The sequence below is a fragment of the Polynucleobacter campilacus genome, from assembly GCF_002206625.1.
Classification (GTDB): domain Bacteria; phylum Pseudomonadota; class Gammaproteobacteria; order Burkholderiales; family Burkholderiaceae; genus Polynucleobacter; species Polynucleobacter campilacus.
The window spans coordinates 55,868-112,840 of the sequence record NZ_NGUP01000004.1 but is presented as its reverse complement, the minus strand read 5'-3'; the positions used below and the strand labels follow the sequence as shown (position 1 = coordinate 112,840).

The window sequence follows — 56,973 nt, the reverse complement described above, 5'->3', positions numbered from 1 at the left end:
TTTAGGATTTTGGGGGCCAGTCAATGCCTCAATTAGCCGAACTATTACCCCTTTTATTGGCAAATCAAGGAAGGGGTGGGCAAATTACATTAGTGAAAATGCCATTAATAGGTATTTGCACTGCTACATTACCTATTACGGCTGACTTGAGGATTTCTTTAGGGAAATTGGAGAAATAAATGGATAAATTAGACGCGCTCTTTGATTTTAATGCAACCGCCCTGCGGGTGAGGGCTCAACGCCAGGAAATTTTAGCGGCCAATATCGCCAACGCGGATACCCCGAACTATAAAGCACGGGATATCGACTTTGCCGCCTCACTCAAAAAAGCCCTAGAAGCCAATGTGGCTAGTGCTGCTAATAATGCTGCGGTGAGCTCTAACGGCAATATGTCGCTCGCGACTACTCATGGCAAACATATTCCCGGGGGTACTGGCGGCGTTAATGAAGCTGACTTACTCTATCGCCCCTTGATTCAGGGCAGCGTTGACGGCAACTCGGTTGATGGTGAGGTGGAAAGAACAGCCTTCGTGGATAACGCGATTCATTACGAAGCCAATATCACGATGCTCAATGCCCAGATTAAAGACATGACTGCAGCACTCAGTCCTACTTCCTAATTCTTTTCGATAGAACGGTAAATTCAAATGGCCTCCTTACAAAACGTTTTTAATATTTCTAGTTCAGCGATGAGCGCACAGTCGCAGCGCTTAAATACGGTTGCCAGTAACTTAGCAAACGTAGATAGTGCTACTAGCTCAAACGGTCAACCTTACAAAGCCAAGCAAGTTGTTTTTGAAGCAACACCAGTGGGTAGCTCTGGTCATCAAGGCGTCAAAGTCAATAAGGTGATTGAAGATCAGTTACCACCACGTATGGTGCACGATCCAGCAAATCCATTAGCAGATAAAGATGGCTTTGTGGCGATGCCAAACGTCAATGCAACTCAAGAGATGGTGAACATGATTTCGACATCACGCTCTTATCAAAACAACGTTGAAACCATGAATGCTGCAAAAACAATGTTGCAAAGAACATTAACCATTGGTCAAAACTAATAGGGAATAAAGATGAGTGCGATTCAAAACAATACAGTCAGTAACAGTGCAAGCAATAGCGCAAGTAATAGCGCAAGTAATGGCATCAACACTAAATCCATCGGCGGTAGTGCTACTGCAGCCTTGAACGCATCTGCTAGTTCTGCAGCGCAGATCCAGGATCAGTTTATGACCTTGTTAGTTGCGCAAATGAAATATCAAGATCCTACTGATCCAATGAAGAGTGCGGAGATGACCAGTCAGATGGCGCAGATCTCTACAGTAGAAGGCGTTAATAAGCTCAACAGCTCCATGAACTCTCTCTTGTCGCAAATGCAATCGAGTCAGGCATTTCAAGCTTCAAGTCTGGTTGGTAAAAGTGTGTTGGTTCCAGGTAATACATTAAACCTTACAAAAGGACAGGCGACTTTTGGTGTGCAGTTAGATGCACCCGCATCTTCCTTGAAGGTTAATATTTTGAACGGCGCAGGTCAGTCAGTCGATGTAATGACATTGGGCCCACAACCTGCTGGTACCGTGCCTTTAGCGTGGGATGGTAAAGATATCAATGGCAATCAGTTACCAGATGGTCCTTATAGATTTCAACTAGCAGCTAACGTTGCTGGTAAGAATATCAATCCAACTGGCTTAGCAACGGCTAATGTCACTGGCATTCTCAATCCTACGGCGAACACCAGTGCACAGATCATGTTGGATAACAACACGACCACCAATATTTCAAATGTGGCGCAGATTCGCTAATTTGTTAGTTAAACACTAATTACCAAAACACTGTTAATCACTAAAGGATCTATATGTCATTTGTCGAAGGATTGAGCGGTTTAAATGCAGCCTCAGAACATTTGAGCGTGTTGGGTAATAACATTGCCAACAGTGCAACGGTCGGCTTTAAAGCCTCACATGTTGACTTTACCAATGTGCTGGCCCGACAACTCAATGCCGCTAATTCTGGATCACCAGTACAAACTGGGGGTGGGGTACTGGCATCAAATGTGATGCAATCGTTTACCCAAGGCCCGATCAATACAACAACCGTAGCACTCAATGCGGCGATTAATGGTCAAGGCATGTTTGCACTACAAGACCCGGTTTTAGGTCAAACAGTCTATACCCGCAATGGTCAATTCACTCAGAACGTCGAAGGTTTCTTGGTCAATGGTTCTGGCTTTCAGGTACTCGATATTGCAGGTGCACCTATTGAGTTACCAGTAGCACCAAATGATATTCGCCCTGGTTCTGCTAACACTAATCAAGTAGATGCGGTTGGCTTTAATTCACCGCTATCACCTTATGGCACTGTTACTTTTGGCGGCTTAAGCTATACCAATACCGATGGCAAAGTATTAACTGCGGCGCAAGTAGCCTCTCTATTTAGTGGTCTGCAAGCAGGCGATACAACGGCAACGATTGCAGCCCGCTTTAGTAATTCAAGTACAAACAATTACCCATTATTTACTCCTGCAAACAATACAGTGAGTTTTAATAATCTGGCTGCTAACGAGAGCGTTACCGTTGCTGGACTGACCTTTACCGCTGGTGCCTCTGGAGCAACGTCAGCGAATGTGGCAGCAGCATTTACTGGTTTAGCTGATGGCACTGTCAAAAATAGTGTGACTGTCACCAATGGTGTTCTCAATGGTACATTGGCTGGTGTACAAACAAGGAGTGCGCAAGCAAGCAATGGCGCATTAGCGTTTACCAATAGCAATAACACCTTAAATACACAACTGTCTATCAGCGCTTCGAATGGAAATACTCCAATCGTTGCCAATACAGCACCAGTCATGACGGGTATGTTTGGCGGAGTGTTGAGCAACTACAACACCTTAGCTGCAATACCAGCCAATATTCCAACAACGTACTTAGGTCAAAACATCACACCAGCTCAGCAAGCAAATACCAGCTGGGTACAGGCTACCTTTACTGGATTTGGTGAGCAGCCTGCGATTAATGTGACTGCATCTGGTTTCTTAACGGGTTCTATTCCGATGGTGGCGACTAAAACTCCCGGTACCGCTATTGCGCATTTAAATACGATGGCGATTAACGAAACGGGCACCATCATTGGTACTTATAGCGATGGCCTTACTAGTGAACTCGCGCAAATTGGTGTGGCAAGCATCCCAAGCTATACCGGTTTAAAAGCAGTGGGTAACGATACCTGGGTAGAAACCTCTAAATCAGGTGTGCCTTTATTAGGTAGCGTACAACTGGTCGGCAGCAAGATTCAGGGTTCTGCATTAGAAGGCTCGAACGTGAATCAAACGCAAGATATGGTGGCATTGTTGGCAGCCCAGCAGGCTTATCAAGCTAGTGCTCAAGTAGTCAAAATTGAAAACCAAATCTATCAAACCCTCATCGGGATGAATGGCTAAGGCGGCTATTAATACTTTGAATGCCAGAGAAAGCTAAGGAGAAACCATGGATCGTGTAATTTATACCGCAATGACTGGAGCCCAACATATCTTGGACCAGCAGGCGACGAACTCCAATAATTTGGCTAACGTATCGACTACTGGCTTTAAGGCGCAGATTGATTCTTTTCTATCCGTACCAATTCAAGGTGGCAGCTTGGATACACGCTCTTTTGTAGTCAATGCCTCAGGCGGCACAGATTTTTCTCCTGGCGCTATTAAGCAAACAGGGCGTACTCTGGATGTGGCAATCGAAGGCAAGGGTTGGTTTAGTGTGCAACGCCCAGATGGTACAGAAGGTTTGACCCGTAATGGCTCATTCAAAATTAGTGAGAATGGTATTTTGCAAACCGCAGGCGGTCGTAACGTTCTTGGTGGTGGTGGTCCGATTACGATTCCTCCGAACGTCAATATCTCAATTGGTGCCGATGGCACGATCTCCAGTGTGGATCCTGCTGTGAGTGGTGGTCCTTCTACTCCGATTGATGTCATCAAGCTCTCTAATCCTGATGAAAAAAGCTTAGTTCGCGGTGACGATGGTCTATTTAAATCTGCCAGTGGCGCTGGTTTTGTAGCAGATCCTACCGTTAAGGTAGTGAATGGCGCCTTGGAGGATAGTAACGTGAGCGTGATTCATAGCATGGTCAATATGATTTCGTTGGCCCGCAGTTTTGATATTCAAATGCAGCTCATGAAGAATGCCGAGAATAGCGACCAACATGCCGCTCAGCTCTTCAATTTAAGTTAAGACTTTATGTGTCAAGATGCACCTAAATTAAAGGAAATAAGATGATACGCTCGCTCTGGATTTCAAAAACTGGCCTAGAAGCACAACAAACTCAAATGGACGTAATCTCCAATAACTTGGCGAACGTGAGTACTTCTGGCTTTAAAAAATCACGTGCGGTGTTTGAGGATTTGCTCTATCAGACTCTACGTCAGCCTGGTGCGCAGTCATCACAACAAACCCAACTCCCTTCTGGTATGCAAATTGGTACTGGTGTAAAGCCTGTTGCAACTGAGCGCATCTTTACTCAGGGCAACCTACAGCAAACCAGCAACAATACCGATATCGCGATTAACGGTAGCGGCTTTTACCAAGTCTTGATGCCTGATGGCACAACCCAATATACCCGCGACGGTAGTTTTCAGATTAATAGCACTGGTCAGTTAGTGACTTCTAGTGGTTACACCGTTCAGCCACCGATTACGATTCCAGCAAATGCTCAAACCGTTACGGTTGCAGCCGATGGTGTCGTTTCCGTCACCTTGCCAAATACCGTGGCACAGACCCAGGTTGGTCAAATTCAGTTAGCAACCTTTATTAACCCAGCTGGCTTGAGTGCTAAAGGTGAGAACCTCTACGCCGAAACTGCTGCTTCTGGTACGCCAAATCCATCAAACCCTGGTGCAAACGGTACTGGCGTCTTAGTACAAGGCTTTATTGAAACCTCTAACGTGAATGTGGTTGAGGAGATGGTCAATATGATCCAAACCCAACGCGCTTATGAAATCAACAGTAAAGCGATTACGACATCTGATCAGATGTTGCAACGCTTAGCTCAATTAGGCGGCTAATCCAAATGCGTTTAATGTTTAATTCTTGCAACTCCGCTATCAAGCTTGTTAGCGCTGTCTCGGCACTATCCATCTTAGGCGCTTGTGCCGTGACGCCTTCTACTATTACCCAAAACCCTGGTCCAGGTACTGCACGACAATTCAATACGCAGAATGCACCTGGAACAATCTATAGCACTGCAAGCTACCGTCCCATCTTTGAGGGTAATCGTGCCCGTGCTGTAGGAGATATCGTAACTGTGGTTGTTGCTGAAAGCACCACATCTAAAACGACTTTAAATAATTTATCTTCTAAAACCTCTTCATCTACTGCTACTGCAAAAGATCAGTTTGGCAATACGATTAGCCCAACTTGGAGTTGGGCTAACGATCTCTCCAATGAGAATAAAGGTGGAGGCCAGCAAGACAACACCTTTACAGGAAGTATTGCTGCGACTGTGCTTGAAGTATCACCAACAGGTTACTTAACCGTAGCAGGCGAGAAGCAAATTGGCTTTGATGAAGGCGCCCAGTTCATTCGTTTTTCTGGAACCGTAAATCCAAAAATGATTACTGTTAACAATACAGTAGATTCCAATACTGTAGCTGATGCCCGTATCGAATATCGTACTAATAACACCATGGATAGTTCTTACATGGCAAGTTCGATTACCCGTTTTTTCAAAACTATGATGCCTTTCTAATTACTTATGTTATTGCCAACCAGAACCCACCGTTTTTCATTATTTAGAGCAGATAAAACTCCGCAATGGCAAAAAAGTCTAGCGGCATTCTTGGTAGTCTGCGCTGGTGTTTTGGCAAGCATGGTGATTGTTCCTGCAGCGCAAGCAGAGCGCATCAAAGATTTGGCTAATATTCAAGGCGTTCGTAGTAACCAATTAATTGGTTATGGCTTAGTAGTGGGCTTAGATGGTACTGGTGACCAAACTACCCAAACGCCATTTACTCTTCAGACTACTTTGAATATGTTGCAGTCCTTAGGTGTCACACTGCCGCCAGGTACCTATTCACAAATTCAGTTGAAGAACGTTGCTGCAGTCATTGTGACTGCCAACTTGCCGCCATTTGCGCAAATTGGTCAGAACTTAGACGTGACTGTTTCCGCTATGGGTAATGCCAAAACACTGCGTGGTGGCACGCTCTTATTGACCCCTTTAAAAGGTGCTGACGGACAAGTTTATGCGATGTCTCAAGGCAACGTGGTGATTGGTGGCGCAAGCGCATCTGCTAACGGCAGCTCTGCAACGATTAACCAACTCAATGCCGGCCGTATTTCAGCAGGAGCAACCGTTGAAAGAACCATTCCGAGTAATTTGTTGGGTATGGAAATGGTCAGTCTTGAGTTAAGAAGCTCGGATTTTTCTACCGCCAGCATTGTGACTGCGGCCATTAATAAGCGTTTTGGCAAGCCCATTGCTTTTGCCCAAGACTCTAGAGTGATTCAGATTGATCCGAATACTGTCGAGAACGGTAATCGAGTGCAATTCTTAGCTGCCTTAGAAAGTATCGACGTCATTCCAGCCAAGGGTGAGGCGAAGGTCATTCTTAACGCAAGAACAGGTTCGATTGTGCTTAATCAAACGGTTGAGCTAGAGAACTGTGCAGTAGCGCACGGTAACTTGACTGTGGTGATCAGTACAACACCAGTAATCAGCCAACCAAGCGCATTCTCGAATACGGGCAATACGGTTGAGGCGAAGGTATCTCAAGTGAGCTTGAACCAAGATCCAGGCAATGTAATTCAGTTAGCTGGTGGCGCATCATTATCTGATGTGGTTCGCGGACTCAATGCTGTTGGTGCTACACCACAAGACTTGGTCGCCATCTTACAGGCCATCAAAGCCGCTGGTTCGCTACGTGCTGAGCTTGAGATTATTTAAGCAACACCACAATGGCATTGCCTAGTAACTCTATTTCAGCGTCTGATGTCAGCAATCAACTGGCATTAGATACTAATAGCCTATCTAGTCTCAAAAAATCTGCTAAAGAAAATTCTCCTGAAGCTATAAAGGGAGTCGCAAAGCAATTTGAGGCGATCTTTATCAATATGATGCTCAAAAGTATGCGAGAGGCTAGTCCACAGGATGGTGTCTTTAATACTGAGCAAAATAAACTCTACACCTCCATGTTCGACCAACAGTTGAGCCAAAAACTCTCGTCAGGCAAAGGCATTGGCTTAGCCGACGTCTTGGTTAAACAGCTCAGTAAAGCCGCAGGTATACAAACCGATGCGATCAAGCCAGGGGATGAACCCATTAGCTCAAAAGCACTAGGTCTAAATCGATTTGATCCCAATATCAGTTCTAAGGTATCTGCCTATACCTCGGTAGCATCCATGTATGGCAGCACTAAGCCTACTCCCTCATTTATGGATAAGGTCTCCAAACTCTTTAGTTCGCTCGAAGATGCAGGTGACGCAATGGCTTCTTCAGTGGGCAATGCTGTTAAAGAAACCGTTAGCTCATTTACGAACAAAATGTCTAGTTATGCGCAGCAAGCCAGTAATGCTACCGGACTACCAGCACAGTTTATGTTGGGTCAAGCTGCACTAGAAACGGGTTGGGGTAAAAAAGAAATCAAAGGCGCTGATGGTACCCCCAGTAATAATCTATTTGGTATTAAGGCCAGCGGGAATTGGACGGGTAAGACTGTTTCTGCAGTCACGACTGAATTTATCAATGGTGAGAAGCAGACCAGAGTTGAAAAATTTAGAGCCTACGACTCTTATGCAGACTCATTTAAAGATTTCGCGAACCTGATTTCGAGTAACCCGCGTTACCAGAATGTCTTAAACAATCTGAGTAACATCAACAGTTATGCCGATGCAATGGCCAAAGCAGGGTATGCAACTGATCCTGATTACGCTAAGAAGTTGGCTAGCGTGATCAAGCGGGTAGGCAATCCCTCTTAGGGAATGCTTCTGAATAAGTCGCTTTAGTGACTTTATTGCTGCCACTCTTTGAGTGGCAGCAACTGCTCATCAATAAACGCCTCCAATATAAAACGGTCTGCGCCACCGAGATTGGGGTTGATATGCTTATACAAAAGAAAAGTAATCATTTGGATGGCATTTTTACGAAACTCATTCGGAAACATGACATTGACTTGCAGATTCGAGGCTGCCAAGACGCTTTTGGAGTCCAGCGACCTGAGCTCCGGAATCAGCGATTTTTGACCATCCATCATCTTTACCAAAGCAGCCTTGTATTCAGCCCCACTGCGCATCGCATCATTAAAAGCATGGCATAAGAGGCGGGCAGCTCGTTTGTCGGCTACCCTGATTTTGGAGGCACTGGTTTTCATGGGATTTGGGCTATAAAGTCCTGAGATACCGCTTCATTTTAGAAGATGTCATAATGCCATGACTACTGAGATGTAATGCATCTAAAACTATTAAAACTGGACCCTGTATGGCTGCTTTAACCGAATCCGAGCTCATTGAAAGATTATGCAGAACCTTTAACACCCAGTTTTCTGGTAACCGTAATGCCATGCAATCTCTGGCAACGACTATTGAAGTCTCAGAAAATTTACACCCTGGATTACGCGGTCTAAATGGCAAGAATTTTTTGTCCTCATTCACAGATCGTATGAATGTTTGGCACCCAGATGAGGTGAGAGCACTCGTGATTGATATGTTTATTCATTTGGTCAAAGAAAAAATCACTACGGATTCATCAAAACAAGCTCTCAGCAGAGAGATTGACGGCTACTTATTGCCTATCAAATTTTGGTGATGTGAACAGGCTCATTGCAGTTATTCAGGATGAGACTGGAAATGACCTCTTCATGAGACGCAAGATTGAGGGCTAGACTCTCAACGAACTGCATCTTGATAGCCATTATTAAATTGGTGGGTTATTCACTATTAGTTAGTGGTGATATACAGTAATATTTCCCGATCGGGAATATATGCCTATAATTTGAGCAAATAATCTATAAATTTCCCGATCAGGAAATTATGTTGAAAAAATAGGCATATTTGATTAAAATTTCCCGAACAGGAAATATTTATGAGCACATCCATTCAAAATTCAACAGATTTAGGTAGTCTGATCCGTGAAACTCGTAGGCGTTTGAAATTGACTCAACCACAATTGGCGCTCGCCGCTAACGTGGGGGTAAGGTTCATCGTTGAACTGGAGGCGGGTAAACCCACGCTTAGATTGGAAAATATTCTCAGGGTGTTGCAAGCCTTGGGTGGTGTATTAAGCGTAGAGGGCATGGACCCATTTATTGTAAACAAGCAAGAGGGTGCGCGCTAAATGGTTCGAGAACTAAACGTCTGGTTTTTTGGTGAGTGCGTTGGTGTGCTAACTCAAGACGAGGGTTATCTGTCTTTTCGATATTTACCTCAATGGCTAGAATCAAAAAATGCTAAGCCTCTTTCGCACTCTTTGCCTTTAATTCCCGAATCATTTGGCGACAAGATTACAAAACCTTTTTTTGCTGGCTTATTGCCAGAGGGTGAGAAGCGTGCTGCAGTAGCCAGCATCTTAAAAGTATCCAGTAAAAATGATTTTGCATTATTGGATGGTATTGGGGGTGAGTGTGCAGGTGCATTGATTTTATTGGAGCCTGGTCAAATACCTCCTCTAGAAGCGCATGCAAGTGAATCGATAGAGTGGCTTAAGGAAGATCAATTACTTGGAGTCCTAGAGAAGCTGCCGAAGCGACCATTGCTTGCTGGAGAGTCCGGATTAAGACTTTCTCTTGCAGGAGCCCAAGAGAAGTTACCGGTAGTTGTTAGAGAGGTGCAGAGTGAGGTTGCTCGAGGTAATTATTTTGAAATTGGCCTACCAAAAAATAATATTCCCAGCTCGTACATACTTAAGCCAGAGATATCGGATGTGGATGGAAGTGTTTATAACGAAGCCTTTTGCCTTGCCTTGGCTAAGGAGCTAAAGCTAAGTGCAGCTACCGCTCAGATTGGCTGCACAAAAGGTAAAACGTATTTGTTGGTAGAACGATATGACCGTTTTTGTGACAGCAATGGACTATTAACAAGATTGCACCAAGAAGATTTTTGTCAGGCATTGAGTGTGGGTCCAGAGTTTAAATACCAAAATGAGGGTGGGCCATCTATTGTCGATGGATTTGCATTGGTACGTAAGGTCACCACACCGAGTGCCCCTAATCTTTTGAGGCTACTGGACTACATCATCTTTAATTGCTTGGTTGGTAACAACGATGCCCACGCAAAGAACTTTTCATTACTATATGGTCGAAATGGAATTCAATTAGCGCCACTCTATGACGTGTTATCAACAGCGGTCTATCCAGGTCTTACCGATAGTATGGCCATGAAGATTGGCAGCAAATACCGCTTCGATGAATTGCATGCACGCCATTGGGTACAGATGGCCGAATCTGCCCAGTTAGGTGCACCTCAATTAAAGAGGAGAGTACTTGAGATCGCTGATGTATTGCCAGGACTTGCGCAGAGTCTTCACACTCAATTCAAAGCCAATGACTTGGATCACCCAATTCTTGGTCAAATTACTTCATTGATTGAGGGGCGCTGTAAAACAACAATCAAGCGCTTTACTATCAGCGAGTAAATACATGATGACTGGCGGAGATCAATTTTTGAAGTGAGCAATTTTCTCTTGATTAAGCTAGTCGCCGATCAATTAGAAAGGCGAAGAACTTATAGCTCAGTTTTATTTTTTGATCGCCATTTCTTTCATTTTATCCCTCATACCCTTTAGTTCAAACTCGACACTTTCTACGCGGGTGCTGACACTGACCACTTTTTCGCGCGTCGATTCAAAGGCATCAATTGCGTTACGGGCTTCAGCCTGATTTTCCTCAATAATTCTAAATATAGTTTTGATTACTTTTTCTTGCTTATCAATCGCATCACTCAGCTTGACCACAAAAGCAGCAATACCGATCACCATGATGATCAAAATGACAAAGAGGAGGGGGCCGAGTAGATCGAGGAATGACATAGGTTGAGATTATAGCGTCAGTGTGTTTCTGCAGTTACAGATGATTATTGCATCACTATTTTATTGATTCTTGGTTCCCATGGACTGAGGCAGTGTCGATGGTTGCGCTAATTTAGCAGGCGTAATATCAGAGCCTGGTTGTTGACCAGAATCACTTAATAACAAAATAGAGACCCTTCTATTTTTTGCTTTACCCGCCGCAGTGTCATTGGACTCTATTGGTCTGGATGAGCCAAAACCGGTTGCACTCAAGCGTGCCTCACTAATGCCTTTTTGATTCAAGATATTCAGAACAGTAGTCGCCCTGATGGCGGAGAGCTCCCAGTTAGAGTTGAAGGCTTTGGTATTGATGGGTTGGTTATCAGTGTGACCTTCAATATCAATCGCTTGATCACTTTTGGCTAGAATAGGGGCAATTTGGGCAAGCGTATTGAGCGCTGCAGGGCTAGTGACACTAGCTGATCCAGGGCTAAATAAGTAGCTATCAATGATGTCAATGCGCACGCCTTTAGAGGTTTGCATGACGCCAATCTTGTCATCTTCAATCAGCGGTTTTAAAGCCGTAGTCAGGTCTTTTTCAACCCGATTCATCTTCTCCCGCTTGATAAAAGCCATGTCACGTTTGAGTCTAATGAGGCCAAGGGGGTCAATCAAGATAGGGCTTGATTCAGTTTGAGTCCCTGCGATCTCTCCGCTAGGCTTCATTTTGGTATTGATTTTGCTATCACCCTCAGTCGTTTGTACTGGCGCAAAAGCCGATATCAGGGAATTGGACAAGGCATCATACTTTTTCTCATTAATGCTTGAGCTAGCGTACATCACTACAAAAAAGGCAAAGAGGAGGGTGATGAAATCGGCGTAGGATACCAACCAGCGATCATGATGTTCATGATCTTCTGGGCGTTTACGTCGCTTTAAGGGGGGGTTTTTAAAGGAGGTATCCAGACAAACGGTCCTCTATCACCTTGGTATGTTCGCCATAAGCAATCGATGCTAAAGACTCAACTAACATCTCGTATTTTGAGACCTCAAGTTGCAATAGGGTTTTGAGTTTATTGGCAATCGGAATGAACACCAGGTTAGCTAAGCCCACACCGTAAATCGTTGATACGAAGGCGATTGCAATGCCGCTACCCAGCAATGTCGGATCAGATAGGTTTTCCATCACATGGATCAAGCCCATCACTGCTGCCAAAATACCAATTGTGGGAGCATAACCACCCGCAGAATCCCAAATCTTGATCGCATTACGCTCATGTAGTTCATATTGATAAATATCATTGGCGCCAATTTCTTTAATGGTTTGCGGTGGCGCGCCATCAATGGCTAAACGGAGAATCTTTTTCACAAAAGGATCAGGCGTCTCGACCATGAAGTTTTCTAACTTTAAGACACCTTCTTTTCTGACTACCATGCTCCAGTGAGAAATTTCCATTGCCAAAGCAGTGCGCTGATCAATGGGCTCTACAAAGACATATTTGAGTTTGGCAATACCACTACGAAAATTAACGGGGCGACTTTGCAGTAAGACCGCACCAAAAGTGCCAAAGGTCACAATAAAAAAGGCTGAAGGCTGGAGTAGTGATCCAATTCTGCCGCCATCAATCGATTGACCAATCAAAATACCAATGAGTGCAAGTGCAATACCGCCTAGGCTGGCCCAGTCCATAATTTCTCTTTTAAGGTTGCGCGTATCCGAGCGACTGCTTGGCTATGCATTTGGGAAACACGGGATTCAGTGACGCTCATGACGGCGCCAATTTCTTTTAAGTTGAGTTCTTGTTCGTAATACAAACCCATCAACATTTTTTCTCGTTCTGGCAAGGCGTCAATCGACTGCTTGAGGGCTTCTTTAAAGTCTTTAGATAGTAAGCCATTAATGACATCACTTTTATTATTCTGAATAAAGCGATCTAAGAAGTGATCTTCTTCTTCGCCCTTATGGACATCTTCAAAATAAATGAGTTGATGACCGCTACAGTCAGTCAACATCTGAAAGTAATCGGCAATATCAAGCTTGAGCTTTTTGGCAACTTCGCTTTCTGAGGGAGCTCTGCCAAGACTTTGTTGCAAGCTAGCAATCGCTTTTTCAACATCGCGCATTTGCTTGCGAACATTGCGAGGTAACCAGTCTGCATTACGAAGTTCGTCCATGATCGCCCCATGAATGCGCTGGGTCGCATAGGTCTTGAACTGGGCACCTTGGTTATCTTGGTATTTGCCGGCAGCATCTAGGAGGCCCATCATGCCCGCTTGGATCAAATCATCTGCTTCCACGCTGGCCGGCAACTTGGCCTTGATCTGATAAGCCATCTTCTTAACCAGGTCGGCGTATTGATGAACCAGAGTTTCTTTCTGGTCTGTTTTTCCGTCGGCCTTGTACATAATCTTATTGAGTAGGGGCTATACCAAATTGGGTAGTAAAAATAGGGTCTCTAGTAATCATGCGTGTCACAACAAGGGGTGAGTCCATGACGACTGGGCTTACCCAACTGTTGCTAAGTGTACTAAAACCCATGATCTCCAGTTGAATCTGTGAAAAAGCCCGGCTGGCATGCTTGAGGTTGCGAAAGACGGTCTTCGCAGTCTCAGGATTTTGGGCGCTCACGATGATCCCAAAGACCCGGTTTTCAGGGCTTTTCGCCAATAATTTGATGATCCCAAAGGCACGCTTAATAGACTCTGAGCTTTGCGCCAACTTGAGTACGATTTGATGCTGGTTCAAGAGGGCTAGGGGAAGCTCTTGGGTGTGATCCAGACTCATATCGATAAAGTGGATATTGCTCCTATCGATTTCCTTGACCAAATCGGGCAACAGGTAGCCTTTACCTTGGGCTAGCCTCGCACCCAAGCTTTTGATAGCACAAGCCTTGGTAGGCATCAAAATTCGTCTGAGGCCCTCTGCTTGATCGCGTGGATTAAGCATATTGTGCTTGCCCTGATGGCATTACGCTAGATTTGCTGAAAAAAGCGGGCAAGTCTTCTGGTCTGACAATCGAGAGGTGATCGCTAGAGTCTTCTTGTTTGAAGGCTTCTTCAATCAAAGCGATTTTATCTACCAGAGCAATGTCTTCTGGAACGCGCTGACCATTAGTGAGATAGAGTACTTTGAGCTTGTTTTGCAAGATGACATTGATCACGCTTCCCAAGCCAATGGCCTCATCTGCCTTAGTGATGATGCAGCCATCTAAACCTCTGCCAGCAAAAGCCTTGCTGACATTATTGAGGGTATCTAAGGTACCGCTAGCATTTAAGCAAATGATTTTTTTGATATCGCGTGATGCCTCGCAGAGCATATCGAGCTGACTGCTGACCATCTTATCCTTTTGGCTCAAACCGGCCATATCGATCAGAACGAGTTTTTTATCTTGCAACTTCTCTAAAGTTTGTTGTAATTCTTGAGCATCTTTAGCAGCAAACACTTCCACACCCAAAATCTTGCCATAAATGCGTAATTGCTCATGGCCACCAATACGGTAGGTGTCGGTGCTCACTAAGGCAATGTCTTGGTTGCCATGTTTGAGGACAAAGCGTGAAGCAATTTTGGCGATCGTCGTGGTCTTACCAACGCCAGTAGGCCCAAGCAAAGCATAGATACCATGTTGATTCATGATCTCCGCTTCATTTTCTAGAACTTGCATATTCTTGGCGAGTAAGTTCATTGCCCAAGGTTTAGCTTCTTTAGCTGAAAAATCGGACGGTAATTTGCTAATGACGCGTTTAGCTAAATCTAAATTAAAGCCAGCAGATAAAAACTGGCTCATCAAATCACGCTTATTTGGGCTGAACTCGAGGGTGCTATTAGAGAGGGTTTCTAACTGTGCCTGAAACTGGTTGCGCATCTCGCGCATCTCTTTGAGCATCCCTTGAATCTGTGGATGGTTGATGATCTCTACTGGCTGTTCTTTAGGTGCCATGACCTCTACATGAGAAGGTGTCAACTCCACAGGAGTGGAGGTCACCTTAGAGCTAGATCTACCATTAAGTAAATCAACGGTTTCTTGTACCTTTTTAGCTTGCAAGGCTTTTTCTGCCTTTTCCTTAGCACTGCTGACGCTGTCGAGTAGCTTGGAGCCTGGAAGGGTGATCGATTCACTGCGTGCCAAAATTTCGGTCCAGCCGTTAATTGAACGATTAGAAATAATGGTAGCATCTTCACCAAGCTCTTCTTTGACTTGCATCAAAGCCTGACGAGTCGTTTTGGCTAGAAATTTTTTCATGGTCATACTGAACCTCCAATTAAGTTGGCAACGCGGATAGTTTTAGAATCTGGTAATTCTTCATGAGACAGCACACGTAAGTTAGGAGTGACTCTCTTCAAAAATTTGGCTAAGGTAGCGCGTAAGGGTGAAGCAACGAGCAATACCGGAGAATGTCCATTTCTCTCTTGCTCTTTAGCCGCTTCATTGGCTTCATTGGCGAGGGTTTTGGCAATGCCGGGCTCAATCGAGCTATTGTCACCAGAACCCGTGACTGCTTGCATCAATAAACGCTCAAGATTGTTCTCTAATGAAATTACTGACATCTCATTGCTATTAGGGAAGAGTTGCTGCGTAATCGCACGACCCAATTTCACTCTGACTTTGGCAGTCAGATCAGCGGGATCTTGAGTATGAGGTGCATATTCAATCAGCGTTTCCATAATGGTGCGCATATCGCGGATCGTGACACCTTCAGCCAAGAGGTTTTGCAGTACTTTTTGCACTACTGAGATGGTGAGTAATTTTGGAATCAGGTCTTCAACCAATTTTGGTGACTCTTTGCCGAGTAAGGTTACTAATTGTTGAACCTCTTGATGACCTAATAGCTCTGAAGCATGCATGCCCACCACATGATTTAGGTGAGTAGCAATTACGGTGCTGGCGTCTACAACGGTATAGCCTTTACTTTGTGCTTCTTCGCGTAGTGAGTGATCAATCCAAGTAGCTGGTAAGTCGAAAGCAGGGTCTGAAGTGACGGGACCAGGTAATTCACCGGTGACATTGCCAGGGTTGATCGCTAAGAACTGGCCGTAGTGAGATTCGCCTTTAGCAATTTCAACGCCCTTGAGTTTGATTACATAGGCGGAAGGCTTGAGATCTAGGTTGTCACAAATATGCACAGGCGGGGTTAAGAAACCCACATCTTGAGCAAACTTTTTACGCAAGGCCTTGATCCGCTTAATTAAATCGCCACCATGGCGTGCATCGACTAGCGGCACTAAGCGAAAGCCGACTTCAAGACCCAAAGCATCAACTGGCATGACATCATCCCAAGTCGCATCGATAGACTCTTGCGCCACTTCTTCGCTGGCTTTTGTCTCTGACTCCAGCAGTTTTTTGGTTTGACTCTTCAATGAGTAAGCAATACCGCCAAGGGTGGCTGCAAGCAATAGGAATGCCAAATTGGGCATGCCAGGAATGAGACCCATGCCGCCAATAATGATGGCGGTGATATTGAGAACCTTGGGATTAGTAAAGAGTTGCTTGGTCAACTGTGTACCAATATCTTGATTATTGGCTACGCGCGATACCACGATACCAGCAGCAACAGAAATAATGAGTGATGGAATTTGCGCGACTAAGCCATCACCAATGGCTAGCAGAGTGTAATTTTTTACCGCATCACTAAAGCTCAAATCATGCTGGAGCATGCCGACAATCAGGCCGCCCAAAATATTAATGACGATGACGAGGATGCCCGCAATCGCATCACCACGCACATATTTAGAGGCACCATCCATAGCACCATAAAACTCTGCTTCTTGACCAATTTCAGCGCGGCGGCTACGAGCTTCGTCTTGTCCAATCAGGCCTGCATTGAGATCAGCATCAATCGCCATTTGCTTACCTGGCATTGCATCTAAAGTAAAACGAGCACCCACTTCAGCAATACGACCAGCACCTTTGGTAACCACCGTAAAGTTAATGATGGTCAAAATAATGAAGACCACGATACCGACAGCGTAATTACCGCCAATCAGGAAGTGTCCGAAAGCTTCGATTACCTTACCAGCCGCTGCAGGACCGGTATGACCTTCCGTTAATACTAAGCGGGTAGAAGCCACGTTCAAGCTCAAGCGTAACATGGTGGTGACTAAGAGTACTGTTGGAAAGGCTAAAAAATCCAAAGGCTTGGAAGTTTGTAGGCCAATCATCAATACCAAAATAGACAAGGCAATATTGAAGGTGAATAAAAGATCTAAGCCAATTGCCGGTATCGGCAAAATCATCATGGCTAGCAACAGCACAATGATGATAGGACCCGCAACAGTCTTGCTGTTGAGGCTTTTAAGAGAGTCTAAAAATTGTGTGAAGTTCATGATGCAAGCTCAAGTTGCTTACTGCTAGATAAAGGATCTAATTCATCGGGCACAACAATGTTGTGCGGTTGAGTTGGGTAAGCACCGCTGCGACCATTGAAGTTCTTGACCTGGAATACAAAGGCCAAAATCTCAGCAACCGCGAGGTATAAGGATTCTGGAATTTCAGCATCAAGCTCCGTATTAGCGTAAATCGCACGCGCAAGCTTAGGTGATTCCAGGATCAAAATTTCATGTTCTTTGGCAATCTCCCGAATCCGAAGCGCTAAGGTATCCGTACCCTTTGCTAACAGCATTGGTGCTCGCATATCACCTTCTTTATATTGAATGGCAACCGAGTAGTGCGTAGGGTTGGTGATAATCACATCTGCTTTTTGCACATTGGACATCATGCGGCGGCGTGACATCTCTCTTTGTTGTTGACGAATCTTGACTTTGATTTCGGGGTTGCCGTTACCTTCTTTAGATTCTTGTTTTAATTCTTGACGGCTCATCTTGTGTTTCTCAGCGTAGCTATATAGCTGATATGGCACGTCGACCAAAGCAATGGCTACCAAAGCACCCACAATAAAAATAAATGACTGCACAAGAAATAAACCGGTCTTTGCTAAACCCACTTCTACTGGAATGAGTGAGAGGGTGATCAGCTCAGCAAAATCAGCAGCAATAACGTAATAGGCCACTATGCCAATGAGCGTTGCCTTGGCGATGGATTTAAAGAGTTCTACTAAAGAATTTTTAGAAAAGAGATTGCCCATACCTTTGATGGGATCCAGTCTTTCAAAGTTAGGAACCAATAAGTTGGTACTGAAGTTCCAGCCGCCTACCAATACTGGCGCTGCTAAAGCGGCAATGGTTAAAGCAAAGCCTAATGGAGCAAAGGCGATTAATAAGTCGATGATTTGATCGGATAGGCGCCCAAGACCTGCTTCAGTATTAAACGCTAGTCTGCTATCAAAGGTCAGACCACTACTTAAGAGATCTTTAAGGGAGGCGTTTAGGTGCGACCCTAAGCCCCAAACAGATAGGCCGGCAGTAAACAGCAAGACGCAAGTTGCCAATTCCCTTGAGCGAGGAACGTCACCCTCTTCGTACGCTTTTTCTAGTCGCGTCGACGAGGCCTGTTCTGATTTTTCTAAATCGCTTTCTTCTGCCACCGCTACACCTTAAAAAGGATTAATTTGCTGATAAATGATTTTCAGCGAGCGGGGTGTAAATGAATTGCTGGAAAAGGAGGGTGAACCCCCCTTAATTCAAGCTTCTAAAACTTGGATTATTAGCAATAGATAGCTAAAAACACCGGTTTTAGTCAGATTTTTGGGTAAAAAACTTACCCAAATTTGGGCTTAAAACAGCTTCCAGTCAGGATCTTTTTCAGCAGGGTTTGCTGGGGGATTTTCAGCTTCTGAACTTTTTGGAATATCAGGTGAAACGGTATTCAAAGGGGCATTTTTAGGCTCTGAAACCGTTAATTGACCGAAAGTTTGGGCTAGGGTATTGGCGTGTTGTAAGAGCGCCTCGCCACTATGGATCGTATCTTTCATGGTTTCTACATTTTTCTGGGCAATTTTTTCGACCTGAGATACCGCGCTGTTCACTTCATAGAGGTTCAAGCTCTGATCTAAAGAGGCGGTCGTGATATTGGCGCTCATATCGGCGACATATTGTGTGGAGCTAGCAATACGCTCGACCACCTTATGAATGCTATCCATTTTTTCAGCAGGAATTCCTGACTGAGCTACTTCAGCAGTGAGGGTATTTGCCATCTCAGAGGTGGAAACTGCCATGAGACGGGCCTGTTTGGCGTTTTCAGCGTTTTGTTTTGTGCTATCACCCAAGCTTTGCATCTTGAGATTAGAGCTTTGCAAGACCTGAGCTTGCTCTTCGGCGCCCTTGATGAGGCTTGTATGGTAAAGCGTTAACTCTTTAGCCAATTTTTGAATCTCAACCCCTTGGCCTTTGGCAAAGCTACTGAGCTCTTCCATCTTATCTAGGAGTTGATTCATGGTTTTATTGAGTAAATTGACTTCTTCCAGTTCGCTATCAACCGCAAGACGTTTGCTCAAATCATGATTTTGTAGCGCTGCGGGAATGGCTTGAGCTTGTGTTAAGGCTTTTTGGAGGGCTTGTTGCACACTGCGTTGGGCAGACTCAGAGACTTGACCCTTTTGCATTGCCAAATCAATAGTGGTGTTGAGCTCTTGCGCAAATTCATAAAAAGCACCACGATGTTGATCAGCATCTCGGCGACCCAATAACTTTCCATCTTGCATCGCGGCATTCAAAATGCTGGTATCGAGCATGAACTGCTTCCATTCACCCTGAATCGCTTTAATGGCTGCCATCGCACTGCTATGGTCACCTGCGCTCAATGTAATGCGGTAATCCAATTGACCACTAGCGATATAGCCTGCAGCCTTAGTTAATTCTTCAGGGCTAGCACCTAAGCTGTGTTTCAGAGTTCTTGAGATTAGGAGTGCCAAGCCAAGCATGATCAGCATGCCAACAGTAATGATCATGAGCTTATCAGTAGGCATGCCATTAACAGAGGATGGCGCATTTGACTTAACTGAAGAGACTTCACCACTTGGCGTGTTTGATGTTTCAACTACTGGAACTGAAGGTGCTGCAGGTGCAACTTCTGTCACACTTTTCTTTTGTAAGGCAATGAGTTTTGTACTCGCTTGGGCTTTGATGAGCGCATCTACATCAGCTATTACTTGTGTTTGCATGCCTTGGGTGCGGGCGAGCAGAGCGCTGGCTTGCGATAAGTAGTTCACTTGTAAAAGATCAACAGTCGGCTTGATTGATTGGTTAACGAGTTTGTCAAAATCGCTGGTAAATTGCGTTGCTAATGTTTTTTCTTCGGCGCTTAAAGGACTTGCTAAATAAGATTGCCATATAGCATTCATATCGGCGAGATCTTGAGTAACACGGTCCGCTAAATTACGCACTTCATCCGAAACAGGATCAGGCGTCTTTTTTTTCTGCATAAGCAGTATTTAAAAAGATGCGATTTTGTGCAATTAACTCTTTGAGCTTATTTAAATTGACAGGTGCTGGAGCCTCATCTTTTGGTGAGTCAGGAGTTGTGTTTTTAGTAGAAGTAGAGCTTGCAGACTTACCAGAGATTTTGAACTCCGGTACCCAGCTTTGGGTATTGAGTAAAAGTAGACCTGCCATCAAGAGCGAGGTCAAGAGCATGCCGATTAAGCCAACTTTGACTGGCAAGTAAGGGAGCTTAGGGAGACCGGTCTTTAGTGTCATCATGATCTACATTATTACAAATAGGCGAAAGGGTAAATGCTTTTAATAGTGAGTAGAGTAGAGGCGATAGGTATCACTGATTAGGGCTCAGCATTACGGCTTAGCGGCGGGCTTAACATCAGGCTTAGTATCTGTTGCCTTGACTGCAGCTGCCTTTGCATCAGGAGCCCCTGCTTGAATGCCTTTTTGAACTGATTCGGCATTACCTGCCTCAATAGACATATTTTTCTCTATCCGTTCTTGGGCTTTTTTGTTCATCACAATAATCGAGATGCGGCGATTGATTGGGTTTAATGGGTCTACCTTATCGTATAAAACCGCAGAAGATAGACCGATAACCTGCAATAGTTTGGTTTCATCCATGCCGCCATTCACTAACTCTCGTCTCGCAGCATTGGCGCGGTCTGCAGATAATTCCCAGTTGCTATAAGACTTTTCTTTATTAGGGAAAGGGTGTGCATCGGTATGGCCAGATAGGGTGAGTTTATTTTCAACACCATTCAATGACTTGCCAATGGCCTTCATAATATCGCGTGCATAAGACTGGAGCTCATCATCGGATAAGGCAAACATCGGTCTCTTGAGGTTATCTACAATCTGAATTCGCAAACCATCGTCAGTAATGTCAATTAATACTTGTTGTTTATAGCTTTTAAGTTGAGGATTATCTTGAATGACAGATTCAACTTTGGTCTTCAGTTGCTTAAGACCTTCTTCATCCAGCATTTTTTGCGGAGATTTATCGCTGTTGTCATCCGCTTTAGAAACTTCACCATCTTTACGTGTGAGATCTTTACCGCCGCCAACAAAAATGCCGCTTGCTCCTGTAGTGCTAGGGCCGGTGGAGACAATTTTTTCAATTGGCATCTTAAAGTATTCAGAGATACCTTTTAAATCTTCTTTAGAGACTGAAGCTAGTAGCCACATCAATAGGAAGAAGGCCATCATGGCCGTTACGAAGTCTGCGTACGCAATCTTCCATGCACCTCCGTGATGTCCGCCAGCAACTTTTTTAACGCGTTTAACAACAATGAGCGGCTTTTCTTCTTTAGTAGCCATGGATTAACGCGTTTTGGCGCCCTTAATATATTCTTCGAGTTCAAGAAACTCAGGACGCTCAGTTGAATTTAATACCTTACGTCCAAACTCCACGGCAATTGTCGGCGCGTAACCATTTAGGCTCGCCAGCAAAATGATCTTAGCGGTTTGGAGCATCTTGGTGGATTCGTTAAGTTTTTGCTCAAGGATGGTAGAGAGTGGGCCCACGAAGCCATAGCAAAGCAAAATACCCAAGAAGGTTCCCACGAGAGCGTGTGCAATCATGACGCCCAGTTCATTGTTGGATACTTGACCAACAGATGACATGGTGTGAACCACGCCCATCACCGCAGCAACAATACCAAACGCTGGCATACCGTCAGCCATTTTTGCAATCGCATGACAGACTGCATGACCTTCATTGTGGTGAGTCTCGATATCGATATCCATCAAATTTTCAATTTGGAATGGCTCCATATTGCCGGAGAGCATCATGCGTAAGTAATCGCATAGAAAGTCCATCAAGTGATGGTCTTTCATAATCTTTGGATACTTGGTGAAGATCGCACTGTTCTCAGGATTTTCAACATCTTTTTCGATGGCCATCATGCCGTCTTTACGAATCTTGGTCAAAAACTCAAACATCATGGCTAGCAAATCTAAATAGAGGGCTTTGCTATAACTAGATGGAGCCAGCACAGTCGGTAGGGCTGCAACCGTTGCTTTAATGGTCTTCATGTCATTACCGACTAAAAAGGCACCAAATGCAGCGCCACCAATCATCAATAACTCGATCGGTTGAAGTAGAGCCGCAAGGTGACCGCCGGCCATCATAAATCCGCCGAAGACTGAGAAAATAACGACTACGTAACCAATGATGACAAACACAAGAAGCCCCTTTTTGCCTGAATAACAGAAGAATACCTGTAATTACGACATTTAATTGCCTGAATAAAGCAAGATTATGGTGCCTGTCTTCCCGTTAAGCGGGGCGATATTGGCTCATTTTGTAGACATAGCACTCCCGTTGATCTGAGCTAAAGATCAATTTTTGGGATTCTTGAATATTGGGCACGGGAAATTCATGACTCAGTAAGAGGCTTTCACCACCCATCTCTAGAAGGGCTTTTTGCCATAAATCGGGCATAGCGGCTGGCGAAAGGTAGGCAAAAATCAGATCATAGTTGGCAAAATTAATCTTTTCATAGTTCCCGAGGCGAAAAAGAGCGGGTGATCTGAGAAATTTGGACTGAATAACGCTCATCATCCAGGGTAAAGGGGCTATTTCAATGCCCTCAACGTAAGATTCTGGTCGTAACTGGGCCATGCGAATTGCAAAATTGCCTAGGCCACTGCCAATTTCCAAAATTCTGAGCTTTTTGCCTGGCAAAAGTTCAGAAACGGCATTCCAAACCTCGGGCTTGGAGGGGTAAAAGGGCACTTGAGTGATAAAAACCGACCAAAAAAGGGCTGCTGTGAGTAGAAAGCCGAGCAAAAAGTAGCCAGTCGGAATATCCAGTGCCAGCGCAACCCAAATAGCCAAGGGAAAAAGCAGGTGAATATAGCGCCACCAATGGGCCATTCGAAAGGTAATGCTTAAAAAATAGGCAATGATTCCTTGTGCTATTAAAAGAACTGCCAGATTGGGAAAGGCACTAGGTAAAAAGCCTGGGAAATGAAAGTCTAGTTGTATCGCAAGCCAACATAAGGCAGCCGCCAGAACAAAAGCGCAGCCTTGGACTATCAGGGCAATCAGCGCATGCGGAACCTTGCCAAATAAAAAATGCTTTGCCATTAAATCGGTGACTTCTGAAAATTCATTTCACTAAATCCTCATCAATCGCAATTTTGAGCCGTAAAGGGAATATAGGAATCTATACAAGCGCGCCATATTAAGCAGTGCGGTGTCAAAACGTTTGTTGGTATTGAAGTATTCAAATGAAGCAGTGTCGAAGTTTTTGGGCTAAGGATATGTTGCGTTTAAATTATCTTTCATTATTGATTGCGAGTCTTCTGATTTGTTCAGGATGCACTTCTGCGAGCTCGCCCTATGCAGTCAATTGTGATAATTGCAACTCACAGCCTTACTATTCAGTCATGATTATTCAGCCAGGAATGTCCAGTGATTTTCCGGTGAGTTATCGCGTTCGACTGCCTGATAGCGATACCAAGGTCAATAAGATGATGCCAACTGAGACCGTAAGTTCTAGATCGGTTGCGCAATGAAACTACTATTAAGCACACTCTTCGCCATGGGGCGTGGCACCTTTGCCTGCACTTTATTGACTGCATTCACTTGCCTCACTTCTGCTCATGCACAGACCCAGCCAGGTCAAGAAAAGACAGTTTCACCTTATCCGTTTCGCTATGAGCCGATTTCTTTAGTACCAAGTACTTCATCAACCGGGGCACTCAATACGGCTTCGATGTTTATTGCTGAGCAGCTTGAGCGCAATCTTTCTCCAGAGATGAGAAGCCGCGCTTTGGTAGTGACTGATTTTGTTGCTCTCAATACCTTGAATGAGACTTCTCAGTTGGGCCGTCTCTTAGCGCAAAACTTAATGCATGAAATGCAATTAAGAAATTGGTCCGTCACAGATATCACCTTCAGAAAAAATATTCTGATTGAAGCTAGCGGTGAGTTTTCTTTGAGTAGAGATGTTAAGCAACTCAAGCCACCAGTACAAACTGGCAGCATCATCACTGGTACTTATGTGAATACTACTGAAGGTTTGATTTTGAACGTCAGAATGATTCAGGTGATCAGTGGCGCGGTAGTGTCTACAGCCCAAGTGAAGTTGCCTGCTGATCGTCTGATCTCGCATTTGTTGGATGGTCCTCCAAGACCGCCAACCATGACAGTCTTAAATCTCACTAATTAATCCCACTAGCATCCACTAGTAGAATACGACTTTTATTGATATTCTGAATCGATATGTCTATTCGTCCTGCCTCTCGCTTTACTTTCCTCCCTCTCGTCATTGTTTTGCTCGGCGCGCTATTGGGTCTGACAGCTTGCGGCACTACCAGTCGCAGTGATGCGCAATGCCTCACGTTTGAAGATAAGCTGCAAGCAACCGATTTGACTGCGCTGGTATCTGGTATGGCAACCGAACTGAATACGGCATTACCTAAGTTTGATCCTAATGGCCCAGATGAATACGGCGTATTGCTCGTTGCCGATTTTGTGAATGTCAATACACTCAAAGCAGAGCCGAATGTCTTGGTGATGAGCGAGATGATGCGTACTTATCTAGCGCGCATACCAGGCAAGAGAGTTGTGCAAGTTGAGTTTGGTAAAGATATTCGCATCAGTGATACCGGTATTGTGTCTTTGACTCGTAAGATTGGTCAGACTGGCAATACCAAGGTTGGCGCTAGCCAGGTGATTGTTGGCACTTATCTCAACATGCCCAATAAGCTGGTGATTAATGTCAAAGCCATTGACCCAAGCAATCAAATTATTAGTGCAGCGATTGTGCGCGAGTTGAACTACACGTGCAGCGGTGGCAAATTAAGACTAGATAAATAAGTCTCTAGTTCATCCAAAGAGCGAGTTGCTTGACTAGCTCTTGAGGGTCAACTGTTTTAGCAATACAGCCATTCATTCCGTGATCAAGGCATTGCTGAGAGGTATCAGCGCATACTCTGGCACTCAGCCCAATAATTGGTAAATGCTGAAGATGTTCTTGTTGTCGAATGAGTTTGCATGCTTGCAAGCCATCCAATACAGGCATGTGAATATCCATCAACACCGCGTCGTATTGCTTGGTCTTGAGTAGCTCTAAAGCATCTTGACCATTGCTGGCCACGTCAATGCTCGCCCCAAAGATTTCTAAAAATTCTTTGAGAGCCTCTTGTGCTGTCACATTATCTTCAGTGAGAAGAATGATGCGATCTTGCAGTAGCTTATCTTGGAGATCTTGCTTGACAGTACTGCGCTCTGAGCGCGCTTCCGATTGATCAAGATATTGTTTTACTTTGATCCTTGTGGTCGTGAGCATCTCTAAAAAATGGTGGTAGTTCTCTGTTTGGAGTTGACCCAGCCTTAAATCTGCCTCCAGAAATTCAGCGGCAGCAAAAACTGCTTCAGCACCAATCGTGGCTGCAGATCCTTTAAATCCATGAATACGACTTTGTGCAGATTGGTAATCATTCATGGCAATTTCATTTTGAAGACCCACACTGCAATCGCGACAATCTAATGCAAAGAGATTTAGAAGTTTATGGGTCAAAGAGATATCAGCCATGAAGAGGGCTAGTTTTTTGAAGTTAAATCCAGACAGTTCTCCTAGGGGGCTGTCGGCAAGATCTTGATCGGGCGCCATGCTTGGATAGGAAGTATGCAAATCAGTATCGGAAACCTTCAATTGCGAAATCCAACTCACCAATGTTTGATATAGCTTGTCTGGGTCGATGGGTTTGCTAATAAAGTCATTCATCCCATGGTCAAAGCATTGCTGAACCTCATCTGCAAATACCCCCGCACTGAGTCCAATGATGGGTAAAGACTTCAGATGTTCTTGCTCTCGAATTTGTTTGCATGCTTGCAAGCCATCGAGCACGGGCATCTGAATATCCATTAAGACTGCGTCGTAATGCTTGGTCTTTAGTAGTGCTAAAGCATCTTGGCCATTGCTAGCAATATCAATACGAGCACCCGCGCGAATTAAAAATTGCTTTATGACGGTTTGATTGATGAGGTTGTCCTCAACAATCAGGACTTGAGACCTTGCTAACACCAAATGGTGGTGATTTTTTAAATCCTCAGCAGATGTGGTGTTGTTTATAGTCACAACTTCACGCTTTATTTGCTGTGAATTGAGTGCGGTAAATCTGCTGATCTTGATTTACAGGCTGCAGAACAGGGCAGTAGGGCAATGTACCCAAGCCATTGTTGGCGGCTAAGTTTTGAATGCTTTGCGGCGTATACAAAATCTAGTCTCCATGTGTGCTCTAGCTTGATGGCTCGGGCTTCTGCTGGCTATTTGAATAGCCATTCTTTTATCCATTTTCTAAGATCAACTGCGCGACATTGCCGCTCATTAATCCCTACTCAAAATGGATTTTATACATATTTGTAAGTATTTTCCTTACTAAATTTGTAGCATTTATCTCATTTAGAAAAAAAATGGGTCGGGCAAACTACATCCATCGCGAAAGTACTAAATCGCATAAATTAAGTGAGATAGAACATGCAACTGATTGATAAATCACAAGAAAGCATTATGACAGAAATTCGTGAAGCGAATCTGAATTATTTAATGCTGGCTCAACAGATGATTCAAGCAGACAAGGAGCAGGCTGTTTTCCGCCTTGGCGTGAGCATGGATATCGCTGATTTAATTGGGGATTTAAGCAATTCTCAGTTGATTAAGTTGGCCAGCTCCAACATGATGCTGATGCGCTTCCGCTTTGACGATGCTGCTATGTTGGGTATGCTGACCAAAAATACTAAGGGTTTATCCCAATCTATCGTCCACAGCTCTATTTTGATGGCCGGCCAAAAAGCCGAAGCCATTGCCTAAGTTCTGCAATATTCATAACGAAAGCGGAATTTAGATCATGAAAGTCAAAAGCATTGTTGGTGAAACTGAGCAACTGCAATTAGCGATTCAGTTAATTAATTTGGGTGCGCGTTTACAGTTGTTGGAGTCACACACTTCTTTATCACGCGAGCGTTTGACTAAGCTTTATAAAGAATTAAAAGGAATCTCGCCTCCCAAAGGCATGTTGCCATTTTCAACCGATTGGTTCTTGACCTGGCAACCGAATATTCATTCTTCTTTATTTCTCAATATTTACAATTTTTTAAAAGAAAATACTGGAGTTACCGGTATTCAGGCTCTGATTAAGTCATATCAGCTCTACCTTGAGCAATATCACATCATTGAGCAGGCTGATGACCATCCGATCAGCGATGAGCCAGTCATTAGTTTGATTCGCGCATGGACACTGATTCGTTTTGTAGAGCAAAAACTTCTGAAAACTGAAACTTGTTCATGTTGTAAAGGCAAGTTTGTGGTTGATGTGTATGACCTCCACGAAGAGTACGAGTGCAATCTATGCAATGTGCCCTCCAGAGCAGGCAAGTACCAGAAGAACAAGAAGTATCTGTTGGCTGCTTAACTGAATAAGACAAGCTAATTCAATAGGCTTTACCCGGCTGTAAAGCCATCTCAAAGCAACATTTCTCAAAGAGTTTAGGAATTAAGGCTATTAAGTGCCTTTTTTCTAACCATTAAAAAAACAGTTATTAATTAATATGGCTTAGTTACCTAAGCCATTAATTTTATTGTGTTTTTTAGTTCGTATGAATAATTCGATCACAACCTTAGCATCAAGCCTGCAAAGTGCAGTCAATGATGTTCAGGCACGTCTTGAAGCGACGCATACGCAGATTGCTGATGGCAAGCAACCACTATCTAAGCAACAAGCTAGTGTCGTTGCTAGATTATCTAATCAGGCCACTAGCCAAGACGCTGTTCAAGGCAATATCACTAACGCCAACAACATCATCGATATTACGCAAACAGGCTTAAGTTCAATTTCATCGATTCTGGCGCAAATGCAGAGTTTGGCTACTCAAGTATCTAATGGCTTATTTAACTCAGTTGATCAGACCAATTTGTTTACTCAATTTGCTAGCCTCAATAGACAAATTGGGCAAATTGCTGCTACGACCAGTTTGAACGGCAATAATTTACTCACTGGTAATCAGACTTTATCGGTAGTCAGCGGCACCGATGGTGTGAATAACCAAACTACTTTAATTCAGGGCATTGATATCACCCGTTTGCAAACAGCTCTAAATGCGATTACTTTTGCAGTTGCTTCTCAAAATTTAACTCCCACTACGGTAGTAGATGGCGTACCTACTGTCAGCAATCCTACAAGTGCACAACAAACCATTAGCTTTAATGGCTTAGCATATGGCGATAGTGCAACCATTGGTGGTTTAACATTTACTGCCAATAGAGACTTAACTGCAGCACAAGTGGCAACCGTTTTTGCTCAAAAAGTAAATACCCCTGGTGGTACCTCTGCATACGGTACTTTTACAAATAGCTTCACAGGCAGCTTTACTGCATCTGATAATGGCAGTGGCACGGTGATCTTCACTGGATCTATCACTGGACCACAGTCTATCTCTGTTAGCGGCAATATTGCGAGCATAACAACTAGAATCAGCAGTAGTAATATCACTGGTAATACTCCCGGAGTAACTGATGTAGCACCCACCTCTGCTCGGCAAACTATTAGCTTTAATGGCTTAGCCAATGGTGATAGTGCAACCATCAGTGGCTTAACCTTTACCGCTAATAAAGATCTAAGTGCGACGCAAGTTGCGGCGATCTTTGCCGATAAGGTCAATAATCCCAGCGGTACCCCCCCTATGGATGGAAGTTTTACCGGTAGTTTTTCAGGAAGTTTTACTGGTGTTCATGATGGTAGCGGCACGATAGTATTTAGTGGGTCAAGTACAGGACCACAATCAATTTTAGTCGGCGGCAGTATTGCTAGTGGGACGACCCGCATCAATGTTAGTAATATCACCAGCAACACCCCTGGGGTAACTGATGTGCCATCAAGTCTCGCACAGCAAACTATCCGTTTGAATAGTATGGCTAGTGGTGATACTGTGAATGTGGGTGGCTTGATATTTACTGCCAATTCTAATTTGACGGCAGCAGAGGTAGCAACAATTGTTGCAAGCAAGATTAACTCAAATTCCTATTCCCCATCTTTTGCTTTGGGTGCTTTTGATGTAAGTAGCTCTTTTTTGGGCGGTTTTGATGCTCCTGTTATTACCAATGGCACTATAACCTTGCGCGGTCAGGCTGCTGGACCAAGGGGTCAAGTGCCGGTTAGTTCAAGTGTATCTGCCAGATCACCATTGGGCACATCGAATGAGACGGTTATATCGTCCGGAGAGTTTTCAACAGCAAATATCACCGTTTCTTTTTTGCCTCTAGCGGCTGGTAATACGGCTACTGTTGGCGGTCTAAGCTTTACGGCAAACACAAACTTAACTCCAGCAGAGATTGCAACTGTTTTTGCAGAGCAATTTTCTTCACCAGGAAGCCTCCCCTCTATTGGTAGTTTTACGGGTAGTTTTCAGGGTGGATTTAACATTAGCAATAACGGTAGCGGTATTCTGACTTTTCAGGGTGATTCTGCTGGAATAAGAACTCTAGGAATTAGTGGACGAACTGCTAATGCGACTATTCAACTCTCAGATGTGTCTGTATCAGATTGGGGAAGTGGTTCAAGTTCGGGCTCAAATGCAATTCAGAGAATCACGCTGCATGATATATCCGCAGGACAGACTGCAACGATCGGGGGTCTTACATTTACTGCAAATACTAACGTTAGTGCAGCAGATCTTGCTAGTAGATTTTGGTTAAAGATGAACAATACGGATACAGGTACTGGTGGCAGTTTCAATGGTACAAATTTTACTGCACCATTTAACTCTCCTTACAACTCATCAGCCCTCAACTCAGGATTGCTCTACGTTACCGCTAACAGCACTGGACCGCAAAGTCTAATATCAGTTTCTGGCAGTACTTTAACTTCATCTGACGTAACAACTACATCGGATGGTATTGCAGGTGGACCAGGATCTCCATCTCGACAAAAAATTCAATTTCATGACATGTTCCCCGGGGAGAGTGTTAGGGTTGATAACCTAACATTTATTGCTAATACATTTCTCAATGCTACTACCGTAGCGACTAATTTCTCTGAAAGAATGAGCAGTAATTCTAGTTCGCCTACAGGAGGATATTTCAGTGGTACATATGGAGCCTCTTTTGTACCGGGATCCATATCTAATGGCGCCTTATCCATCACTGGTTCCTATAATGGTTATCAGGGCTCTATTTATGTTACGGGCAGTACAGGCTCAATTACGAGCACTAGCGCCTATTTATCTTCTTCAAATGTCACTACGCAAGCTGCTGGTTCTAACGGCACACCAGGAGTTCTTGCTCTGCAGACGATTAGTCTGAATGCACTCAATAAAGGTGACACAGCAATCATTAGTGGCCTAACACTAACTGCCAATGAAGATCTAACACCTGATCAAGTTGCTAGCTTTTTTGCAGACAAGATCACATCTAACGCCAATAATCCATCATCAAGCTTAGGTAGTTTTAATGGCACCACCTTTACTGGGGGAGCATTCAACGCCTCCAGCCTAGGACGAGTTCTAACCCTTACAGGTCAAAACTTCGGACCGATGGGCACGGTGAGCGTAGATGGTAGTGTGACTGCTAGAGTTGCCTTATCTTCTTCAAATGTCACTACGCAAGCTGCTGGTTCTAATGGTGTATTAGGTGTTCGTGCCGTTCAGACGGTCACCTTGTATGATCTCAATGCGGGTGATAGTGCAACAATTGGTGGTCTGACGCTGACTGCTAATACAAACTTAACGCCCTCTGAAGTCGCTTCATTATTTGCTAGCAAAATTACTGCGGGTAGAGAGCCAGGCTCAAATCTTGGAGCCTTCAGTGGCACATTCGTAGGTGGTTTTACTGGAGTGAGTACCGGAAGTACTTTGACCTTAACGGGAACCTCCTATGGACCAATGGCAACCGTGACTGCCAGTCAGATGGTTTCTGGGCAAGACAATGCACCCAAAGCAATCGCTTTGATCAATCAATTTATTTCACAAATTTCTTCTACCCAAGCATCTTTGTCAGCTGCTAGTACAGATCTCAATAGTGCACTAGACAAGAGTACTAAATTAGTCACCAGTTCACAGAAAACAGTGGATGATATTCAGAATATTGATTTGACTGCCTTGCAAGCTAGTTTGCAGGCTTTAAGCACGCAACAAAGTCTAGATTTTCAGGTGATCTCGCAGATGAATAACGCGGCATCCTCCTTACTGGCGATTTTTAGATAATTCGCATCCAAAATTTTTGATGCACAAGAACTATTGATTTAGTTACTCAGTCTTATCTTCAGCATCTTCATCTTGATGGGCCTCAAATTGTTCGGGCAGGCCAGCAATCTTCAAAACCGCATTAGCAGTATGGTGCGAGAGTATTTTGCTATCTAAGGGGAAGTAGACACTGGTTACTGGTGAAAACCAAATATCGTGATTCCCTCTGTGAGCTGGCGCATGATAGTGGCAGCCAGCCTCTTTGAGTATTGCAACTAAATCTGTCGAAAAAGAGTTTCCCCGATAGGATCCGATGACTTTAGCCATGATTACGCCTCAGTTGGAATGTGAGCCGTAGCACATTTACGGGCCAGCACTTCATACACAATTTCAGCTTGATCCGTCAGTTTGTTTAAGAGCATTAATTCCGGAAGCATGGAAGAGAGCTTATTAAAAAGGACTTCAATTGAATCAGCTTCGGTTGCTAATCCCACCACATCATCGGAGGTAGCCGACCAGATGCTAGCATCGCTGTCCCATTCTGCGCTGATGGTAAATACTTTTTGCATGTGATCTCCAGTAACTTGCATAGGGCAGCCTCAAAACGGCATCAAGGCAATGTAAAGATAATATAATAGATTGGCGCGGAAAATGAACCCTCACACCATCTAAAATACCTATATAAATCAGTCACTAAGCTATGAAACCTACCAATATTCTAATTGTTGATGATACCGCTGAAAATATTGATTTACTAAAGGCTGTATTGGAGAGTCGTGGCTATGCCGTCAAAACGGCCTCTAGTGGTGCATAGGCTCTCAATTTAGTTGAGTGTGGCGAAGACTTGCAGGGTCAGCTTGAAAAGCAGTGCCCAGATTTAGTGTTGATGGATATCCAGCTACCAGGTATGAGTGGTTTTGATTGTTTGAAATGGATGCGTGCTGATGCTCGTTATGCCGCTATCCCCGTTGTTGCTTTTACAGCTTCAGTGATGCAAGATGACAAGCAGGCAATCATCGATTCTGGTTTTAATGGCCTGATTGAAAAACCTATCGGGTTTAAAGAGTTCCTCAATACTATTTCATCTACGCTGGAAAATTTGGCCGCTTAAGTTATATATTTCATTCGCCAAATTTTCTGCTCTAGAATGAAGTTTTGCCAAATCGGCGGGTAAATCTATAATTCGACTTTATGACTAGCTCCAATCAATCCCCCGATATGAGTAATCAAGCGGCGAAGTTACTCGAGGATCCCTCTTTCTCCATCGTTGATCGCGAGGAATTTGTCAGGTTAGCTGGCGTCGTGATTGCGAATACGAATGATATTGTCGTAATTACAGATATTCCCACTGACGATCAAGAGCCGCGCATTGTGTATGTGAATGAAGCTTTTGTGCGCGAAACAGGTTATGCGCCACACGAAGTGTTAGGAAAAAATCCTCGCATGCTTCAAGGCCCAAGATCTGACCCAGAGACCAAGAATAGAATTTTTAAAGCTCTGGGTGAGTGGAAGCATGCTCTGGGTGAGTGGAAGCATATTCGTGAAGAAATCTTAAATTATAGAAAAAATGGTGAGGAATTTTGGCAAGAGCTCAATATCTTTCCGATTGCTAATGAATCCGGTTGGTTTACCCATTGGGTTTCTATTCAGCGTGATATCACCGAGCGTAAAGTTTCTGAAAAAATTATTTTTGAAACCAAGAATCGCTTAGAGCTAGCTGCTCGTGCGGGTGGTGTCGGTATTTGGGATTACGACTTCTTTAATAATCGCTTGGTTTGGGATGGGCAAATGCTCAAGCTCTACGGCATTACTCGGGATCAGTTTACGGGTACCTATGCTGACTGGGCTGAGAGGCTTCACCGGGACGATAGGGAGAGTGCGGAGTCGGCAATTACCAAAGCTCTCGAAGGGGCTAGTGAATTTAATACTCAATTTAGAACGATTTGGCCCGACGGTAGCATCCACTTTATTCGTGGTTTAGCACTTGTAGAAAGAGATGCTGACAATAAACCCCTGCGGATGGTCGGCACTAATTGGGAAATTACTGAGCTAGTGCAGGCAAAGACCGACGCTGAGTCTGCACTCAATATCAAAACCCAGTTTTTAATGAATATGTCTCATGAGATTCGCACTCCTATGACGGGGATTATTGGCTTATCTGCTTTGGCCTTGTATGAGCCCTTAAGCCCGGTAGTTCGAGAGTATTTGCAAGGCATTGAATCTTCAGCCAAGTTACTCCTTGAGATTGTGAACGACATTCTGGATTTCTCTAAATTAGAAGCCGATAAGGCGCATATTAATACTGCGCCATTCACTATTGAAGACCTCTTTACTAGGGTGCGTGCTTTATTTTTAGAAAGTGCAAAGGCTAAGGGCTTGCAATTGAATCTTATTTGCAACTTAGAACCTAAAACACAATTGATTGGTGATTTTTTTAATCTCAGTCTTGTAGTTAATAATCTGGTTGGTAACGCAATCAAGTTTACTGAGCAAGGTTCAGTAGATCTATCGATTCAGACGCTTAAGCTAGAGAATTCCACATTAACCTTGCGCTTTACCGTCAAAGATAGCGGAATTGGTATTTCACAAGAGGCTCAAAAGCAAATATTAGAACCCTTTGCACAAGCCGACGGTTCGATTTCTCGCCGTTTTGGAGGTACTGGACTGGGCTTAACAATCGGCAATCGTATTTTGGAGTTAATGGGTAGTAAGCTCAATATCCACAGTATTGAAGGGCAGGGATCAAGCTTTAGTTTTGACTTGGTATTGGTCCAAGAGCGTCGTAAATAAAGAATGTCTAAAAAACAAGCTTGCTAGCTTATTTAGGTCTACACAAATAAGTAAACGCTTTGAAATTTAATACGTTGGGTGGAATGCTGATCCAATTTTCTGGCTTGTTAGATGAAAAGATACGATCACCTTGCCCATTCTTATCGGTATAGGCATATTTTTCTAAAAAACGGGCTTTATTTTCTGTGCAGTCATATTCGTAAAGCGCTACTCCAGAATAAAAATCTCTATCGCCCTCAAAGATTTGTTGTGGTTTCTTAAGGTCGTATAAAACCCAAGCTTGAATGGAGTAGGGGTTACGTTTAATCGTGCTGGTATCGATCTTGATCACGGCGGTATCGTTGCTACCCAGTTCTAACCAATTAGCCATAGCTACAGAACTAAAGCAACACAGCATGATGATGACTAATTTTTTCATTGAGGCGCTCTCATTCAATTGAAGAATTGGATACTTCAAAATATTTTATTCTGTATTTTATGATCAATGTAGTCCTCATCTTTGATTTGGTTCAAGCTATTCCCTGGAAGATGGTATCAAGTCAATCTGGATATGACCTCAAAGAGGAAAAGGGTCCGGATTTAGTGCAGATAAACGGCTAAATTATGAGCCAATTGTGGTAAAAATGAGCTTAATGCTTCACTCGTTTTTATTACTTTAGTTATGGCACTCTTCAAGAAAAAAGCACAATCTGCACCGATTCAGGCTCCCAAGGGGCCTGAGAAAATTGCGCCTGAAAATCCTTATCTTGGACGTGAGCCCATCATCAATAGAGAACAAGCGATTATTGGGTATGAGCTTTTCTTTCGACCAGGTACCACACTCAAAGCTAAACGGCTGAACGATCGTAATGAGGTATTGGCACAAATTGCTAAACGCTTAGCTGAGGACCCCAAAGCCGAAGTAAGTTACCCAGAAGAGGTGACTGACGCCAACCTGAGAGATGATGATGGGAAAGAGGTGACCCAGGTCACTCTCCCCGAAATCTTTTATTCCCTCAAGACTAAGGGTGTCACCCAATCTCTAGGTCAGCATTTAGGTTTTATTGATATTCGCGTCGATCAACTAGGGGATGAGCTGCGAGGTTTCCCGGCAATTAAGTTTCCGCTACAAATTCATCTTGCAGAGATCTTAGAGGCAATCAAGACTGAAGCAAGTCAGGTTACAGAAACTGTAGAAGATCCCGAGGTCAAGAAAGATCTTGATGATTCTGGCGAGCCCCCAGCTCCTGAAATTTTGCAAAAGCTCGAGCGATTGAGAAGTGCTGGCTATAAATTCGTATTAACGGGACTGACCGAAGTCTTTGATGGCCTTGATGACATTTTGCCCAAATTTCGTTATATCAAATTGGATCTGCAAAAAGTCGCTCAGCCATCCAGTCTAATTGATTACTGCAAAGGCATTCCACTGCCGCGCGATGAAAAGTCCAAGGGCGCTACTAATGTATTGCAAATCATTGCAGTGAACGTTCATGAGCCAGAAGAATTTCATCAGGCGCGTGATGTAGGCTGTGACGCATTTGAAGGTTTCTACTTCATTAAGCCCGATCCCGAGCTTTCTTTGCATCGAGGTGAGGAGTATCGCAAGTTATTACAGCTGTTGACCTTGTTGCTCTCTTCTCCAGAGTTAAAAGACTTAGTGACTGCAATTGAGGCTAACCCAGTCGTTTCCAAGCATCTGATGGTGATTGCTGAGATTGACTCGCGTCGTAAGCGCGATAAGCCCGAAAATATCCGAGATGCTGCTGTGATCTCTGGCGTAAAGCGGATTACTCGTTGGACGCAACTTTTGCTATACGCAGATACCAAGGCAAAAGTAGCTTTGGATGCTACGCCTTTATTGCAACTCGTTTGTGTGCGAGCTTTCTTCATGGAATCTCTATCAACCAAGTTAGGTGCAGGTGGCGGTTTAGGTTCTAGCGATTTAGCCTTCTTGGTGGGTGGCTTATCCTTAATTGATAACCTGTTTGATGAGTCAGCACGTGAGTTGCTATCGCACTTCAATCTGCCTGGTGTGGTCGTAGACGCCATTGTTGATCGGTCAGGCATTTTGGGCCAATTGCTATCATTAGCTGAGGCGGCAGAAGTGGGTGATTTGGAAAAATGTCGCCACCTGTGCGCCGATGAGTTAAAGACGGTGACCTTGGATGATGTTGCCCAAGATTCATTATTGGCGATCAAAAACTTCGTCTCCCAAACCCAGTTTGCACCTGAAGAGGATGTTTGGGAGAGCGCCAATACGGCAGATGAGGATTTGGCCTAAGGGCTCGTCCTCTGTTTTTACCCCCCCCGTTAAAGAAATCGGCTAGATTGGCAAAAAATTGTCATCTATTTGAAATATTTGCATTGTGACAATTAGTGTATAAACTACCTTAAGTTCATGATTAATATGGGCAATGTGCAGTAATTTGATGTTGTTTGGTTAAGGTATGGCGGCATTAGGCAGACGAGTACTTTCTTGTTTCATCCTTAAAGGAGATTTTGGTGTCCGACAAGCAGAACAATCCACTACCCAAAATATTGGGTGAGCGCTTTAAGGATGCCAGAGAAAAGATGGGGTTATCTATCGAGGAGTTGGCAAATAAAGCCATCCTTTCGAATAGTCAAATTCGCCAAATTGAAGGTAAGGAACAGGGTGCATTTTATTCTGCAGCTATTAAATATTCAAGTGCTCAAAAAGTAGCGAAAATTTTGGAGCTGCCTGAAGATCAAGCGTTTGATATAAGCCAAACTGATCTCGATCACGATAGTCAAGAGCTCAAAGAGCAAAAGGAGCTTAAAGAGATTGAAGCCATGCTGGCTCAAAAAATGATCAATGAGCTTCAATATGAAAGGCCTAGCCTAATTCAAAAAATCATTGGCAAGCAAACCTCTGCGCAACTACCGCTTCAAGGTATTGAGGTGCCCCAAGCCAACAGACCCAAATCCATCCTTAAGCGTTCAGTTTTTTTATTGATTCTGATTGTGGGGATTGGATTATGCTATTGGTTGCTCAATCCATACTTTAACGTTTCTTAAATTGAGTTCAATGCTCAACATCTTCAGTATCGCCATGAATCAATCCCTCGAAAGATTGGCTAATGATTAAACAGATATTATTTCTTACGTCACTATTGTTTGCTAGCCAGGCTTGCGCAGATTGGACTAAGGTAACAGCCAATCAAGATATTTCTGTTTATATTGATGCTCAGGCTATTCAAAAAAGCAAGGGGCTAGTTAAGGTCAAAGTTTTAGTCAATGAAACCAAAGAATTGATTGTTGATAAAGATCGCTACTCATATCAATCATTTAGAACTTATATTGAGTACAACTGTAAAAAAGAGCTCCAAAGAGCACTATCTACGAAATGGTTTTCTGCGCCCATGGGTGAAGGCAATATGATTTATCAAGATAAGCAACCATATCCTTTCGCACCAGTAGCAGAGGGTACCCTGGGTCTAGTTGTAATGAAGCGGGTTTGCAAGGGTGCTTAATGGACGGTTTCTTGAAGTGTTTGCTTTAAAGCGCCCAAATGTTCAATCTAGTACCATCTCTTTATTCATTTTATTTCCAATAAAACATGCAAAATCCAGTTAATTTATACCTACCCATTGGCATTGCAATTGGAATTCTTCTCGTTGCTACATTTCTGTATTGGTCTTGGTCAAAAGTCATTCATCAATCGAGTAATGAAATTAAAGATCTCAATAGCGAGCTAGATAGCAGGTCAGCGACTAGCGGGGATATTTTTACAGCGGCAATTGAAGTGACCCAAAATGCTCGCATTTTAGATTTATTACAAGAGTGCAAAAGAAATCTGATTACGATTCGTGGCGATTTAGGATCTAAGCAATACTGCCTTAAGCCTTATTCCGATATCTGGACTGCCAGAAATATCTTAGCTGGCAGAATTAATCTCTCGCTGTATGAAACCATGCCTAATATTTTGATTGGTGTGGGATTGATGTTTACCTTTATCTTCTTGGCATTAGCATTAAATGATGCAGGACAAGCGATGACTGGCAATCAAGAGTCTCGCGATGCTGCCCTCAAAGGTTTGATTGCCACAGCTGGTGGCAAGTTCATCACTTCGATTGCTGGCTTATTAAGCTCTTTAGTTTGGAACTGGGGTGCAAAACTTACACTTGAAAAGTTAGAAGCATCCATTGATGATTTACAGACTCAGCTCAGAGTAGTTGTGCCTGATAATGCTCCACAAGCAGTCATTCAAGCGCAGCTAGGCATGTTCCATGAAATGCTGCAGCAAAACCGCGAACAAGTAAATCAATTAAAACGTTTTGAAACGGATTTTGCTTTATCCATATCTAAAGCGATTGGTAACGCTCTCGAACCTTTATTTAATGATCTCAGCGTAAAACTCATTGATGCTTTCGATAAGTTAACTGAACGGATTAGCCGCATTAATGAAGAAGCTCTTAAAAATATCATGGAGAAATTCTTAGAGGCTATTAAGGGTGACTCTGCTAAAGAGATGGAGCAGTTCAGAAAAACTCTAGTTGAAGTGACTGAAAAGCTTAATACTGCTGGCGTAGGGGCTGGCGTCTCTCTAGCACACGCTGGGGATTCTTTTGGGAGTGCTATCAGCGCCCTAGAGAAAACAGTTACTAAGACAAATGAAACTATGCTTGGCTTAGAGTCTGGTTTGCAAAGAGCCAAAGAGTTCACTAGTGAAGGTGCTACTAAATTAGAGTTTGTTTTGGGCGGATTAATTGGTTCAGTAAATGGTATCGATAAAGTTATTGTCAATGTCGATTCCTTTGTGCAAAAAATTCAATCGAGCACAGAGTCTCTCAGCTTAATAGCCCGCAGTTTAGATGGCACCGTTGCCTCACAAGAAGTGATTAGTAAAGAGTTTGGTGTAGGTATTCCTGCGATGTCCAGTGCCTTGAGGGATGCTGTTAATGAGATTAAGTTAGGTACCGACGCTTCTCGTGAAGCGCTGAGTTCTTTGCGGACTGAGTTTGAAACGACTAAGAACTCTATTGATCAAACCGTCAATCATCTAACTAGTGGTGTATCGGATTATTCTAATAAAGTAGTGCAGCTACACTTTAAGTTAGATGAAAAATTAGCTCAGGCTATTTCTTCGATTCACACAACGATTACAACCTTAGAGCAAACGATGGATGATTTTGTTGAATCGCTACCTAAAACTTAATTAAAGATAAAGTATTGCAATGATTTTTTTACCATCTAGTCATCATAAGCAAACCGAGCGAGTCGAAGAGGCGGGCTACCTTGCTTCTGCTAGCGACTTGATGATTGGCTTATTGTTTGTATTCATCATCATGGTTGTGATGCTCTCTCAGAGGGTAGATTCTATTCAAAGAGGAGAAAGTGTTAATGATCCCCTTGCTAGTGCTGTGCTGATTATTGGGCAAAAGTTTAAAGAGGCTGGTTTGAATGTGGTGATCGACCCCCAATCAGGCGTCATTGGTCTGCCAGCAGATGCCCTATTTGGGTTTAATAGCGCTGTACTCAATGACAATTCTACTCAAACACTAAAAAAGGCAAGAGAGTCTCTCATTAAGATCCTGCCTTGCTATGTCCACTCAGAAAGAGCGGTTAGACCGCTAAACTGTCCCCCAAATGATGAGGAGGCAGAAATTGAAACCATTTTTATTGAAGGGCATACCGACTCTAAACCTCTCCAGCAAGGCAATTATACAAACTGGCATCTTGGCTTAGATCGTGCTCGTGCCGTTTACGAAGTGCTTACCGAGGGTAAGCCTCAGTACTATCAAAATGAGCGTAAGTTAGATGTATTTGGGATTAGTTCTTACGCTGATAAGCGCTTAGTAAAAAGTATTGGTATAGAGGACTCGGAAAAAAGTAGACGGGTAGAGCTACGTTTTATCTTGGCGTTCAAGCCTGACTCTAAAAAAGGTAAGGCCGCTAGAGATGCTTTAGATGCTGCTAGTACTCTACCAACTCAAACAAGTTCAACAGTTCCTGCGGCTACTATGACACCTGGCGCTAATATCATTCAGGGCCCTATCAGTAAGCCCGCTACCTTGCCAAAATGAATTTAGCGGCACTACCTGAAGACTTTCCTCTACTAGCTAGCGCTGCGCAAAGTATTGCCTCACAAAAAATATCGATTGAAAGAATTGGTCTACCGCCTGATATATTTGGAGTTGGTGAGCGTACTTTTATTCGCTTTTCCTTGGCGCAGCTTTCTGGTCATCAAGTCGATCAACGTTATTGGCGCTATTTTCCCTATGCTATTTGGCTTGAGCCGGAGCGTAGTTTATCAACGAGGACTGATTATTTAACTGAATACTTTGAGATATATCTGCCGCGATCTCTGAGGATCGCTAAAAGGGCTATGAAATGGGCTGAGCCCTTATTTTATGTTTATCTCTATCACTTCAAGCCTAATGACCCTGTATTTGAGAGCTTGTCTCAAGCAGCACAGCGTTTTTTTACCAGTAGCGCTATTAAATCAGGCTCCCCACTAAAATCCTTAGCTCAGGAGTTAAATTGCTTCAATACTAATGATGGCCCTGGTTTAGTTGCTGAGTCGGTTCTCAAAACAAAACGGGGATTAATAGGATGGATCAATCAATTTGATCTCTGGCCTGGATTTGCGGCAACTCCCTTTGCCAAATGTGCCTTTATTGAGTTGCTAAAATTTCCGAAAGAAAAAAGGCGGCAAACAGACTATATCCACTTGGCCTTTGATTGGGGCATTGATGTCCATAATCAATTTCGCTACCCGGAAGTTAAAGCACTATTCTCGGACGCTTTGCTCTTAGCCTGGAAAGGGGTAAAGCCACCAGAGGATTTGAAAACTGCCATGAGTGCAAAATTACTCAGTGTGATCGGCGATCCCAGGGTTGATCAGGAGTCGTGGCAAGGAAGTAGCGCCGAAGCCATTCAGGTGCTGGTCGGTTGGCTCAATACCAAAGCAAGTTAATAATCCCCAATCACATCAGTCAATTCAGAATCTTTATAACGTTAGCGGAAAATTCTTAGCTCATCCGAAGCGGCCGCATTCATTTGACCCACTAAGTAGTAATCAATACTTTGCTGATTGTTATAAGCTTGCAGATCATTTTGTAAGGCAGTCGTATCAATTCCGTGTAAATCAGATATGTAGGAATTTAGGCCATCAGCTGTTGAGCTTGCAGCGTTAGCTGTTGCTGTTAAAAGATCGCTGTAAGCACTTAATGAGGTTTGCACTGTGGAGAGCGTAGTAATATAGCCACTGAGTAAAGTCACTTTAGCTGCAGCATTAGCTCCGCTATCGCCACTTGGGAAGCTATATGAGGTTGCTAGAGTGGTGCCAACGGTCGCAAAGTTATAACCATAAATGGTTGAAGTAGTGTATGAGCTCAGCGCGGGATAAATAGTAATACCAGAACTGGTATTGAGAAGGTTGCTGCCATTCACGGAGGCACTATTTGCTGTTGATTGTATTTGGGTGGCTAGACTTAAATAGGTAGCGCTAAGGCTTGCGAGGTCACTTGTTCCAGTAGTAGTCTCAGCTAATGTAGCAATATTCTTCATCTGATAAAGCAGGGTCGATATTGAAGTGAGGCCCGTTTGAGCAACGCTCACAATGTTATCGACCAACTTAAGGTTAGATGCTCTAGTGTTCCAGGTCGCAATATCTGATGTTAACGATAGAATCACGCTTGCTTTTGTACCGCTGATCTCAGGGTCCAATCCAGTAGCTAGCTTAGTTTGTGTTTTTGTAATGTTTTCCTGAACCGTATTGATGGCATTAGTCAGAATTGGGGAAAGCTTAGGAATTTAGATGGACATGAGATGCACTCCTATGAAAATGGCCTAAATCCATTAAATCATAAATTTTGCTTAAAACCATGCCCCTACATATCAAATTACGGAAAACTTAAGGAAAACTTGAGGTTTTAGATATGTTTATTTAGCAAAGTGCCCGTTACGGGGCCTTAGGTCTTTCGATTTAAGGGGCTTCTTTGGATTATTTGCCAAAAATTTACTTCAGTAAGAAAGCTTAGCGTAGGCAAAATAACTTCAAACTTTTCTCATAAAATTAAGTAAGCAGTAATCATTCAATAATTAAAAGAGAACGTGGAAAATACAGTAAAAAAAAGATTAGCAGTCGCCCCCATGATGGAGTGGACCGACAGACATTGCCGTTCTTTTCATCGAACACTTACTAAAGATGCAGTGCTCTATAGCGAGATGGTGACTACTGGCGCACTGATGCATGGTGATGTGCCACGCCATTTAGATTATTCGCAAGATCAGCATCCAGTTGTTCTCCAGCTAGGCGGTTCAGAGCCAAATGACTTAGCAAGATCAGCAGAGCTAGCGCAGCAGTGGGGCTACGACGAGGTCGATCTCAATTGCGGTTGCCCCTCAGAGCGAGTGCAACGTGGTGCTTTTGGCGCTTGCCTCATGGCTGAACCTAGCTTAGTTGCTGACTGTGTTAAAGCAATGAGGAATGCGGTGGATATTCCGATTTCGGTAAAGCATCGTCTTGGATTGGATTCCATGGATGCGGCTAGTTCAGAAAAAGATTATCAATTTGCGTTAGATTTCATTCTGGCAGTGGCAGATGCGGGGGCAAGTCAGGTCACGATTCATGCGCGTAATGCAGTGCTCAAGGGGCTCTCGCCAAAAGAGAATCGCAGTAAGCCACCGCTGCGTTATGAGGTGGCTGCAAAACTCAGATTAGATGCGCAAAAACAATTTCCGAATCTTAAAGTTCTACTCAATGGCGGCTTAGAAACTAATGAACAAATTGCTGGTCATTGGGATGACTTTGATGGCTTCATGATTGGTAGGGCGGCTTATCATTTTCCGGCGATGTTGCTAGGTTGGGACGATTTGATTAATACTCATGGTGATGCTGCAGGCTACCTCTTTAGCGAGACAGAGTGGCACAGAATTCAGATTGCTCTCGTTAAGCAAGTGCAGAACTGGTTTGACGAGTGCAGGGCAAAAGAGAAACCTTTTTATATTGGCGCATTCACAAGACATGTCCTAGGCTTAGCTCATGGCAGAGCAGGGTCTAGATATTGGCGTCAACGGCTGTCTGATCATCATGCATTAGCCAAGGTTCAAAGCAAAGCAGCTATTGCAGACTTCTTTCTAGATGCCAGTCTGACCCTTGGGGATTGGGCCGCTTTTGAGCTAGAAACCGATAATTAGGCCATTTTTGACAGGTTTTTGAGCAAAAAGCTATAATGTCTTTTCTTCAACGGCGGACGTAGCTCAGTTGGTAGAGTCCCAGATTGTGATTCTGGTTGTCGCGGGTTCGAGCCCCGTCGTTCGCCCCAAATACCTCCTCAGATCACTTCCAATTGCTGCACTTCATAGTTCCGCTACCACCATATTTAGAAGTTCATGGACTTATTCCAGAATGGTCTGGGTTGTTAATTGCTGTCACAGCAATGATTCAGATTGGTATCGCGATGTGGATTGATTCACGCTACGACGAAAAAATTTGGCGTAATTATGGATTCACGATTTGGTATCCGATTGCATTTTGGATTCTATCGATGATGACAACTGTCATTGCCTTCCCAAGAGCACTCATTAGAAGAGAGAAGATTCGCGGTCGGTGGACTAGCCCAGATAGGGGGCTGCAATGAAAAGACAGAAGAATATTCAAGTCACACTGCCCGATAACCGCTCACTCATTTTTTCTAGAGTAAGGCACCATTCAAAATCTGAGTTGGTAATCTCACTAATAACCAATGCAGTTGGTTGGGGTATCTGGCTCTATTTCTGGAAAGTGCTATTTACTTCACTTGCTTGGTATTTTGGTATTAATCTAGCCTATGAGGATTGGATTATTTATGGCGGCTGGAGAAAGTTCCTCACTTTCTTTGAGTCCACCGCGCCTTTTGGGTTTGTCTTATGTCTCGTCTTAATGATTTGGGTGATACAAGATATTTTGAGATTTAAAATAGAGCGTCGCCGAAGTGGTATGCGGCAACCCTCTATAGAGAAAGATGTGCTCTGGACTAAATTAACTTTGGAAGAGCTGCAAAAAGCACGAACCTTAAAAGTGATGCAATGCCACCACAATCCCGATGGTGAAATCGTTAAAGTAAAGCCCCTCAACTAACAAGCTAGTTTTTGGTGGGAAATCCAGCGTGTCCTTAAGCCAGATTCTTCAGTTTTGATTAGAATCTTCAAGTCCATTAAATCCACTCTACAGGTACACCTGTCCAATGAAAAAGTTTGATTTCTCCACCGTTCTTTTTGGTTTGCTGCTAACGGCTATTGCAGCCTACTTCATGTTGAGAACGTCGCCGAGCCAAAGCGCCCCCAAGTCCTCTATCCCCACGGTACAAATCGGTAGCCTCATTTGGGATCAAACCGAGATGACGATTGGAGATGTCAAAGGTTTTGCAGCAACTGGTTTTGTCAGCGCAGCTGAAAAGAAGGGCGGCGGTTTAAATTACGAAAGTGGTTTTGTGCAAAAGCCAGGCTGGACCTGGAAAACTCCTTATGGTGTTCCTGCTGGCGATTTTGAGCCTGCAGTGCATCTCAATCAAAAAGAAGCCGAGTCTATTTGTCGTTACTACGGCAAACGTTTGCCGACTGATGCTGAGTGGACCTCAGCTGCATTCTTAGAGCAAAGAGCCAATCCTCCTGCTGGCTATGTCAAAGGACAACGTTACCCATTTCCTGGTGGTAATACTCCAGCGGTTTCTCATTGCTTAAGTGGTTGTGGTGACTACAAAGGTTTGGCTCCTGCTGGAGCCTTAAATCGTGGCACAGGACATGTCACTACAAAGACTACGAAGCCCGGTGTCAATGGTATGTTCGATATGGGTGGCAATGTTTGGGAGTGGACGGCTACAGAGCGTAACGGTGGGTACATTACCCGTGGTGCCTCATGGTGGTATGGTCCAGAGAGACAGCAAGAGTCTGATGTGGAATCTAAATCTAGCGATATCACAGTGGTTTATATCGGATTTCGGTGTGTGGCTGATGCCGTGAAACAATAGGGCATGACTAGTCCTGCAGTAGATTCATCCGAGATCGAAGTTACGCCTGATTACCAGGCAGTTATTGAGGCTATTGAGCGTCACGACCCCTATATCTTTGTCAGCGGTAAAGCAGGTACGGGCAAAACAACGCTCATTGGCCATCTTCGAGAAACCATTCCTGGGAATGTCGTCGTTGTAGCCCCCACGGGCGTTGCTGCCCTTCAGGTGAGGGGCGTCACAATTCATTCATTCTTCAGATTGCCGCCGCGCTTGATCTTTCCCGAGGAGGATATCAAGCCATTGCGGGATAAGCGCCTCTATAAAGATATACGCCTTCTGATCATTGATGAAATCTCCATGGTGCGTGCTGATGTAGTCGATGCGATGGATTTATTCTTACGCGAGAACGGCCCACAAAAAGGTAAACCTTTCGGCGGCATTCAGGTGATGTTTGTGGGGGATTTGTTTCAGTTGCCGCCAGTCGTATCAAGTAGTGATATGCAAGTGCTGGCTGATCGTGGTTACGAGGGACCTTATTTCTTCTGTGCGATGGCATTACATCGTAAAGACGTCACCATGATTGAGCTGTCTAAGATCTTCCGTCAGAAAGATGAGAACTTTGCCAACCTTCTGAATCGTATCCGCATCAATCAAGACGTAGATGAGGCCTTAGATACATTAAATGCTCAGTGTTATCGTAAAGATACTGAGGTAGATGAAGAAACCATCACGCTCACCACTACCAATGCGAGAGCAGATCAAATCAATGGCGCAGGATTACGTGCCATTACTAATGAAGTTAAAGTCTATGCAGGTAAAACCACTGGTAAGTTCAATGTTGATGAGCGCAACTTACCTTCCGCTAATAATCTAGCTCTAAAGGTTGGCGCAAAGGTGATGTTTACTGCAACAGACCCAAATTTTCCGAAGCGCTGGGTAAACGGCACGATTGGCGTTGTCCGAGAACTACTCCCCGATAAGGTGAAGGTCATGGTCAAGAATGGACCTTACTCCAATACCGTGGAAGTAACAGGTCATCAATGGGAGTCCTATCGCTACGATCACGACATGATGTCAGGCAAGATCTCCCCCAGCATTATTGGTACTTATGTTCAGATACCCTTAATGCTTGCTTGGGCAGTCACCATTCATAAGAGTCAGGGCAAGACACTCGATAAGGTCAAAGTAGATCTATCGTCTGGTGCATTTGCATCCGGCCAAGTCTATGTAGCCCTCAGTAGATGTAAAACGATTGAGGGTATCTCTCTTCAAAGACCTATTGAACCCAGAGATGTGAGCTGTGATCAGGAGATCAAGCGTTTTTATCTGAACTGCTTGCCAGCCTCTAAATAGCTTTAGCAGCAATCTATTAATTAAAACCCAGCAGCTAAACCATCTCTGCGGTGATCACTACCAGCAATGTAGGCAGAGTCAGCGTCATCGCTGATCTTCGCAATGGCCTGTGCACTACCAAAATCTAAGCTATCCGCAGGCATCACCATGACCTCATGCCCCATCTTTCTGAGGCCCTCAATAATCTCTGCAGGCATCGCCGCTTCAACGGTTAGCTTGCCTAAGTCATCAATGCGCCAGCGGGGTGCATCTGAACATGCTTGAGGGTTGAGATGCTCATCGATAAAGCGAATGGCAAATTGAATATGACCTTGTGGCTGCATATTGCCACCCATCACACCAAATGCCATAGTCGGTTTGCCATCCTTTGTTAAGAAGGCCGGAATGATGGTGTGAAAAGGGCGCTTGCCTGGTGCAACTTGGTTAGGGTGTCCATCTTTAAGGCTAAAGCTCATGCCGCGGTTATGGAGTGCAATTCCACCTGGCGCAACAACTCCTGAACCAAAGCCTTTGAAGTTCGACTGAGTATATGAAATCATCATGCCGGATTGATCTGCGGCGCAAAGATAGACTGTGCCACCAGAGTGCGGATCACCAGGACTATAAGAGCCTGCCTTATTGTGATCAATGAGGGCCGCACGGCTAGCTAAATACTCTCTATCGAGTAATGAGCTTGCTGGCATTGTCATTGAGCGTGCATCAGAAACATACTCATAGGCGTCAGCAAAGGCCATACGCATTGCCTCGACTTGCAGGTGAATATGCTGTGCAGAGTTAGTGGGATATTGCTTCACGTTTGCAGCTTGCAAAATACCTAAGGCAATTTGCGCAGCAATCCCGGAACCATTTGGGGGGATTTCATGGAGGGTGTAGTCGCCGTAATCAAAGGCGAGTGGCTCAACCCATTCCGGTTTGTTATCAGCAAAGTCTTGCATCGTAAAGCAACCACCAGAAGTTTTTGCAAAGTCAACCATGCTTTGAGCAAGATGGCCTTTATAAAAAGACTCGCCTTGAGTGGTCGCAATTTCTTTTAAGGTTTTTGCTTGATTAGGAAACTTCCAGATCTGTCCCGCTTGAGGTGCTTTGCCATCAATGAGAAAAGACTCTTTAAATCCTGGCTGATCTTTGAGAATCGGAATGGCTTCGCGCCATTGCCGCGCAATCACAGGCGAAACCGGAAAGCCATTCTCTGCGTAATCAATTGCACGTTTAAATAATTGTGCAAAAGGGAGTTTGCCAAATTTCTTGGATAACTCAACCCAACCAGCAACAACACCCGGAACAGTCACAGTGTCCCAGCCAATGAGATCCATCGCCGATTTGCCAGCAAAATGTTCTGGAGTCCAGGCAGCAGGAGCACGGCCCGAAGCATTTAAACCATGGAGCTTATTGCCATCCCAGAGAATGGCAAAGCTATCCCCGCCTATGCCATTCATGGTTGGCTCTACAACCGTTAAGGTGATGGCAGTAGCAAGTGCAGCGTCGACTGCATTGCCACCATTTTGAAGGGCCTCAATACCTGCTTGTGTTGCAAGAGGCTGAGAACTGGTGACGGTATTTTTAGCTAAAACAGGCGCACGACCACCGCCAAAGGGAGGAGAAATCAACATAGGGACTTATTTACTTATTCTGATTTACTGTGTTATTGAAAGGTTCAATCAACTTCGATATTCGCTGACTTTACTACCTTCTCCCATTTGTTATGTTCTTCCGTTGAAATCTCAGCTAATTTCTCTGAGTTAGCAAACTGAGGATGGATACCTTGTGTTGCCATGCGGGCTTTGAAGTCAGGATTCGTCAGAATCTTGCGGATCTCACGCTCTAATTTAGAGATGATGGCTGGAGGCACACCTTTTGGTACAAATACGGCATAGAAGTTCTCAACATCGAACTGCTTCATACCATCTTGTCCCAAGGTGGGGACGTTTGGCATAAGTGGTGAGCGCTCTGCAGCTGCAATTGCGATAGGGCGCAACTTACCACTCTGAATATGCGGCAAAGAAGCAGTCACGCTATCAAACATCATTAAGGTATTGCCGGCAATTAAATCTGGGAGAGCAAAGCTACTTCCTTTGTAAGGTATGTGTGTTCCCGTAGCGCCGATACGCTGCATGAACAAAGTAGACTCTAAGTGAGAGAGGCTGCCATTGCCCTGAGAGGCGTAATTGAAATCTCCCCTTTTTGATTTAATAAAAGTAATTAACTCTGGAAGATTTTTAGCAGGAACACCGGGATTGATAACGATAAGGTGAGGCACTGTACCAACAAGTGCAACCGGCGCAAAGTCTTTGCGCAAATCCGCAGGTGGGTTTTTAAAGAGAGCTTGAGAAATGACTTGATTTGTCAAAGCGCTGAAGTGAATCGAATAACCATCAGGTGTAGCCTTGGCTGCAGCTTGAAGACCAATCATGCCCCCAGCACCGGGTTTATTTTCAATCACAATAGATTGACCTAAGGCTTCACCGAGTGGCGCCATGACAGCCCTGGCAAATACATCGGTAGATCCACCGGCAGGGAAGGACAATATTGCGACAATAGGTTTCTTGGGCCAATCCATATCTGGGGCTGCCAGCAGTGATGTATTCACTAGAAGGCCAATAAAACCGATCAATAGGGATCTCATTGGATGTTTAAGTGCTTTCATTTTGGGTTCCATTCAGTGTCTTAAGGGTGATCAGTTATATAGTATTAGATATTCAGAATGAGTTCATTAATTTCAGCAGAAAGATCTATGGCGGCTTCCGGTTCCAACAAAATTGATATGTCAGCTTATTGGCTGCCCTTTACACCCAATCGTTACTTTCATCAGAATCCCAAGGTGATGCAGTCTGCTAAGGGAGCTTACTACTACGATAACCATGGGCGTAAGCTCTTTGATGGTCTCTCTGGGCTCTGGTGCTCACCCTTGGGGCATGCTGATCCACGTATTGGTGCAGCCATTAACAAGCAATACGAAACCATGGATTATTGCCCTGCATTTCAGATGGCAAGTGAGGCTACTTTTACGCTAGCAAGTCGTATTGTCAAGATGGCGCCCAAGGGATTAAACAAAGTATTTTTTACCAACTCTGGCTCTGAAGGGGTTGATACCGCAATTAAGATTGCTATTGGATACCATCGCGTGATGGGCAATGCTTCCAGGGTGCGCATGATTGGACGTGATCGTGCTTATCACGGTGTAGGGATGGGCGGCATCTCTGTTGGCGGCATGGTCGCTAATCGGAAAATGTTTACTAGCTTAATGATCCCTGGCGTAGATCATTTACCCCATACCTTAAATCTTTCTCAAATGGCTTTCTCTAAAGGGCAGCCGAAGTGGGGTGCTCACCTAGCCGATGAATTAGAAAAGATCGTCGCCTTGCAGGATGCCAATACGATTGCGGCAGTGATTCTGGAACCGGTGCAAGGATCTACGGGTGTGATTGTTCCGCCAGAAGGTTATCTCCAAAAGATACGCGAGATTTGCACTAAGCACGGCATTCTCTTGATCTTTGATGAAGTGATTACGGGATTTGGTCGCTTAGGCGCCAACTTTGGAGCTGATCGCTTCGGTGTGACCCCTGATATGCTGATTTTTGCTAAAGCCATTACCAATGGTGTCATCCCTATGGGCGGTGTCCTTGTCCGTGGAGATATCTATGACAGCATTATTGGTCATGGCGGCCAAGAGCAGGCAATTGAGTTCTTCCATGGCTACACCTACTCAGGACATCCCATACCCACTGCAGCTGCCCATGCAGTGCTTGATATTTTTGAATCAGATGATTTGGTCAATCGCGCTAAAGCACTAGAGCCTGTTTTAGAAAACGGACTTCACGCGCTAAAAGGTAAAGCAGGAATACTTGATATTCGAAACTTTGGATTATCTGGTGCAATCGATTTAGAGCCTGTACCAGGAAAGCCTGGGCTACGTGCGTTGAAAGTTCTAGAGGCTTGTATTGAGCGGGGAGCCCTAGTGCGTGTAGCAGGTGACTGCATTGCGGTTGGCCCACCATTTATTTCCAAGCCAGAAGAAGTAGAGTTCTTGTGCAGTGTGCTTGGTGAAGCAGTAGATATCGCTATGAAAGTAAAATGAAGTTAATGAATAAAAATTTTCTATTACTTCACCCAGGGCTAACCTTACGGGATGATATTTTGCCTGCCCTTGGTATTACTGTGACAACTGCTGCTGAGCAGTTGGGGGTTACTCGTCCCGCTTTATCCCGAGTCTTAAATGCTAGGGCCGCAATCTCTCCAGAGATGGCACTTCGTATTGAGGCATGGCTTGGTGTAAAGAACGGTGGTAGCGCAAGTGTTTGGCTGGCTCAACAGTCCGCCTACGACCTATGGAAAGCAAGAAAGGCAATTAAGCCTAAGGTTAAGCACGCCCGTATCCCGCAATTATTGGCTGCTTAAGATTCACTTATTAAATTCTAGAAAATCAATAGATTAAAAAAAATAAATAGAAATGAGAAGATAAATGACTACCCAGAGAACGCTTTTTAATGAGCGACTAAAGAAACCCGGCTTAATTGTTGCGCCTGGTGTTTATGAAATGGTTTCATTGCGCCTTGCCGATCGCATGAATTTTGATGCACTTTATATGACGGGCTACGGCACAGTAGCATCCCTATTGGGATTGCCTGATGCAGGCTTAGCAACCTATTCTGATATGGTCGGTAGAGTAACAGCGATGGCGGGTATGGCAAAGACCCCTTTGATTGCCGATGGCGATACTGGGTATGGTGGATTGTTAAATGTTCGCCATACTATTCGAGGATATGAAGCAGCCGGCGCCGTTGCAATACAGCTAGAAGATCAAGAGTTCCCCAAAAAATGTGGACATACTCCAGGTCGCAGAGTAATTCCTATGGAGGATATGGTTAAAAAGATTGAGGTGGCAGTAGCATCACGTACGGACCCCAATTTTAAAATTATTGCGAGAACGGATGCTCGAACAACCTTGGGCTTAGACGAGGCGCTAAGACGTGGCGAGGCATATGCTCGTGCTGGCGCTGATATCTTGTTTATTGAGTCCCCTGAAACTGAGTTAGAGATGAAACGTATTGGTCAAACGTTTCCTAATCATCCTTTAATAGCCAATATGGTTGAAAAAGGTAGAACTCCTATATTGCCGAAAGCAGCGCTAGAGCAATTGGGTTTCAAGATCGCAATCTTTCCAGTAACTGCTTTGCTCGCTTCAGTTCAGGCGATGACTAAAGTTTATGATCACTTCAAAGATTCTGGATCATCGATTGATAATCCCGTAGAGTTGTACGACTTTGCCGATTTATCTAAGTTGATGGGTTTTGAAGATGTGTGGGAGTTTGAAAAACGCTTTGTCGAAACTAAATAAGAGGTGACTATGAAATTGGATCGCTACCTGGTATCTGCAATCATTCTTTTTGCAGGCCTGACTCCTATGCTCAGCTTCGCACAAGCGAACTATCCTAATCGACCAATACGTCTCATTATTCCATTTACGCCGGGTGGTGTAACCGATACATCGGGCCGCTTTATTGCAGAGCAATTATCCTTAAAGTTAGGCCAACAGGTTATTGCTGATAACAAACCTGGAGCCTCCGGAAATATTGGTTCTCAAATGGTTGCGGCAGCAGAGCCTGACGGATATACCTTGTTATTAGGTTATGCGGGCACCTTATCCATTAACCCATTGCTGAATGAAAAAACTCCTTTTGATAGCGTGAAAGATTTTGCGCCGATTGGAAAAATTGGCGATGCCATTTTGATTCTCGTAGCCAACAATAATTTTCAAGGTAAGACCCTGGCAGATGTGATCGCGCTCTCAAAAAAGGATCCGAATGGCCTTTCGTATGGGACGTCTGGCTCTGGCGGTACCCCTCACATTGCTGGCGAATTGCTTAAGCAAAGAACGGGAGCTAACTTAGTTCATGTTCCTTACAAAGGAGGGGGTCAAGCTCTGCTTGATTTGTTAGGAGGCAATATTCCTTTGGTTTACACAGCAGTTGCTGGAGCAAACCAATATGTTAGTTCAGGACGGATTAAAGCAATCGCAGTATCGAGCGCAAAGAGAAGTCCAAGCATGCCGGATGTGCCAACTTTTATTGAGGGTGGCGTTAAAGATTTTGTGATCGATGATTGGGTGGGTTTATTAGCCCCTGCAAAAACACCTAAGCCAATTATTGACAAACTGAATCAAGCGCTAAATGAGATTTTGAATTCCTCAGAAGGCAAGGCAAGGCTTTTTGTAATGGGCATTACTCCTTCTCCTGGCACCCCAGAAAAATTTGGCGAGCAAATAAAGGCGGACCTAGTCAGATTTTCCCCCATTGTGAAGACTGCCCTAAGCAAGTCTGAGTAATGCCAGTCAGCTTCCTTACTACTTTCAAATAACAGATCACTGGTGTTACTGCGGCGCTAGTAACACCATTCATGCCCATTGCTAGGCTTACATAAGCACTCTCTTCAGGGCGAATGCTAAGCGCCCTTGAAGTGTCTATCCCTTGATAGCGATACCAGTCTGAAACCCAGATTTATATTGCATCGCAATAAATATATTCTTGTTTAATATAGGCACAACATTAGTAGGGTATAAAAAAGCTGGAATTCACCCCAATCCGGAGAATTCCTCAACATTAGAAAAACGATAGGGGAGCAAGCATGGCTGAGTTAAATGTCAATGGCAAAAAATACAAGGTAGACGTAGATCTCGATACCCCATTGCTGTGGGTAATCCGTGAGCAGATCGGCTTGACTGGCACCAAATATGGTTGCGGTGTTGGTGTCTGTGGCGCTTGCACGGTGTTATTTGAAGGCCAAGCAATTCGTAGTTGCTCCTTGCCTGTATCGGCAGCTGTAGGTAAAAAAATTGAGACCATTGAAAGCCTAGAAAAGAATGGTCAACTCTCTAAAGTTCAAAAAGCATGGGTTGATAAGCAAGTGCCTCAGTGTGGCTACTGCCAATCTGGCATGGTGATGGCAACCACTGCGCTCCTCCGTAACAATCCGAAACCGACTGACGCCCAAATCGACGCGGCAGTTACCAATATTTGCCGTTGCGGCACCTTCCAAGAAGTCCGTGCAGCGATTCATGCTGTGAGCAAGGCATAAGGGGATACAGATGACTACAAATACAAATACTTCCCGTCGCCACTTTATTGTTGGCTCTAGCGCAATCGCTACTGGCCTTGCAATTGGCTTTGATTTCTCAATCATGTCTGAAGCAAATGCTGCGATGGGCACTGGCACTACAGCAATGGCACCCCTCGTATCACCTGAAATTGGTGTGTGGGTAGTGGTTAAGCCAAATGATGATGTAGTGGTGCGTATCGTTCGCTCAGAAATGGGTCAAGGCACAATTACTGGCTTGGCACAAATGGTTGCTGAAGAATTAGAGTGTGATTGGAAAAAAGTTTCCTATGACTATCCATCTCCTGCAGAAAACCTCAAGCGTAATAAAGTTTGGGGTAGTTACTCAACTGGTGGTAGCCGCGGTATTCGCACTTCGGAACAATATGTTCGTAAGGGTGGCGCAGCAGCGCGCATTATGTTGGTTCAGGCTGCAGCAAACCAATGGAATGTTCCTGCTTCTGAGTGTGTAGCAAAAAATAGCGTCATTACCCATACCCCGTCTGGTCGTAAAACTACTTTCGGCAAGGTATCGGTTGCCGCTTCCCAATTAGAGGTGCCAAAAGAAGTTCCACTCAAGGATCCAAAAGAGTGGCAGTTGATTGGTAAATCGGTCAACCGTATTGATGGTACGTCTGACAAGGTCACGGGTAAGCAAATTTATGCAATTGATCTAAAGCTACCGGGAATGCTCACGGCAACGATTAAAGAGGCCCCAGTCTTTGGTAGCAAGGTAAAGAGCTACGATGCCGCTAAAGCCCAAAGCATGAAGGGCGTGAAAAAGGTTGTTCAAGTGGGGGATGGAGCGATTGCAGTATTGGCTGACACTTTCTGGCAGGCAAAGACTGCATTAGATCAAGTCAATATTGTTTGGGAAAGTAGCCCTAATGAGAATGTATCAAGCGCCTCCATTAAGAAGATGCTTGAGGAGGGCTTGAATGCGAGCGATACATTTGTAGGTAATGCAAATGGTGATGTGAACGCTGCACTCGCTAGTGCATCTAAAAAGATTGAGGCTACTTACTTTTACCCGTTCTTAAATCACGCTACTTTAGAGCCACAAACGGCCACTGCTAAGTGGACGGCAGATTCTTGCGAGGCATGGGTACCTACCCAAGATGGTGAAGCTTCACTTGCTGCAGTGATTGCAGCCTCAGGTTTACCTGCAGACAAGTGTAATGTCTACAAAGTGAACCTTGGCGGTGGATTTGGTCGCCGTGGTGCGTTTCAGGACTACACCACTCAAGCGGTCAATATCGCTAAGCAAATGCCAGGTACTCCAGTCAAATTGATTTGGACGCGTGAAGAAGATATGACTCAGGGCCGTTACCATCCAGTCATGATGTGCAAGATGACAGCCGCCATTGATGATAAGAAAAATATCACTGGCTTAAACATGCGCCTATCAGGGCAGTCTATTTTGTCGGCAGTACGTCCCGCTGTTGTTGCTGCTAACAAAGGTAAGGACCCTGTTGTGTTTCAAGGATTGGATCCAACGGGAGAGCATGGCATTACTTATAGCTTCCCTAATCTGAATATTGATCATGCTATGCGCAATACCCATGTACCACCGGGTTTTTGGCGCGGCGTTAACGTGAATCAGAATGCGGTCTTCATTGAAACCTTTATGGATGAGATGGCTGAAGCAACGGGTATGGATGCAGTAGAGTTCCGCCGTAAGCATATGAAAGAATTCCCACGCGCAGTCGCAGTACTCAATGCTGTTGCAGATGGTATCGGCTGGAACAAGCCTGCAGCACCTGGCGTATTCCGTGGTGTGGCGCAAATGCGTTCTTTCGGTAGCTATGTAGCCGCTGCTTGTGAGATCTCTGTGAAAAATGGCAATGAAGTGAAGATTCATCGCATCGTAGCTGCTACAGACCCAGGCTATATTGTTAATCCAGCGCAAGTTGCACGTCAGGTATCTGGCTCATTTGTTTATGGCCTATCAGCTCTATTCGAAGAAGAGATCACTATCGAAAAAGGTGCGGTAGTTCAAAAGAACTTCGATACCTTTGGCTCCATTCGCCTATCTCAAATGCCTCCTGTTGAAACGATCGTCATTCAAGGCGGCGGTAAAGATTGGGGCGGTGTAGGTGAACCAACGATTGCAGTTGCAGCGCCAGCTGTACTCAATGCGTTTTATCGTGCAACCGGTAAGCGCTTGCGTACAGTGCCATTAAAAAATAGTGGCATCAAGCTGGTTTAAAGCTACTGTGATATTGCACCGATGAGAATGAGGTTTGCACTAGCAACATGCTTGCTAGGCTTCCTCACTCTCAGTTTTGCAAACGCTCAAACCATTGTAGGGGATTCGATTGCCGAATCTCTTTCTTCTACCGCCGGCGATATCACTCGAGGCAGAGCGATTGTTGCGAGTCGTCAAACAGGTTTATGTCTCTTGTGCCATAGCGGACCATTTCCGGAAGAGCGGTTTCAGGGAAACCTAGCACCTGAGCTCAGTATCAGTGTTGCTCGCCTCACTGCACCCCAGTTAAGGGCGCGGATTGTAGATGCTAGTCACTTTAATCCGAGCACCATCATGCCGGCCTATTACAAAACTGGACACCTGAATCGAGTTGCTTCAAAATTTGCAGGACAAACTATCTTAAATAACCAAGAGATTGAAGATGTTGTAGCCTTTCTCGTGAGTCTTAACCCCCAGAATTGAAAATGAAGAAACAGATTAATTTCCCTCTCAAAATGCATCGTCGTTATTGGCTCCAAAGATTCCAAAAGTTTGGCCTGTTCACTCTGGGCGCTTGGCTTAGCCCTTCATTCATTTTTGCTAAAAAAGAAGATGCAGATGAGGCCATTCAAAAAATTACTGGTAATGCAAAAATTCAGGATGGGCGCGTTACTTTGACCATTCCACCGTTGATTGAAAACGGTAATCTAGTAGTTTTAAAGGTAAGCGTTGAAAGTCCAATGACTGCTAATGATTATGTGAAGGCCATTCATGTGATTGCAGAAGGCAATCCATTGCCTAATATCTTTACTGCTTACTTAACGCCACGTTCGGGAACTGCCAATATCACTACCCGAGTGCGCTTGGCCGATAGTCAGCGTGTTTGGGGTATTGCGCAAATGAGTAATGGGAGCTTTTGGCAAGGCTCGGCAGAAACTTTGGTGACCTTATCTGCTTGCGCGGAGATGGTATGAGTAAAACATCGCGTACCCAAGTGACAGTGCCAGCTTCTGCCAAGAAGAATTCCATTATTGAGATCCGAGCGATTGTCCAGCATGATATGGAGTCAGGATTTCGTTATACCGAATCCGGAAAATTAATCCCAAGAGATATTATT

60 protein-coding genes, 1 tRNA gene and 1 pseudogene (1 of these 62 running past the window's edge) are annotated in these 56,973 nt (G+C 44.3%); 41 read left to right on the top strand and 21 right to left on the bottom strand.

Annotation, left to right across the window (positions count from 1 at the left end):
- Nucleotides 1-179: 179 nt before the first annotated feature.
- The 9 genes from flgB to flgJ all read left to right on the top strand — a co-directional run bounded on the left by flgB (nt 180) and on the right by flgJ (nt 7,961).
- On the top strand, nt 180-620 hold the full coding sequence (gene flgB / locus CBI31_RS08690; protein WP_088526016.1) for a flagellar basal body rod protein FlgB: 441 nt from the start codon (nt 180-182) through the stop codon (nt 618-620).
- Between the two features lie 27 nt (nt 621-647).
- A complete protein-coding gene (gene flgC / locus CBI31_RS08685; protein WP_088526015.1) occupies nt 648-1,058 on the top strand; it encodes a flagellar basal body rod protein FlgC in 411 nt (136 codons plus the stop codon).
- 12 nt (nt 1,059-1,070) lie between these two features.
- On the top strand, nt 1,071-1,799 hold the full coding sequence (locus CBI31_RS08680; RefSeq protein ID WP_088526014.1) for a flagellar hook assembly protein FlgD: 729 nt from the start codon (nt 1,071-1,073) through the stop codon (nt 1,797-1,799).
- A 53-nt stretch (nt 1,800-1,852) separates the two neighbouring features.
- On the top strand, nt 1,853-3,433 hold the full coding sequence (locus CBI31_RS08675; protein ID WP_088526013.1) for a flagellar hook-basal body complex protein: 1,581 nt from the start codon (nt 1,853-1,855) through the stop codon (nt 3,431-3,433).
- Between the two features lie 46 nt (nt 3,434-3,479).
- Nucleotides 3,480-4,220, top strand: a complete 741-nt coding sequence (flgF, locus tag CBI31_RS08670) for a flagellar basal-body rod protein FlgF (RefSeq protein WP_088526012.1) — start codon at nt 3,480-3,482, stop codon at nt 4,218-4,220.
- A gap of 41 nt (nt 4,221-4,261) precedes the next feature.
- Nucleotides 4,262-5,050, top strand: coding sequence for a flagellar basal-body rod protein FlgG (gene flgG / locus CBI31_RS08665; RefSeq protein ID WP_088526011.1), 789 nt, complete (start codon nt 4,262-4,264; stop codon nt 5,048-5,050).
- A gap of 14 nt (nt 5,051-5,064) precedes the next feature.
- On the top strand, nt 5,065-5,733 hold the full coding sequence (locus CBI31_RS08660; RefSeq protein WP_161491196.1) for a flagellar basal body L-ring protein FlgH: 669 nt from the start codon (nt 5,065-5,067) through the stop codon (nt 5,731-5,733).
- Nucleotides 5,734-5,853: 120 nt separating this feature from the next.
- On the top strand, nt 5,854-6,930 hold the full coding sequence (locus tag CBI31_RS08655) for a flagellar basal body P-ring protein FlgI (RefSeq protein ID WP_240553885.1): 1,077 nt from the start codon (nt 5,854-5,856) through the stop codon (nt 6,928-6,930).
- A gap of 11 nt (nt 6,931-6,941) precedes the next feature.
- Nucleotides 6,942-7,961 carry a flagellar assembly peptidoglycan hydrolase FlgJ gene (gene flgJ / locus CBI31_RS08650; protein WP_206075480.1) on the top strand — a complete coding sequence of 340 codons (1,020 nt, stop codon included), beginning with the start codon at nt 6,942-6,944 and terminating at the stop codon, nt 7,959-7,961.
- 32 nt (nt 7,962-7,993) lie between these two features.
- Here flgJ and CBI31_RS08645 read toward each other — a convergent pair whose 3' ends face one another.
- Nucleotides 7,994-8,353, bottom strand: a complete 360-nt coding sequence (locus CBI31_RS08645) for a hypothetical protein (protein ID WP_088526008.1) — start codon at nt 8,351-8,353, stop codon at nt 7,994-7,996.
- Between the two features lie 107 nt (nt 8,354-8,460).
- Between CBI31_RS08645 and CBI31_RS08640 the strand changes: the two genes are divergently transcribed.
- The 3 genes from CBI31_RS08640 to CBI31_RS08630 all read left to right on the top strand — a co-directional run bounded on the left by CBI31_RS08640 (nt 8,461) and on the right by CBI31_RS08630 (nt 10,611).
- Nucleotides 8,461-8,787, top strand: coding sequence for a hypothetical protein (locus CBI31_RS08640; RefSeq protein WP_088526007.1), 327 nt, complete (start codon nt 8,461-8,463; stop codon nt 8,785-8,787).
- A gap of 276 nt (nt 8,788-9,063) precedes the next feature.
- Nucleotides 9,064-9,315: a helix-turn-helix transcriptional regulator gene (locus CBI31_RS08635; RefSeq protein WP_088526006.1), complete on the top strand. Its 252-nt coding sequence runs from the start codon at nt 9,064-9,066 to the stop codon at nt 9,313-9,315.
- Nucleotides 9,316-10,611, top strand: a complete 1,296-nt coding sequence (locus CBI31_RS08630; RefSeq protein WP_088526005.1) for a type II toxin-antitoxin system HipA family toxin — start codon at nt 9,316-9,318, stop codon at nt 10,609-10,611.
- A 102-nt stretch (nt 10,612-10,713) separates the two neighbouring features.
- Here CBI31_RS08630 and CBI31_RS08625 read toward each other — a convergent pair whose 3' ends face one another.
- The 13 genes from CBI31_RS08625 to CBI31_RS08565 form a co-directional block, all read right to left on the bottom strand.
- Nucleotides 10,714-10,953 (bottom strand): hypothetical protein, encoded by a 240-nt coding sequence (locus tag CBI31_RS08625; protein WP_133062492.1) that lies wholly within the window; start codon nt 10,951-10,953, stop codon nt 10,714-10,716.
- 111 nt (nt 10,954-11,064) lie between these two features.
- A complete protein-coding gene (gene motD, locus CBI31_RS08620; RefSeq protein ID WP_088526003.1) occupies nt 11,065-11,949 on the bottom strand; it encodes a flagellar motor protein MotD in 885 nt (294 codons plus the stop codon).
- Complete coding sequence (locus tag CBI31_RS08615; protein WP_088526002.1) at nt 11,933-12,673, bottom strand: flagellar motor protein; 741 nt, start codon at nt 12,671-12,673, stop codon at nt 11,933-11,935. Before CBI31_RS08615 ends, motD begins: the two co-directional genes overlap by 17 nt.
- Nucleotides 12,655-13,389: an RNA polymerase sigma factor FliA gene (locus CBI31_RS08610; protein ID WP_088526001.1), complete on the bottom strand. Its 735-nt coding sequence runs from the start codon at nt 13,387-13,389 to the stop codon at nt 12,655-12,657. Before CBI31_RS08610 ends, CBI31_RS08615 begins: the two co-directional genes overlap by 19 nt.
- A 4-nt stretch (nt 13,390-13,393) precedes the next feature.
- On the bottom strand, nt 13,394-13,930 hold the full coding sequence (locus CBI31_RS08605; RefSeq protein WP_088526000.1) for a hypothetical protein: 537 nt from the start codon (nt 13,928-13,930) through the stop codon (nt 13,394-13,396).
- Nucleotides 13,923-15,230: a flagellar biosynthesis GTPase FlhF gene (flhF, locus tag CBI31_RS08600; RefSeq protein WP_088525999.1), complete on the bottom strand. Its 1,308-nt coding sequence runs from the start codon at nt 15,228-15,230 to the stop codon at nt 13,923-13,925. The genes CBI31_RS08605 and flhF overlap by 8 nt, the downstream gene beginning before the upstream one ends.
- Nucleotides 15,227-17,305 carry a flagellar biosynthesis protein FlhA gene (gene flhA, locus CBI31_RS08595; RefSeq protein ID WP_088525998.1) on the bottom strand — a complete coding sequence of 693 codons (2,079 nt, stop codon included), beginning with the start codon at nt 17,303-17,305 and terminating at the stop codon, nt 15,227-15,229. Before flhA ends, flhF begins: the two co-directional genes overlap by 4 nt.
- A complete protein-coding gene (flhB, locus tag CBI31_RS08590; protein ID WP_088525997.1) occupies nt 17,302-18,462 on the bottom strand; it encodes a flagellar biosynthesis protein FlhB in 1,161 nt (386 codons plus the stop codon). Before flhB ends, flhA begins: the two co-directional genes overlap by 4 nt.
- A 189-nt stretch (nt 18,463-18,651) precedes the next feature.
- On the bottom strand, nt 18,652-20,298 hold the full coding sequence (locus CBI31_RS08585) for a Tar ligand binding domain-containing protein (RefSeq protein WP_088525996.1): 1,647 nt from the start codon (nt 20,296-20,298) through the stop codon (nt 18,652-18,654).
- A complete protein-coding gene (locus CBI31_RS08580) occupies nt 20,276-20,575 on the bottom strand; it encodes a hypothetical protein (protein WP_088525995.1) in 300 nt (99 codons plus the stop codon). Before CBI31_RS08580 ends, CBI31_RS08585 begins: the two co-directional genes overlap by 23 nt.
- Before the next feature lie 90 nt (nt 20,576-20,665).
- A complete protein-coding gene (motB, locus tag CBI31_RS08575; protein ID WP_088525994.1) occupies nt 20,666-21,631 on the bottom strand; it encodes a flagellar motor protein MotB in 966 nt (321 codons plus the stop codon).
- A gap of 3 nt (nt 21,632-21,634) precedes the next feature.
- Entirely contained in the window at nt 21,635-22,498 is an 864-nt protein-coding gene (motA, locus tag CBI31_RS08570) for a flagellar motor stator protein MotA (RefSeq protein WP_088525993.1), read from the bottom strand.
- A gap of 94 nt (nt 22,499-22,592) precedes the next feature.
- Nucleotides 22,593-23,405 (bottom strand): class I SAM-dependent methyltransferase, encoded by an 813-nt coding sequence (locus tag CBI31_RS08565; RefSeq protein ID WP_088525992.1) that lies wholly within the window; start codon nt 23,403-23,405, stop codon nt 22,593-22,595.
- 176 nt (nt 23,406-23,581) lie between these two features.
- On the opposite strand from CBI31_RS08565, the gene CBI31_RS08560 reads away from it, so the two are divergent.
- From CBI31_RS08560 to CBI31_RS08550, 3 genes are read left to right on the top strand one after another with little or no spacing between them, the layout of a single operon-like run.
- Nucleotides 23,582-23,836, top strand: a complete 255-nt coding sequence (locus CBI31_RS08560) for a hypothetical protein (protein WP_088525991.1) — start codon at nt 23,582-23,584, stop codon at nt 23,834-23,836.
- On the top strand, nt 23,833-24,492 hold the full coding sequence (locus tag CBI31_RS08555; protein WP_088525990.1) for a FlgO family outer membrane protein: 660 nt from the start codon (nt 23,833-23,835) through the stop codon (nt 24,490-24,492). Before CBI31_RS08560 ends, CBI31_RS08555 begins: the two co-directional genes overlap by 4 nt.
- A gap of 53 nt (nt 24,493-24,545) precedes the next feature.
- Nucleotides 24,546-25,142 carry a FlgO family outer membrane protein gene (locus tag CBI31_RS08550; protein WP_088525989.1) on the top strand — a complete coding sequence of 199 codons (597 nt, stop codon included), beginning with the start codon at nt 24,546-24,548 and terminating at the stop codon, nt 25,140-25,142.
- Between the two features lie 4 nt (nt 25,143-25,146).
- Here the strand turns inward: CBI31_RS08550 and CBI31_RS08545 are convergent, their stop codons facing one another.
- Nucleotides 25,147-26,406: a response regulator gene (locus CBI31_RS08545; protein WP_088525988.1), complete on the bottom strand. Its 1,260-nt coding sequence runs from the start codon at nt 26,404-26,406 to the stop codon at nt 25,147-25,149.
- A 399-nt stretch (nt 26,407-26,805) separates the two neighbouring features.
- On the opposite strand from CBI31_RS08545, the gene flhD reads away from it, so the two are divergent.
- The 3 genes from flhD to CBI31_RS08530 all read left to right on the top strand — a co-directional run bounded on the left by flhD (nt 26,806) and on the right by CBI31_RS08530 (nt 31,523).
- Nucleotides 26,806-27,138, top strand: a complete 333-nt coding sequence (gene flhD, locus CBI31_RS08540; RefSeq protein WP_088525987.1) for a flagellar transcriptional regulator FlhD — start codon at nt 26,806-26,808, stop codon at nt 27,136-27,138.
- 37 nt (nt 27,139-27,175) lie between these two features.
- A complete protein-coding gene (gene flhC, locus CBI31_RS08535; protein WP_088525986.1) occupies nt 27,176-27,739 on the top strand; it encodes a flagellar transcriptional regulator FlhC in 564 nt (187 codons plus the stop codon).
- Nucleotides 27,740-27,923: 184 nt separating this feature from the next.
- Entirely contained in the window at nt 27,924-31,523 is a 3,600-nt protein-coding gene (locus CBI31_RS08530) for a beta strand repeat-containing protein (protein ID WP_088525985.1), read from the top strand.
- A gap of 42 nt (nt 31,524-31,565) precedes the next feature.
- On the opposite strand, the gene CBI31_RS08525 is transcribed toward CBI31_RS08530, so the two are convergent.
- Complete coding sequence (locus CBI31_RS08525) at nt 31,566-31,829, bottom strand: hypothetical protein (protein WP_088525984.1); 264 nt, start codon at nt 31,827-31,829, stop codon at nt 31,566-31,568.
- Between the two features lie 2 nt (nt 31,830-31,831).
- Nucleotides 31,832-32,092, bottom strand: coding sequence for a DUF1902 domain-containing protein (locus tag CBI31_RS08520; RefSeq protein WP_206075479.1), 261 nt, complete (start codon nt 32,090-32,092; stop codon nt 31,832-31,834).
- Between the two features lie 248 nt (nt 32,093-32,340).
- Here CBI31_RS08520 and CBI31_RS08515 point away from each other — a divergent pair.
- Nucleotides 32,341-32,613 (top strand): annotated as a pseudogene (locus CBI31_RS08515) (response regulator); the annotation flags it as partial.
- Between the two features lie 80 nt (nt 32,614-32,693).
- Nucleotides 32,694-34,292 (top strand): PAS domain-containing protein, encoded by a 1,599-nt coding sequence (locus tag CBI31_RS08510; RefSeq protein WP_088525982.1) that lies wholly within the window; start codon nt 32,694-32,696, stop codon nt 34,290-34,292.
- 28 nt (nt 34,293-34,320) lie between these two features.
- Here the strand turns inward: CBI31_RS08510 and CBI31_RS08505 are convergent, their stop codons facing one another.
- Nucleotides 34,321-34,710, bottom strand: coding sequence for a surface-adhesin E family protein (locus CBI31_RS08505; RefSeq protein ID WP_088525981.1), 390 nt, complete (start codon nt 34,708-34,710; stop codon nt 34,321-34,323).
- 243 nt (nt 34,711-34,953) lie between these two features.
- On the opposite strand from CBI31_RS08505, the gene CBI31_RS08495 reads away from it, so the two are divergent.
- The 6 genes from CBI31_RS08495 to CBI31_RS08470 all read left to right on the top strand — a co-directional run bounded on the left by CBI31_RS08495 (nt 34,954) and on the right by CBI31_RS08470 (nt 41,208).
- The gene (locus tag CBI31_RS08495; RefSeq protein WP_088525979.1) at nt 34,954-36,552 is read left to right on the top strand and encodes an EAL and HDOD domain-containing protein; all 1,599 of its coding nucleotides are present in this window, start codon (nt 34,954-34,956) and stop codon (nt 36,550-36,552) included.
- A 221-nt stretch (nt 36,553-36,773) separates the two neighbouring features.
- Complete coding sequence (locus CBI31_RS08490; protein ID WP_088525978.1) at nt 36,774-37,307, top strand: helix-turn-helix domain-containing protein; 534 nt, start codon at nt 36,774-36,776, stop codon at nt 37,305-37,307.
- A 62-nt stretch (nt 37,308-37,369) separates the two neighbouring features.
- Nucleotides 37,370-37,762 (top strand): surface-adhesin E family protein, encoded by a 393-nt coding sequence (locus tag CBI31_RS08485; RefSeq protein WP_088525977.1) that lies wholly within the window; start codon nt 37,370-37,372, stop codon nt 37,760-37,762.
- A gap of 86 nt (nt 37,763-37,848) precedes the next feature.
- A complete protein-coding gene (locus CBI31_RS08480) occupies nt 37,849-39,447 on the top strand; it encodes a hypothetical protein (protein ID WP_088525976.1) in 1,599 nt (532 codons plus the stop codon).
- 19 nt (nt 39,448-39,466) lie between these two features.
- The gene (locus CBI31_RS08475) at nt 39,467-40,315 is read left to right on the top strand and encodes an OmpA/MotB family protein (protein ID WP_088525975.1); all 849 of its coding nucleotides are present in this window, start codon (nt 39,467-39,469) and stop codon (nt 40,313-40,315) included.
- On the top strand, nt 40,312-41,208 hold the full coding sequence (locus tag CBI31_RS08470) for an EH signature domain-containing protein (RefSeq protein WP_088525974.1): 897 nt from the start codon (nt 40,312-40,314) through the stop codon (nt 41,206-41,208). The genes CBI31_RS08475 and CBI31_RS08470 overlap by 4 nt, the downstream gene beginning before the upstream one ends.
- A 41-nt stretch (nt 41,209-41,249) precedes the next feature.
- On the opposite strand, the gene CBI31_RS08465 is transcribed toward CBI31_RS08470, so the two are convergent.
- Nucleotides 41,250-42,014, bottom strand: coding sequence for a flagellin (locus CBI31_RS08465; RefSeq protein ID WP_338047337.1), 765 nt, complete (start codon nt 42,012-42,014; stop codon nt 41,250-41,252).
- A 333-nt stretch (nt 42,015-42,347) separates the two neighbouring features.
- Between CBI31_RS08465 and dusA the strand changes: the two genes are divergently transcribed.
- The 6 genes from dusA to CBI31_RS10600 all read left to right on the top strand — a co-directional run bounded on the left by dusA (nt 42,348) and on the right by CBI31_RS10600 (nt 46,579).
- Complete coding sequence (dusA, locus tag CBI31_RS08460; RefSeq protein ID WP_088525972.1) at nt 42,348-43,433, top strand: tRNA dihydrouridine(20/20a) synthase DusA; 1,086 nt, start codon at nt 42,348-42,350, stop codon at nt 43,431-43,433.
- 52 nt (nt 43,434-43,485) lie between these two features.
- Nucleotides 43,486-43,561, top strand: a tRNA-His gene (locus CBI31_RS08455).
- 24 nt (nt 43,562-43,585) lie between these two features.
- The gene (locus CBI31_RS08450; protein WP_133062491.1) at nt 43,586-43,876 is read left to right on the top strand and encodes a hypothetical protein; all 291 of its coding nucleotides are present in this window, start codon (nt 43,586-43,588) and stop codon (nt 43,874-43,876) included.
- On the top strand, nt 43,873-44,355 hold the full coding sequence (gene pgaD, locus CBI31_RS08445; protein ID WP_088525970.1) for a poly-beta-1,6-N-acetyl-D-glucosamine biosynthesis protein PgaD: 483 nt from the start codon (nt 43,873-43,875) through the stop codon (nt 44,353-44,355). The genes CBI31_RS08450 and pgaD overlap by 4 nt, the downstream gene beginning before the upstream one ends.
- Before the next feature lie 106 nt (nt 44,356-44,461).
- Nucleotides 44,462-45,244 (top strand): formylglycine-generating enzyme family protein, encoded by a 783-nt coding sequence (locus CBI31_RS08440; protein WP_088525969.1) that lies wholly within the window; start codon nt 44,462-44,464, stop codon nt 45,242-45,244.
- 3 nt (nt 45,245-45,247) lie between these two features.
- Nucleotides 45,248-46,579, top strand: coding sequence for an ATP-dependent DNA helicase (locus CBI31_RS10600; protein WP_088525968.1), 1,332 nt, complete (start codon nt 45,248-45,250; stop codon nt 46,577-46,579).
- A 20-nt stretch (nt 46,580-46,599) separates the two neighbouring features.
- Here the strand turns inward: CBI31_RS10600 and CBI31_RS08430 are convergent, their stop codons facing one another.
- Nucleotides 46,600-48,189: a gamma-glutamyltransferase family protein gene (locus CBI31_RS08430; protein WP_088525967.1), complete on the bottom strand. Its 1,590-nt coding sequence runs from the start codon at nt 48,187-48,189 to the stop codon at nt 46,600-46,602.
- A gap of 44 nt (nt 48,190-48,233) precedes the next feature.
- On the bottom strand, nt 48,234-49,223 hold the full coding sequence (locus CBI31_RS08425; protein ID WP_206075478.1) for a Bug family tripartite tricarboxylate transporter substrate binding protein: 990 nt from the start codon (nt 49,221-49,223) through the stop codon (nt 48,234-48,236).
- A gap of 57 nt (nt 49,224-49,280) precedes the next feature.
- Here CBI31_RS08425 and aptA point away from each other — a divergent pair, with 57 nt between their 5' ends.
- The 9 genes from aptA to CBI31_RS08380 all read left to right on the top strand — a co-directional run.
- Entirely contained in the window at nt 49,281-50,654 is a 1,374-nt protein-coding gene (gene aptA, locus CBI31_RS08420; protein ID WP_240553868.1) for an omega-aminotransferase AptA, read from the top strand.
- Between the two features lie 5 nt (nt 50,655-50,659).
- Nucleotides 50,660-50,974: a HigA family addiction module antitoxin gene (locus CBI31_RS08415; RefSeq protein WP_088526055.1), complete on the top strand. Its 315-nt coding sequence runs from the start codon at nt 50,660-50,662 to the stop codon at nt 50,972-50,974.
- Nucleotides 50,975-51,038: 64 nt separating this feature from the next.
- On the top strand, nt 51,039-51,914 hold the full coding sequence (locus CBI31_RS08410) for an isocitrate lyase/PEP mutase family protein (protein ID WP_088525966.1): 876 nt from the start codon (nt 51,039-51,041) through the stop codon (nt 51,912-51,914).
- A 9-nt stretch (nt 51,915-51,923) separates the two neighbouring features.
- Nucleotides 51,924-52,901 carry a Bug family tripartite tricarboxylate transporter substrate binding protein gene (locus CBI31_RS08405; protein ID WP_088525965.1) on the top strand — a complete coding sequence of 326 codons (978 nt, stop codon included), beginning with the start codon at nt 51,924-51,926 and terminating at the stop codon, nt 52,899-52,901.
- A 299-nt stretch (nt 52,902-53,200) separates the two neighbouring features.
- Entirely contained in the window at nt 53,201-53,650 is a 450-nt protein-coding gene (locus CBI31_RS08400; RefSeq protein WP_088525964.1) for a (2Fe-2S)-binding protein, read from the top strand.
- A gap of 10 nt (nt 53,651-53,660) precedes the next feature.
- Nucleotides 53,661-55,877: a xanthine dehydrogenase family protein molybdopterin-binding subunit gene (locus CBI31_RS08395; RefSeq protein ID WP_088525963.1), complete on the top strand. Its 2,217-nt coding sequence runs from the start codon at nt 53,661-53,663 to the stop codon at nt 55,875-55,877.
- Nucleotides 55,878-55,898: 21 nt separating this feature from the next.
- A complete protein-coding gene (gene soxX / locus CBI31_RS08390) occupies nt 55,899-56,339 on the top strand; it encodes a sulfur oxidation c-type cytochrome SoxX (RefSeq protein WP_088525962.1) in 441 nt (146 codons plus the stop codon).
- A gap of 2 nt (nt 56,340-56,341) precedes the next feature.
- Nucleotides 56,342-56,830: a SoxY-related AACIE arm protein gene (locus tag CBI31_RS08385; protein WP_088525961.1), complete on the top strand. Its 489-nt coding sequence runs from the start codon at nt 56,342-56,344 to the stop codon at nt 56,828-56,830.
- A protein-coding gene (locus tag CBI31_RS08380) for a thiosulfate oxidation carrier complex protein SoxZ (protein ID WP_088525960.1) crosses the window boundary here: on the top strand, nt 56,827-56,973 show its beginning. Its footprint extends 183 nt past the window's final position; only the first 147 of its 330 coding nucleotides appear in the window; the start codon lies at nt 56,827-56,829; the stop codon falls past the right edge of the window. The genes CBI31_RS08385 and CBI31_RS08380 overlap by 4 nt, the downstream gene beginning before the upstream one ends.

Coding starts and splice junctions, on each gene's coding strand:
- CBI31_RS08495 (WP_088525979.1), top strand. CDS start 34,954: ATGGCACTCTTCAAGAAAAAAGCACAATCTGCACCGATTCAGGCTCCC.
- CBI31_RS08565 (WP_088525992.1), bottom strand. CDS start 23,405: ATGGCAAAGCATTTTTTATTTGGCAAGGTTCCGCATGCGCTGATTGCC.
- CBI31_RS08480 (WP_088525976.1), top strand. CDS start 37,849: ATGCAAAATCCAGTTAATTTATACCTACCCATTGGCATTGCAATTGGA.
- CBI31_RS08505 (WP_088525981.1), bottom strand. CDS start 34,710: ATGAAAAAATTAGTCATCATCATGCTGTGTTGCTTTAGTTCTGTAGCT.
- CBI31_RS08415 (WP_088526055.1), top strand. CDS start 50,660: ATGAATAAAAATTTTCTATTACTTCACCCAGGGCTAACCTTACGGGAT.
- CBI31_RS08385 (WP_088525961.1), top strand. CDS start 56,342: ATGAAGAAACAGATTAATTTCCCTCTCAAAATGCATCGTCGTTATTGG.
- CBI31_RS08680 (WP_088526014.1), top strand. CDS start 1,071: ATGAGTGCGATTCAAAACAATACAGTCAGTAACAGTGCAAGCAATAGC.
- aptA (WP_240553868.1), top strand. CDS start 49,281: ATGAGTTCATTAATTTCAGCAGAAAGATCTATGGCGGCTTCCGGTTCC.
- CBI31_RS08630 (WP_088526005.1), top strand. CDS start 9,316: ATGGTTCGAGAACTAAACGTCTGGTTTTTTGGTGAGTGCGTTGGTGTG.
- CBI31_RS08485 (WP_088525977.1), top strand. CDS start 37,370: ATGATTAAACAGATATTATTTCTTACGTCACTATTGTTTGCTAGCCAG.
- CBI31_RS08475 (WP_088525975.1), top strand. CDS start 39,467: ATGATTTTTTTACCATCTAGTCATCATAAGCAAACCGAGCGAGTCGAA.
- CBI31_RS08520 (WP_206075479.1), bottom strand. CDS start 32,092: ATGCAAGTTACTGGAGATCACATGCAAAAAGTATTTACCATCAGCGCA.
- CBI31_RS08470 (WP_088525974.1), top strand. CDS start 40,312: ATGAATTTAGCGGCACTACCTGAAGACTTTCCTCTACTAGCTAGCGCT.
- CBI31_RS08440 (WP_088525969.1), top strand. CDS start 44,462: ATGAAAAAGTTTGATTTCTCCACCGTTCTTTTTGGTTTGCTGCTAACG.
- CBI31_RS08425 (WP_206075478.1), bottom strand. CDS start 49,223: ATGAAAGCACTTAAACATCCAATGAGATCCCTATTGATCGGTTTTATT.
- CBI31_RS08585 (WP_088525996.1), bottom strand. CDS start 20,298: ATGCAGAAAAAAAAGACGCCTGATCCTGTTTCGGATGAAGTGCGTAAT.
- CBI31_RS10600 (WP_088525968.1), top strand. CDS start 45,248: ATGACTAGTCCTGCAGTAGATTCATCCGAGATCGAAGTTACGCCTGAT.
- CBI31_RS08625 (WP_133062492.1), bottom strand. CDS start 10,953: ATGGTGATCGGTATTGCTGCTTTTGTGGTCAAGCTGAGTGATGCGATT.
- flgB (WP_088526016.1), top strand. CDS start 180: ATGGATAAATTAGACGCGCTCTTTGATTTTAATGCAACCGCCCTGCGG.
- CBI31_RS08525 (WP_088525984.1), bottom strand. CDS start 31,829: ATGGCTAAAGTCATCGGATCCTATCGGGGAAACTCTTTTTCGACAGAT.
- flhD (WP_088525987.1), top strand. CDS start 26,806: ATGCAACTGATTGATAAATCACAAGAAAGCATTATGACAGAAATTCGT.
- CBI31_RS08675 (WP_088526013.1), top strand. CDS start 1,853: ATGTCATTTGTCGAAGGATTGAGCGGTTTAAATGCAGCCTCAGAACAT.
- CBI31_RS08605 (WP_088526000.1), bottom strand. CDS start 13,930: ATGCTTAATCCACGCGATCAAGCAGAGGGCCTCAGACGAATTTTGATG.
- CBI31_RS08655 (WP_240553885.1), top strand. CDS start 5,854: ATGGTGATTGTTCCTGCAGCGCAAGCAGAGCGCATCAAAGATTTGGCT.
- soxX (WP_088525962.1), top strand. CDS start 55,899: ATGAGAATGAGGTTTGCACTAGCAACATGCTTGCTAGGCTTCCTCACT.
- CBI31_RS08610 (WP_088526001.1), bottom strand. CDS start 13,389: ATGTACAAGGCCGACGGAAAAACAGACCAGAAAGAAACTCTGGTTCAT.
- CBI31_RS08405 (WP_088525965.1), top strand. CDS start 51,924: ATGAAATTGGATCGCTACCTGGTATCTGCAATCATTCTTTTTGCAGGC.
- pgaD (WP_088525970.1), top strand. CDS start 43,873: ATGAAAAGACAGAAGAATATTCAAGTCACACTGCCCGATAACCGCTCA.
- CBI31_RS08510 (WP_088525982.1), top strand. CDS start 32,694: ATGACTAGCTCCAATCAATCCCCCGATATGAGTAATCAAGCGGCGAAG.
- CBI31_RS08395 (WP_088525963.1), top strand. CDS start 53,661: ATGACTACAAATACAAATACTTCCCGTCGCCACTTTATTGTTGGCTCT.
- CBI31_RS08410 (WP_088525966.1), top strand. CDS start 51,039: ATGACTACCCAGAGAACGCTTTTTAATGAGCGACTAAAGAAACCCGGC.
- flgJ (WP_206075480.1), top strand. CDS start 6,942: ATGGCATTGCCTAGTAACTCTATTTCAGCGTCTGATGTCAGCAATCAA.
- CBI31_RS08555 (WP_088525990.1), top strand. CDS start 23,833: ATGAAACTACTATTAAGCACACTCTTCGCCATGGGGCGTGGCACCTTT.
- CBI31_RS08430 (WP_088525967.1), bottom strand. CDS start 48,189: ATGTTGATTTCTCCTCCCTTTGGCGGTGGTCGTGCGCCTGTTTTAGCT.
- CBI31_RS08560 (WP_088525991.1), top strand. CDS start 23,582: ATGTTGCGTTTAAATTATCTTTCATTATTGATTGCGAGTCTTCTGATT.
- CBI31_RS08615 (WP_088526002.1), bottom strand. CDS start 12,673: ATGGACTGGGCCAGCCTAGGCGGTATTGCACTTGCACTCATTGGTATT.
- CBI31_RS08400 (WP_088525964.1), top strand. CDS start 53,201: ATGGCTGAGTTAAATGTCAATGGCAAAAAATACAAGGTAGACGTAGAT.
- flgG (WP_088526011.1), top strand. CDS start 4,262: ATGATACGCTCGCTCTGGATTTCAAAAACTGGCCTAGAAGCACAACAA.
- CBI31_RS08640 (WP_088526007.1), top strand. CDS start 8,461: ATGGCTGCTTTAACCGAATCCGAGCTCATTGAAAGATTATGCAGAACC.
- flhC (WP_088525986.1), top strand. CDS start 27,176: ATGAAAGTCAAAAGCATTGTTGGTGAAACTGAGCAACTGCAATTAGCG.
- CBI31_RS08660 (WP_161491196.1), top strand. CDS start 5,065: ATGTTTAATTCTTGCAACTCCGCTATCAAGCTTGTTAGCGCTGTCTCG.
- CBI31_RS08550 (WP_088525989.1), top strand. CDS start 24,546: ATGTCTATTCGTCCTGCCTCTCGCTTTACTTTCCTCCCTCTCGTCATT.
- flhF (WP_088525999.1), bottom strand. CDS start 15,230: ATGACCATGAAAAAATTTCTAGCCAAAACGACTCGTCAGGCTTTGATG.
- CBI31_RS08635 (WP_088526006.1), top strand. CDS start 9,064: ATGAGCACATCCATTCAAAATTCAACAGATTTAGGTAGTCTGATCCGT.
- CBI31_RS08645 (WP_088526008.1), bottom strand. CDS start 8,353: ATGAAAACCAGTGCCTCCAAAATCAGGGTAGCCGACAAACGAGCTGCC.
- CBI31_RS08580 (WP_088525995.1), bottom strand. CDS start 20,575: ATGATGACACTAAAGACCGGTCTCCCTAAGCTCCCTTACTTGCCAGTC.
- flgC (WP_088526015.1), top strand. CDS start 648: ATGGCCTCCTTACAAAACGTTTTTAATATTTCTAGTTCAGCGATGAGC.
- flhA (WP_088525998.1), bottom strand. CDS start 17,305: ATGAACTTCACACAATTTTTAGACTCTCTTAAAAGCCTCAACAGCAAG.
- CBI31_RS08530 (WP_088525985.1), top strand. CDS start 27,924: ATGAATAATTCGATCACAACCTTAGCATCAAGCCTGCAAAGTGCAGTC.
- motB (WP_088525994.1), bottom strand. CDS start 21,631: ATGGCTACTAAAGAAGAAAAGCCGCTCATTGTTGTTAAACGCGTTAAA.
- flgF (WP_088526012.1), top strand. CDS start 3,480: ATGGATCGTGTAATTTATACCGCAATGACTGGAGCCCAACATATCTTG.